Annotated in this window: 31 protein-coding genes and 1 pseudogene; 25 read left to right on the top strand and 7 right to left on the bottom strand. The window is 72.7% G+C overall.

The features are described 5' to 3' along the window. Positions 1–35: 35 nt before the first annotated feature. On the bottom strand, positions 36–692 hold the full coding sequence (locus ACFW1A_RS03755; protein ID WP_380403544.1) for an antitoxin: 657 nt from the start codon (positions 690–692) through the stop codon (positions 36–38). A 132-nt stretch (positions 693–824) separates the two neighbouring features. Between ACFW1A_RS03755 and miaA the strand changes: the two genes are divergently transcribed. From miaA to hflX, 5 genes are all read left to right on the top strand, one after another. Continuing rightward, positions 825–1,760, top strand: a complete 936-nt coding sequence (miaA, locus tag ACFW1A_RS03750) for a tRNA (adenosine(37)-N6)-dimethylallyltransferase MiaA (protein ID WP_380403541.1) — start codon at positions 825–827, stop codon at positions 1,758–1,760. Positions 1,761–2,013: 253 nt separating this feature from the next. After that, complete coding sequence (locus tag ACFW1A_RS03745) at positions 2,014–2,502, top strand: hypothetical protein (protein ID WP_380403538.1); 489 nt, start codon at positions 2,014–2,016, stop codon at positions 2,500–2,502. A 26-nt stretch (positions 2,503–2,528) separates the two neighbouring features. After that, positions 2,529–3,407 carry a diaminopimelate epimerase gene (gene dapF / locus ACFW1A_RS03740; RefSeq protein ID WP_380403535.1) on the top strand — a complete coding sequence of 293 codons (879 nt, stop codon included), beginning with the start codon at positions 2,529–2,531 and terminating at the stop codon, positions 3,405–3,407. A gap of 198 nt (positions 3,408–3,605) precedes the next feature. Next, entirely contained in the window at positions 3,606–5,927 is a 2,322-nt protein-coding gene (locus tag ACFW1A_RS03735) for a RelA/SpoT family protein (protein ID WP_380403529.1), read from the top strand. Between the two features lie 21 nt (positions 5,928–5,948). Then, a complete protein-coding gene (hflX, locus tag ACFW1A_RS03730; protein ID WP_380403524.1) occupies positions 5,949–7,466 on the top strand; it encodes a GTPase HflX in 1,518 nt (505 codons plus the stop codon). 69 nt (positions 7,467–7,535) lie between these two features. On the opposite strand, the gene ACFW1A_RS03725 is transcribed toward hflX, so the two are convergent. After that, positions 7,536–8,654 carry a trypsin-like serine peptidase gene (locus ACFW1A_RS03725; RefSeq protein WP_380403521.1) on the bottom strand — a complete coding sequence of 373 codons (1,119 nt, stop codon included), beginning with the start codon at positions 8,652–8,654 and terminating at the stop codon, positions 7,536–7,538. A 39-nt stretch (positions 8,655–8,693) separates the two neighbouring features. Beyond that, complete coding sequence (locus ACFW1A_RS03720; protein ID WP_380403518.1) at positions 8,694–9,827, bottom strand: trypsin-like serine peptidase; 1,134 nt, start codon at positions 9,825–9,827, stop codon at positions 8,694–8,696. Between the two features lie 144 nt (positions 9,828–9,971). Between ACFW1A_RS03720 and ACFW1A_RS03715 the strand changes: the two genes are divergently transcribed. From ACFW1A_RS03715 to ACFW1A_RS03695, 5 genes are read left to right on the top strand one after another with little or no spacing between them, the layout of a single operon-like run. Continuing rightward, complete coding sequence (locus ACFW1A_RS03715) at positions 9,972–11,804, top strand: IucA/IucC family protein (protein ID WP_380403515.1); 1,833 nt, start codon at positions 9,972–9,974, stop codon at positions 11,802–11,804. After that, complete coding sequence (locus tag ACFW1A_RS03710) at positions 11,801–12,331, top strand: GNAT family N-acetyltransferase (RefSeq protein WP_380403512.1); 531 nt, start codon at positions 11,801–11,803, stop codon at positions 12,329–12,331. Before ACFW1A_RS03715 ends, ACFW1A_RS03710 begins: the two co-directional genes overlap by 4 nt. Beyond that, entirely contained in the window at positions 12,331–13,701 is a 1,371-nt protein-coding gene (locus tag ACFW1A_RS03705) for a lysine N(6)-hydroxylase/L-ornithine N(5)-oxygenase family protein (RefSeq protein ID WP_380403509.1), read from the top strand. The genes ACFW1A_RS03710 and ACFW1A_RS03705 overlap by 1 nt, the downstream gene beginning before the upstream one ends. Continuing rightward, positions 13,679–15,487 (top strand): IucA/IucC family protein, encoded by a 1,809-nt coding sequence (locus ACFW1A_RS03700; RefSeq protein ID WP_380403506.1) that lies wholly within the window; start codon positions 13,679–13,681, stop codon positions 15,485–15,487. Before ACFW1A_RS03705 ends, ACFW1A_RS03700 begins: the two co-directional genes overlap by 23 nt. A gap of 12 nt (positions 15,488–15,499) precedes the next feature. Beyond that, the gene (locus tag ACFW1A_RS03695) at positions 15,500–17,608 is read left to right on the top strand and encodes an ATP-dependent DNA helicase (RefSeq protein WP_380403503.1); all 2,109 of its coding nucleotides are present in this window, start codon (positions 15,500–15,502) and stop codon (positions 17,606–17,608) included. A 230-nt stretch (positions 17,609–17,838) separates the two neighbouring features. Here ACFW1A_RS03695 and lexA read toward each other — a convergent pair whose 3' ends face one another. Then, positions 17,839–18,501, bottom strand: a complete 663-nt coding sequence (gene lexA, locus ACFW1A_RS03690; protein ID WP_245984627.1) for a transcriptional repressor LexA — start codon at positions 18,499–18,501, stop codon at positions 17,839–17,841. 642 nt (positions 18,502–19,143) lie between these two features. Between lexA and nrdR the strand changes: the two genes are divergently transcribed. From nrdR to ACFW1A_RS03635, 11 genes and pseudogenes are all read left to right on the top strand, one after another. Then, positions 19,144–19,650 carry a transcriptional regulator NrdR gene (gene nrdR, locus ACFW1A_RS03685; RefSeq protein ID WP_380403500.1) on the top strand — a complete coding sequence of 169 codons (507 nt, stop codon included), beginning with the start codon at positions 19,144–19,146 and terminating at the stop codon, positions 19,648–19,650. A 189-nt stretch (positions 19,651–19,839) separates the two neighbouring features. Next, entirely contained in the window at positions 19,840–22,761 is a 2,922-nt protein-coding gene (locus ACFW1A_RS03680; protein WP_380403496.1) for a vitamin B12-dependent ribonucleotide reductase, read from the top strand. 411 nt (positions 22,762–23,172) lie between these two features. Further along, positions 23,173–25,098, top strand: coding sequence for an ATP-binding protein (locus ACFW1A_RS03675; protein ID WP_380403493.1), 1,926 nt, complete (start codon positions 23,173–23,175; stop codon positions 25,096–25,098). Next, entirely contained in the window at positions 25,098–25,517 is a 420-nt protein-coding gene (locus tag ACFW1A_RS03670) for a roadblock/LC7 domain-containing protein (protein ID WP_380403490.1), read from the top strand. The genes ACFW1A_RS03675 and ACFW1A_RS03670 overlap by 1 nt, the downstream gene beginning before the upstream one ends. Then, positions 25,514–25,876: a DUF742 domain-containing protein gene (locus ACFW1A_RS03665; protein WP_380403487.1), complete on the top strand. Its 363-nt coding sequence runs from the start codon at positions 25,514–25,516 to the stop codon at positions 25,874–25,876. Before ACFW1A_RS03670 ends, ACFW1A_RS03665 begins: the two co-directional genes overlap by 4 nt. Then, positions 25,857–26,462: pseudogene (locus ACFW1A_RS03660) on the top strand (ATP/GTP-binding protein); the annotation flags it as partial. The gene ACFW1A_RS03665 and the pseudogene ACFW1A_RS03660, both read left to right, overlap by 20 nt. A 185-nt stretch (positions 26,463–26,647) precedes the next feature. After that, entirely contained in the window at positions 26,648–27,907 is a 1,260-nt protein-coding gene (locus tag ACFW1A_RS03655) for a cytochrome P450 (protein WP_380403484.1), read from the top strand. Between the two features lie 197 nt (positions 27,908–28,104). Continuing rightward, the gene (locus tag ACFW1A_RS03650; RefSeq protein ID WP_380403481.1) at positions 28,105–29,469 is read left to right on the top strand and encodes a cytochrome P450; all 1,365 of its coding nucleotides are present in this window, start codon (positions 28,105–28,107) and stop codon (positions 29,467–29,469) included. Positions 29,470–29,998: 529 nt separating this feature from the next. Beyond that, the gene (locus ACFW1A_RS03645) at positions 29,999–31,321 is read left to right on the top strand and encodes an ABC transporter substrate-binding protein (RefSeq protein WP_380403478.1); all 1,323 of its coding nucleotides are present in this window, start codon (positions 29,999–30,001) and stop codon (positions 31,319–31,321) included. A gap of 197 nt (positions 31,322–31,518) precedes the next feature. Continuing rightward, positions 31,519–32,556 carry a carbohydrate ABC transporter permease gene (locus ACFW1A_RS03640; protein WP_380403475.1) on the top strand — a complete coding sequence of 346 codons (1,038 nt, stop codon included), beginning with the start codon at positions 31,519–31,521 and terminating at the stop codon, positions 32,554–32,556. Continuing rightward, a complete protein-coding gene (locus ACFW1A_RS03635; protein WP_380403472.1) occupies positions 32,553–33,506 on the top strand; it encodes a carbohydrate ABC transporter permease in 954 nt (317 codons plus the stop codon). Before ACFW1A_RS03640 ends, ACFW1A_RS03635 begins: the two co-directional genes overlap by 4 nt. A gap of 157 nt (positions 33,507–33,663) precedes the next feature. On the opposite strand, the gene ACFW1A_RS03630 is transcribed toward ACFW1A_RS03635, so the two are convergent. Continuing rightward, entirely contained in the window at positions 33,664–35,214 is a 1,551-nt protein-coding gene (locus ACFW1A_RS03630; protein ID WP_380403469.1) for an MFS transporter, read from the bottom strand. Between the two features lie 302 nt (positions 35,215–35,516). Between ACFW1A_RS03630 and ACFW1A_RS03625 the strand changes: the two genes are divergently transcribed. From ACFW1A_RS03625 to ACFW1A_RS03615, 3 genes are all read left to right on the top strand, one after another. Next, complete coding sequence (locus ACFW1A_RS03625; protein ID WP_380403549.1) at positions 35,517–36,152, top strand: TetR/AcrR family transcriptional regulator; 636 nt, start codon at positions 35,517–35,519, stop codon at positions 36,150–36,152. Positions 36,153–36,259: 107 nt separating this feature from the next. Then, positions 36,260–36,940, top strand: coding sequence for a ribonuclease HII (locus ACFW1A_RS03620; RefSeq protein ID WP_380403466.1), 681 nt, complete (start codon positions 36,260–36,262; stop codon positions 36,938–36,940). Between the two features lie 240 nt (positions 36,941–37,180). After that, positions 37,181–37,729: a hypothetical protein gene (locus tag ACFW1A_RS03615; protein ID WP_380403463.1), complete on the top strand. Its 549-nt coding sequence runs from the start codon at positions 37,181–37,183 to the stop codon at positions 37,727–37,729. Positions 37,730–37,949: 220 nt separating this feature from the next. Here the strand turns inward: ACFW1A_RS03615 and ACFW1A_RS03610 are convergent, their stop codons facing one another. Beyond that, positions 37,950–38,612, bottom strand: coding sequence for a hypothetical protein (locus ACFW1A_RS03610; RefSeq protein ID WP_380403460.1), 663 nt, complete (start codon positions 38,610–38,612; stop codon positions 37,950–37,952). Between the two features lie 253 nt (positions 38,613–38,865). After that, positions 38,866–41,073 (bottom strand): RecQ family ATP-dependent DNA helicase, encoded by a 2,208-nt coding sequence (locus tag ACFW1A_RS03605; RefSeq protein WP_380403457.1) that lies wholly within the window; start codon positions 41,071–41,073, stop codon positions 38,866–38,868. A 160-nt stretch (positions 41,074–41,233) separates the two neighbouring features. Here ACFW1A_RS03605 and ACFW1A_RS03600 point away from each other — a divergent pair, with 160 nt between their 5' ends. Beyond that, positions 41,234–42,826: a DUF4192 domain-containing protein gene (locus tag ACFW1A_RS03600; protein WP_380403454.1), complete on the top strand. Its 1,593-nt coding sequence runs from the start codon at positions 41,234–41,236 to the stop codon at positions 42,824–42,826. The last annotated feature ends 449 nt before the right edge of the window (positions 42,827–43,275 follow it).

The following is a 43,275-nucleotide window of genomic DNA, read 5'->3' as shown; positions in this document are numbered from 1 at the left end:
GGCGGGCCCGGCCCGCCACCGCCCGCCGTGCCGGGTCAGCCCTGCTGGGGACCGGGCTGCGCGTCGCCGCCCTCGGCGGACTCCCCGCCCTGCCCGTCCTGCTCGCCGGCCGGCTTCTCGGCGAAGCCGTCCACCGCGCCCTTGGCCTTCTCGGCGCCGCTGTTGATCTTGTCGCTGTACTTGCCCTTGGTGGCCTTGTCGATCGCGTCGCCGGCCTTGTCGACCAGCTCGTCGATCTTCTCGTTGTGCTGGCCGGCCAGGTGGCTCGCCTTCCCCTTCAGGTCGGTGGCGAGTTCCTCGGCCTTGCCCTTGAGGTTGTCCATCAGGCCCATCGCTTCGTCTCCTGTGTCGGGCCGCTCGGGTCGGCGCGCTGACTGGCTGTCCCCGGCCGGCTCCACCTGCTGCGCGGCGGCCGTGACGGCCGCCAGCAGCTCGGCGACGTCGGCCAGGCCCTCGGGCAGCGCCACGGCGGGCGCCGCGAGGGCGTCCTCCGGAGCCGTCCGGGCGCCGGGGACGCCGGGGGCGGCCGGCGGCTGCTCCACCTCCTCGACGTCCAGCACCGCAACGGCTCCGACCTCGGTGGCGGTCGCCGGCCGATCGGGCTCGGCGGCCGGGGCCGGCACCGTGGCGGTGGCGGGCGTGGTCGTGGTGGCGGCGGGCTCGCGACGGCGGAACCAGCTGAAAACACCCATATTTTCTCCCAAAACTACGCGGTCTGCGGCGGACCCGGCCGCATCCGCGACCGCCAACCGGGCAACGAACCAGGTGGGAGCGGGTCACGTCGCTCGTTCGAGTGGGGGAGGGATGTTTGGGAGACTGAGCGGGTGAGCAGCGCTTCCTCCTTCGTCCCCGTGGTCTGCGTGGTCGGCGCCACCGCGGCCGGCAAGTCCGACCTGGCCGTGGCCATCGCCCGTGAGCTCGGCGGCGAGGTGATCAACACCGACTCGATGCAGCTCTACCGGGGCATGGACATCGGCACCGCCAAGCTCACCGAGGAGGAGCGCGGCGGGATCCCGCACCACCTGCTGGACGTCTGGGAGGTCACCGAGACGGCGAGCGTGGCCGAGTACCAGCGGCTGGCCCGGGCCGAGATCGACCGGCTGCTCGCGGCCGGCCGGCCGCCGGTGCTGGTCGGCGGCTCCGGCCTGTACGTGCGGGCGGCGATCGACGAGATGGAGTTCCCCGGCACCGACCCGGTCGTGCGGGCCCGGCTGGAGGCCGAGCTGGAGCGGGTCGGCCCGGCCGAGCTGCACGCCCGGCTGGCCGTCGCCGACCCGGCCGCGGCCGCGGCGATCCTGACCAGCAACGGGCGCCGGATCGTCCGCGCGCTGGAGGTGATCGAGCTCACCGGGCGTCCGTTCACCGCCAGCCTGCCGACCAACACCGCGGTCTACCCCGCGGTGCAGCTCGGGGTCGCGCTGCCGCGGCCGGAGCTGGACGAGCGGATCACCCTGCGGGTGGACCGGATGTGGCAGGCCGGTCTGCCCGACGAGGTGCGCGCGCTGGAGGCACGCGGGCTGCGCGAGGGACTGACGGCCAGTCGGGCGCTGGGTTACCAACAGGTACTGGCGCAGTTCGCCGGAGAGTGCTCCGAGGAGGAGGCGCGCGCCGAGACGGTGCGCGCCACCAAGCGGTTCGCACGCCGTCAGGAGTCCTGGTTCCGCCGGGACGCCCGGATCCACTGGCTGGAGCGGCCCGCCGGCGCCGCCCCGGCTCAGCTGCTGGAACGCTCGCTGGGGCTGATCGACCGCCAGCTCTGACGGCGGCTTCCGGCCGCCGCACCGACCGGTTCCGGCCATCGGACGGTGCAGCTTCCCCGGCACCTGCAAGTGCAGGGCGGAGCGGCGGTCACGGCCGGATCACGTCCTGGCCACGGATCACTTGGCGACCCGGGTTACGCGCTGTGAGCGCGTTGGGACATGCCATTATCGAGGCAAGAGGGAACGGTCGCGCGGGCCGGGCCCACCGTTCGCGGGCGGCGTCCGTCCGTGTCGAACTCTCAGGGGAGGCCGCGTGTCCACGGGTCCCGGCCCCGAGACCGAAGAGTTCCCCCGGCATGCCCTGGCCGAGGAGGCCTTCGCACTGCCCGCCGTGCTGCCCCCGGAGGACCTGCTGCCGCCGCTCGACCCGGACGTCCCGCTCGGGCCGCCCGCGGGTCCGCTGGTGCTGGAGCGGGAGATCCGCCCGCTGCGCCGGCTGCGCTGGTGGCAGCTGCTGCCGATCGTGGTGATCGGTGTGGTCGGCTCGCTGATGTTCGCCTTCCCGCTCGCCTTCGGCCCGGTGACCGGCGGCTCGATGGTCGCCATGCTCGGCCTGCTGCTCACCTCCGCCTCGGTCGGCTGGGGCGCGATGGCGGCCCGCCGGGCCGGTTACGCCTGGCCCGGACTGCCCCGGCGGGACTCCGGCCGACCGGCCCGCTGGCAGGCCATCGCGGTGTACACGCTGATCGCCTGCAGCGCCTTCGGGCTGGCCGTGCTGCGGGTGGTCCGGCTGCGCGGCTAGCGCCCCGGCTCAGTACCATCGGCGGCGTGAGCAGCGCACCCATTCCCTTCCTCAAGGGCCACGGCACCGAGAACGACTTCGTCATCGTCCCGGACCCGGACGGCCTGCTGGAGATCACCGCGGCCCAGGTGGCCAGGCTCTGCGACCGGCGGGCCGGCATCGGCGGCGACGGACTGCTGCGGGTGGTGCGGTCGGCGAACGACCCGGCCGCCGCCGAGTTGGCCGACCGGGCCGAGTGGTTCATGGACTACCGCAACTCCGACGGCAGCATCGCCGAGATGTGCGGCAACGGGGTGCGGGTCTTCGCCCGGTACCTGGTGCACGCCGGGCTGGTGGCGCCGGGTCCGCTGGCGGTGGCCACCCGGGCCGGGGTGCGCCGGGTCTCGATCGCCGGGCCGGCCGCGGACGGGACCCCGGGCGAGGTCACGGTGGACATGGGCCGGGCCCGGCTGCCCGGCGAGGACGGCATCGAGGTCGGGGTGGGCGCGCGGCACTGGCCGGCCCGCAACGTCAACATGGGCAACCCGCACGCGGTGGCCTTCGTGGCCGACCTGGACGAGGCCGGCGACCTGCTCGCGGCGCCGCGGGTCACCCCGGCCGCGGTCTACCCGGACGGCGTGAACGTGGAGTTCGTGGTGGACCGGGGCGAGCGGCACGTGGCCATGCGGGTGCACGAGCGCGGCTCCGGCGAGACCCGCTCCTGCGGCACCGGCGCCTGCGCGGTGGCGGTGGCCGCCGCCCGCCGGGACGGGGTGGACCCGGCGGTGACCGGTGAGCCGGTGAGCTACACGGTGGACGTGCCGGGCGGGCGGCTGGTGATCACCGAGCACCCGGACGGCCGGGTGGAGAAGACCGGACCGGCCGTGATCGTGGCCGGCGGCGAGCTGGAGCCGGGCTGGCTCTGACGGCCCGTCGGCCCGCGCGGCCCCGCTGACCGAGCGTCAGCGGGGCCGCGCCCTTTCCCCGTTCGGCCCGGCGGCGAATCCGCCCGTTCGAGTGATCCCCTGCACAGAGCGGAAGCGGGGCCTCGCGGAACGTGCTCTGCTCGGTAGCATGGACCACCGGGGCAGTCGTCGCTCCGGTGCTCGCTGCCGGAGGTTGCCATGACCGTCGAGACCGGCCGGCCCACCGGCCAGCGCCCTGACCAGCCCGCTTCCGAGTCGCCCGGCCGTCGCCTGCTGGGCCGCGCCGCCCTGGGCCGCGCGGGGCGGGCCGCCCTGCTGGCCACCGGACGGGCGCTGGTGCCCGATGCGATCGAACCGATCGTCCAGGTGCACCGCCGGCACCATCCGCAGGCCGACCTCGCACTGCTCGGGCGTGCCTACCGGCTGGCCGAGGAGAGCCACCGCGGCCAGAAGCGCAAGAGCGGCGAGCCGTACATCACCCATCCGCTGGCCGTCACGCTGATCCTCGCCCAGCTCGGCGCCGAGACCACCACGCTGGTCGCCGCCCTGCTGCACGACACCGTCGAGGACACCGAGGTGACGCTGGACCAGGTGGCCGCCGACTTCGGCCCCGAGGTCGCCTACCTGGTGGACGGCGTGACCAAGTTGGAGAAGGTGGACTTCGGCGCCGCCGCGGAGGCCGAAACGTTCCGCAAGATGCTGGTCGCCACCGGGGACGACGTGCGGGTCATGGTGATCAAGCTCGCCGACCGGCTGCACAACATGCGCACCATCCGGCACATGAAGCCGGCCAGCCAGGTCCGGATCGCCAAGGTCACCCGGGACGTGCTGATCCCGCTCGCCGAGCGGCTGGGGATCCAGGTGGTGAAGACCGAGCTGGAGGACATCGTCTTCGCCACCCTGCACCCCGAGGAGCACGCCCGGACCAGGGCGCTGATCGCGGCTCAGGAGGCCACCGGCCAGGAGCCCTTCACCGCCTTCGCCGAACTGCTGTCCCGTCAGTTGGCCGAGTCCGGGGTGAGCGCCGAGGTGACCGCGCGGCCGCGGCACTGCGTCTCGGTCCACCGCGAGCTGCTGCGCCGGGGCCGCGGCGGTCGTCCCGGCGAGCTGCACCCGGTCGACCTGGCCCGGCTGCTGGTGGTGGTGGAGGAGCAGGCCGACTGCTACGCGGTGCTCGGCGAGCTGCACACCTGCTGGACCCCGCTGCCGGGCGAGTTCAAGGACTTCGTGGCGGCCCCCAAGTTCAACCTCTACCAGTCGCTGCACACCGCGGTCTCGGTGGACCGGGCGGTCTTCGAGGTGCTGGTGCGCACCCCGCGGATGCACCGGGTGGCCGAGTTCGGCGTGGTCGCCCTGGGCAGCCCGCAGCCGGCCGACCCGCAGTCCGGGGACGAGCTGGACGGTACCGACCCGGCCCGCCCCGGCTGGCTGCGCCGGCTGCTGGAGTGGCAGCAGGAGACCCCCGACCCGGACGCCTTCTGGTCCACCCTGACCGCCGACCTGTCCGACGACGCGGAGATCACCGCCGTCACCGAGGAGGGCGAGACCCTGGTGCTGCCGTCCGGCGCCAGCTGCGTGGACGCGGCCTACCTGCTCGGCGAGGAGGTCGGGCACCGCTGCATCGGCGCCCGGGTGAACGGCCGGCTGGTGGCGCTGTCCACCACGCTGGCCGACGGGGACGTGCTCGGGGTGCTCACCGAGGCCCCGGCCGGGCCGGGCGGCCCGGAGCCCTCCGGGCCGAGCCCGCAGTGGCTGGACTTCGCCCGCACCCCGGGCGCCCGGATCGCCATCGAGCGCTGGCTGGTCGGCCACCCCGCCCCGGCCGAGCCGCTGCCGGCGCCCGCCCCGCCCGCCCCGCCGGTGCTCGCGGTGCCCGCCCCGGCCCGGACCGGGCACCCGGGCCGGGGGCGGCTGGTGATCGCCCCCGGGCACCCGCACGCCACCGTCCGGCTGGCCCGGTGCTGCACCCCGGTGCCGCCGGACCAGGTCACCGGGTTCCAGATCCGCGGCGGTTCGATCGCGGTGCACCGCAGCGACTGTCCGACCGGCGAGCGGATGCGCGGGGACGGGCGCGGGCCGGTGCAGGTGGACTGGGCGCCGCAGGCGGCCGGCGGGCCGGCGGCCGGGGCCGGGTTCCGGGTCACGCTGCAGGCCGAGGCGCTGAACCGGCCGCGGCTGCTGGCCGACCTGACCGCCGCGATGTCCGCGGCCGGGTTGGACATCGTCTCCGCCGTGGTCGAACCGCCCGAGCAGCTGCGGGTGCGGCACACCTACACGGTGGAGCTGCCGAGCGCGGCGGCGCTGCCGGTGGTGATGCGGGCGATGCTGCGGGTCTCGGGGGTCTACGATGTCCGCCGCCCCGGTCTGGAGGCCCCCCGGCCGCCCAGACTGCGCCCGCACGCCCGTTCTGCCGGAAATGCTGGTGACCCCGGGGGCGGGCCCGTGCGACCATCGGAGGGAATTCGGGACCGTTCCGCCGCGTTAGGCGCAGTGGACGGGTCCACCGGATCCACCCCGTAGCCCCGACAATCAAAGGACACGATGACCTCCACGTTCGAAGACCGCGAATTTTCCACTGAGGACGCCGGTCGCAGCGCCCGCCGTCCCGCGGACCTCCGGGCCGAAGCCCTGATGGACGAGGACCTCGCGGCACTCGACGAGGACTTCTCCCAGCAGTTCGACGGGGACCAGTACGACCGCAGCGAGCGTGCCGCGCTGCGCCGCGTCGCCGGTCTGTCCACCGAGCTCCAGGACGTCACCGAGGTCGAGTACCGCCAGCTGCGACTGGAACGCGTGGTGCTCGTCGGGGTGTGGACCGACGGCACGGTCGAGGAGGCCGAGAACTCGCTGGCCGAGCTCGCCGCGCTGGCCGAGACGGCCGGCTCCGAGGTGCTCGACGGCGTGATCCAGCGCCGCGACAAGCCCGACGCCGCCACTTACATCGGCTCCGGCAAGGCCAAGGAGCTGCGCGACATCGTCGCGTCCAGCGGGGCCGACACCGTGGTCTGCGACGGTGAGCTCACCCCGGGCCAGCTGATCCACCTCGAGGACGTCGTCAAGGTCAAGGTGGTCGACCGGACCGCGCTGATCCTGGACATCTTCGCCCAGCACGCCAAGTCCCGGGAGGGCAAGGCCCAGGTCTCGCTCGCGCAGATGCAGTACATGCTGCCGCGGCTGCGCGGCTGGGGTCAGTCGCTGTCCCGGCAGATGGGTGGTGGTGGCTCCGGCTCGTCCGGCGGCGGCATGGCCACCCGTGGTCCCGGTGAGACCAAGATCGAGACCGACCGGCGCCGGATCCGGGAGAAGATGGCCAAGCTCCGCAAGGAGATCGCCGAGATGAAGAAGGGCCGGGACACCAAGCGCCAGGAGCGCCGGCGTCACCAGGTCCCCTCGGTGGCCATCGCCGGCTACACCAACGCCGGCAAGTCCTCGCTGCTCAACCGGCTCACCGGAGCCGGCGTGCTGGTGGAGAACGCGCTGTTCGCCACCCTGGACCCGACCGTGCGCCGGGCCCAGACCCCGTCCGGCCGGGTCTACACCCTGGCCGACACCGTCGGCTTCGTCCGGCACCTGCCGCACCACCTGGTCGAGGCCTTCCGCTCGACCATGGAGGAGGTCGGCGACGCCGACCTGATCCTGCACGTGGTGGACGGCTCGCACCCCGAGCCGGAGACCCAGCTGGCCGCGGTCCGCGAGGTGATCGTCTCGGTCGACGCGCAGAACGTGCCGGAGATCGTGGTGATCAACAAGGCGGACGCCGCCGACCCGCACGTGCTGCAGCGCCTGCTGCGCCGCGAGCCGCACGCGATCGTGGTGTCGGCCCGTTCCGGCCAGGGCATCGACGAGCTGCTCAAGCTGATCGACGAGGAGCTGCCGCGCCCCGCCGTCGAGGTGCAGGTGCTGGTCCCGTACACCCGGGGCGACCTGGTCTCCCGGGTGCACCGGGAGGGCGAGCTGCTCTCCACCGAGCACACCGGCGAGGGCACCCTGCTGCACGCCAAGGTGGCGGCCGAGCTCGCCGCCGAGCTGGAGCAGTACGCGGTGGCCGTCCAGCGCTGAGCCGACACCCGACCGGGCCCGGCCCCCCTCGTCGGAGGGGAGCCGGGCCCGGTCGCGCGTGCGCCGCCGCTACGGCTGCGGCAGCGTGGTCATCTGCTGGAACATGCCCTGCGCCTGGTCGTCCAGCTCGGGGCCGGCCAGCCAGGCCGAGGGGTTCGGGCCGATCGAGGTGTTGCTGACCAGCACCACCTTGCCGCTCGGGTCACGGGTCAGCCAGCCGCCGCCGCTGGAACCGGCGGTCATGGTGCAACCGATGGTCAGCATGGTGGGCCGGTCCGCGTCGAAGGAGAGCTTGGACGGGGCGCCGCCGTCGCAGTACTCCAGTTCCTGGCCGTCGAACGGCCGGGCGGACGGGTAGCCGTAGGCCGTGATCGCGTGCACCTGGTTGCGCGGGGCGTTGAACCAGACCGGCACCGAGCCGCCGACCGTCTCCTCCAGCGACTTGCCGGGCATGTCCGGGTTGGCCACCTGGATGATGCCGGAGTCGTACTGGCTGACCGGACCGCCGGTCTCGCCGCCCTCCGCGACCCACTGCGGGGCGACCATCGCGTAGTCGGCCCACCAGCGCCCGAACGGGGCGACCTGGTCCAGCGTCACCTGCTTGCCGCCGCTGGCCGCACCGGTGCGGTTGTAGTCCGGGACGAAGGCGATGTTCTGCAGCCAGTCGCCGTCCTTGCCGCCGTGCAGGCAGTGGCCGGCGGTCCACACCAGGTTGCTCTTGCCGGGGTGCGCCGGGTCCGAGACCACGGTGCCGGAGCAGACGTAGGTGCCCTTGGGGCTCTTCATGAAGAGCTTGCCGAAGACCGCCATGTTGCCGGTGTAGGGGTGCTTCTCGCCCTTGGCCTGCACGGGGCCGGGCAGCGGGTCGTTCTGGCCGGTGTCGGTGCCCAGCTTGTCGGTGGGCTTCATCGCCTCGGCCGGGGTGGCGCGGTTCATCGCGTCCACCGTCCACAGGTCCTTGACGATCTGGTTCTTGAGCACGTGCTGCTTGGCCCAGTTGGCCCAGTCCGTCGCCTTCCACTTCTTCAGGTCCTGCAGACCGGCCGGCAGACCGGGCTTGGCACTGGCGGCGGCCGAGGCGGTGTCGGTGCTGCCGGTCTCGTCCGGGCCGCAGGCGGCGGCACCCAGGGCGAGGGCGGCGACCACCACGGTGGTCAGTCCGGCGCGGCGGGATATGCGGTACGTCATGTTCGGTTTCCCCGTTGGTTCCGGCGGGCTGACCCGGGGTCAGCCCTTCTTGGCGATGTAGTCGAGGGCGTGCGCGGCCACGTCGTCCAGGTACGGGCCGGCCAGCCAGGAGCTGTTCTCCGGGCCGATCGAGGTGTTGCTGACCAGGGCGGGCTTGCCGTCCTTGACGGCGAACCAGCCGCCGCCGCTGGAACCGGCGGTCATGGTGCAGCCGATCACGTTCATCGGCGGCCGGGTCTTGTCGAAGGACAGCCGGGACGGCTTGCCCGCCTCGCAGCGCTCCATCTCCATGCCGTCGAAGGGCGGCGCGGCGGGGTAGCCGACCGCGGTGATCTTCAGCTGGTCGCGCGGGGCGTTGAACCAGACCGGCACCGAGCCGCCGACCGTCTCCTCCAGCGACTTGCCGGAGGCGCTCTCGCTCTGCACCCGCAGGATCGCGAAGTCGTACTGGCTGGCCGCGCTGCCGTACTCGCCGCCCTCGGCGGTCCACTGCGGCGAGGTGATCGCCTGGGTGGCGTCCCAGATGCCGAAGGGCGCGAACTGGTCGGCCTTGGCCCGCTGGCCGTGGCTGACCGCACCCGAACTGTTGAAGGCGGGCACGAAGGCGATGTTGGTGTACTGCTGGCCGCTCTTGCCGGCGGTCAGGCAGTGGCCGGCGGTCCACACCAGGTTGCTCTTGCCGGGGTGCTCCGGGTCGGAGATCACGGTGGCCGAGCAGACCGCGTGCTTGCCGTCGCCGACGTCGAAGAAGACCTTGCCGTCCACCCCGTACTGCGGCGTGTACGGGTGGGTCATCGCCTTGGCCTGGATCGGGGCGGGCAGCGGGTCGTTGCCGTCGTCGGTGGGCTGCTGCGGCGGGGCCACCGGCGTGGTCGGCTTCGCCAGCAGCATCTTCTCCAGGTCCCAGAAGCCCTTGGCCGCCGGGGTGATGACGTGCTGCTTGGCCCAGTTGTCCCAGTCCTCGAACTTCCACTTCTTCAGCACGTCCAGGCTCGGCAGCCCGGCCGGCAGGCCGGTGGCCGGGCTCGGGCTCGCGGCGGCCGAGGACGCGGCCGGCGGCGGGTTCTGGGTCTCGTCCGGCCCGCACGCGGTGACGGTGAAGAGGGCGAGGACCACGGCGGCGGCGCCGGCCGCCGCGACCGGAGAGCGCCTGGCGCGGTTGATCGGTGACATGCGTTCAGTTCCCCCTAGTGGAGCGGTACGAACAGGGAGTCTCCCATGCGGCATGGACGGCGGCGGTCCGGGGACAGTTGCGGGCGGTGAGAGAAGGTCACCAAGCTGTGACCCGGGCCCGCCCCCGCTCGTTAGCCCAAGCGGATGTCTCCGCATCCCCTTGCGCACCGAGGAGCAGCCTTGAGCACCGCCCTGACCGGAGCCCCGGCCACCGTCCCCCGACAGCTGGACCAGTCCGCCGAGGCGGACCCGCTGCTGCACCAGGATGCCGCGGTGGCGGCCGAACAGGCGGCGGTGGAGGCCCTGTTGCGCTGCTGGTGCCGGGAGACCGGGACCCGGCCGGACCCGGACGGGCTGCTGCGGATCCCGCTGCTGGGCGGCGCGGCGCGGTTGCTGGTGGACGTGCGGCACTGGTCCGACTGCGGCTGGCACCGGTTCGGGCCCGCGGTGCTGGCCGTCGGCGAGGCCGAGAGCGGCACCCCGCTGGACGCGGTGACCACGGCCGCGCTGCTGGCCCGGGCGGCCGCGGCCCGGCCGGAGCAGATCGCCGACCTGGCCGGCCGGGTGGCCGACTCGGCGCAGCGCACCGCCGATCTGCTGCAGCACCGGCGGGCCAACCCGCAGCCCGCGCCCGGCACCAGCGGCTTCCTGCTCGGCGAGCAGGCCCTGCTGCTGGGCCACCCGCTGCACCCCACCCCGAAGAGCCGGGACGGCCTGCCGCCGGCCCAGAGCGCGGCCTACTCGCCGGAACTGCGCGGCAGCTTCGCGCTGCACTGGTTCGCGGTGGACCGCTCGCTGCTCGCGACCGGCTCCGCGCTGACGGTCGGCGCCGACCGGCTCACCGCCGAGCTGCTGGGCGCCCCCGAGCTGCTGCCGGCGGACTGCGCGGCGCTGCCGGCCCACCCCTGGCAGGCCCAGGAGCTGCTGCGCCGGCCCGAGTTCGTCCGGCTGCTCGACCGGGGCGCGCTGCACGACCTGGGCCGGCACGGCGAGCCGTGGTACCCGACCTCCTCGGTGCGCACCGTGCTGCGCCCGGGGTCGCCGTGGATGCTCAAGCTCTCGCTCGGCCTGCGGATCACCAACTCCCGCCGGGAGAACCTGCGCAAGGAGCTGCACCGGGGCCTGGAGGTGCACCGGCTGCTGGAGGCGGGGCTCGGCGCCCGGTGGCGGGCCGCGCACCCGGGCTTCGACATCGTGCGCGACCCGGCCTGGATCGGACTCGACCTGCCCGGCGCGGACCAGGAGCGGCCCAGCGGGCTGGACACCGTGCTGCGCGAGCAGCCGTTCGCCGCCACCGACCGGGTGCGCTGCGTGGCCGGCCTGGTGGCCGAGCGGCCGCTCGGCGAGCAGGTGCCCGGCGTGCCGTCCGAACTCGGCGACCTGGTGCGGGGGCTGGCCCGGCGCACCGGCCGCTCCCAGGCCACGGTCGCCGCCGAGTGGTTCCTGCGCTACCTGGACGCCGTGGTGCTGCCGGTGCTCTGGCTGGACGGCCGGGCCGGGATCGCGCTGGAGGCGCACCAGCAGAACAGCCTGGTGCTGCTGGACGAGGAGGGCTGGCCGAACGGCGGCCGGTACCGGGACAACCAGGGCTACTACTTCCGGGCCTCGCACGCCGAGCGGCTGGAGCAGCAGCTGCCGGGCCTGGGCAGGGCCAGCGACACCTTCGTCGAGGACGCGGTCGCCGACGAGCGGTTCGCCTACTACCTGGGGATCAACCACATCCTGGGCCTGATCGGCGCGTTCGGCTCGCAGCACCTGGCCGACGAGCGGGTGCTGCTGGCCGCGCTGCGCTCGTTCCTGGGCTCGGCAGCGGTGCGGGCCACCGGCTCCGCGCTGCCCGAGCACCTGCTCTCGGCCCCCACGCTGCGCTGCAAGGCGAACCTGCTGACCCGGCTGCACGGCCTGGACGAGCTGGTCGGGCCGGTGTCCAGCCAGTCGGTCTACGTGGCGATCGGCAATCCGGTGGCCGCCGGGTGATCGCCGCCGACACCGGGGCCGGCCCGCTGCTGCTGCGCCCGGTCACCGAGGCGGACCTGCCGCTGCTCACCGGGTGGATGAACGACCCGGCGGTGGACGCCTTCTGGGAGCTGGCCGGACCGCCGGAGCGGACCGCCGCGCACGTGCGCCCGCAGCTGGACCCGGACGGGCCGAGCCGGCCGTACCTGGGACTGCTGGCGGGCGAGCCGGTCAGCTACTGGGAGGTCTACCAGGTGGCCCGGGACCGGCTGGCCGGGTACTACCCGGCCCGGCCCGGCGACCTGGGCGTGCACCTGCTGCTCGGGCCGCCGCGGGCCCGCGGCCGGGGCCTGGGCGCGGTGCTGATCGACGCGGTGGCCGGGGCGCTGCTGGCGGGGTGCGAGCGGGTGGTGGCGGAGCCGGACGTGCGCAACACGGCCAGCGTCCGGGCCTTCGGCCGGGCGGGCTTCCGCACCGAGCGGGAGATCCGGCTGCCGGAGAAGCGGGCCGCGCTGATGGTGCGCGAGCGAGAGCCGAGGAGGGGCTGATGGAACGTCAGGACGAGGAGCGGTACGACCTGCTGGGGGTGGGCATCGGCCCGTTCAACCTGTCGCTGGCCGCGCTGGCCGACCGGGTGCCCGGGCTGCGGGCGCTGTTCTGCGACAGCCGGGAGGAGTTCCGCTGGCACCCGGGGATGCTGGTGGCCGGGGCCCGGATGCAGGTGCCGTTCCTGGCCGACCTGGTCTCGCTGGTCGACCCGACCAACCCGTGGTCGTTCCTCAACTACCTGCGGGCCCAGGAGCGGCTCTTCCCGTTCTACTTCGCCGAGCGGTTCCAGCTGCCGCGCCAGGAGTACGACCACTACTGCCGCTGGGTGGCCGAGCGGCTGGCGAGCTGCCGGTTCGGCACCGAGGTGGTGGCGGTCCACCCGGACCGGGAGGGCTTCGCGGTGGTGCTGCGGGAGGGGGGCGCGCAGCGGCGGGTGCGGGCGCGCAACCTGGTGCTCGGGGTGGGCACCGCGCCGGTGCGGCCGCCCGCCTTCGCCCAGCTGGCCGGGCATCCGGCGGTCTTCCACTCGGGGGAGTACCTGCAGCGGGCCGGGGTGCTGGCCGGCGCCCGGGACGTCACCGTGGTCGGCTCCGGGCAGTCCGGCGCCGAGGTCTTCCTGGACCTGCTGCGCGGGCGGGGCGAGGACGGCACCCGGCTGCGCTGGCTCACCCGGACCAGGGCGCTGGCCCCGATGGAGTACTCCAAGCTCGGGCTGGAGCACTTCACCCCCGACTACACCCGCTACTTCCACGCGCTGCCGGAGGCGGTGCGGGACCGGCTGGTGACCGAGCAGTGGCAACTGCACAAGGCCGCCAGCGCCGAGACCCTGGCCGACATCCACGACCTCCTCTACGAGCGGACCATCGGCCGCCCGATCACCGAGGTGCCGGCCGAGATCACCCCGGGCACCGAGGTGACCGCGGCCCTGCCCGGCCCGTGCGGCGGGCTGGAGCTGCGCTGCCTGCACCGGGACTCGGGGGTGCGCAAGGTGGTGCGCACCGACGCGGTGGTGCTGGCCACCGGCTACCGGGCCGAGCACCCGGCCCTGCTGGAGCCGCTCGCGGAGCTGATCGACTGGGACGAGCAGGGCCGGTTCCGGGTCGACCTGGACCACCGGGTCGCCGCCGCGCCCGAGCTGGCCGGCGGACTGTACGTGCAGAACGCCGAGTTGCACACCCACGGCGTGGGTACGCCGGACCTCGGGCTGGGTGCGCACCGGGCGGCGGTGATCCTCAACGCCGTCACCGGGCGCGCGGTGCACCGGCTGCCGGCCCGCACCGCCTGGACCAGCTTCGCCCCGGCCGCGCTTCCCGCCCAGTCCGCCGCCGTCCCCGAGGAGTCGTACCGTGCCACGTCCGCCCGCCGATGAGTTGTTGACCCCGACCCGCTGGCAGCAGGCCGGCCGGGCGCTGCTGGCCAAGTTGCTCGGGGAGTTCAGCTACGAGGAGCTGCTGGCGCCCGAACCGGCGGGCCCGGACGGGGCGTACCGGCTGCGGCTCGGCCCGCAGCGGCCCGAGTACCGGTTCACCGCCCGGCGCGGGGCGTACGGGAGCTGGCAGGTCGACCCGGACTCGGTCAGCGGCGGGGACCCGATCGCGTTCCTGCTGGAGGCGCGCGACCTGCTCGGGCTGACCGGGGACACCACGGGCCACCTGGTGCGCGAGCTGACCGCCACGCTGCTGGCGGACGTGCGGGTGGCGAGCGGGGCGCCGAGCGCGGCCGAGCTGGCCGAGCTGGACCACACCGCGCTGGAGGGGCACCAGGGCGGGCACCCGTGGATCGTCTTCAACAAGGGCCGGCTCGGCTTCTCGGCCACCGACGCGGCCACCTGGACCCCGGAGGCGCGCCAGTTGCAGCCGCTGGAGTGGCTGGCGGTGCACCGGGAGCTGGCCGAGTACCGGGGGACCGGGGAGCTGGCCGACGCCGAGCGGCTCTACCAGCAGGAGCTGGACGCCGAGGTGCTGGCCGGGTTCCGCAAGCGGCTGGTCGAGCGGGGGCTGGACCCGGGCCAGTACCTGCTGCTGCCGGTGCACCCCTGGCAGTGGGACGAGACCGTGCTGCCCCTGTTCGCGCCCTGGATCGCCGACCGGCGGATCGTCAAACTGCCCGCCGACCTGGACCTGCGGCTGCCGCAGCAGTCGATCCGGTCCTTCTTCAACGTCACCAGCCCGCTGCGGCGGACCGTCAAACTGCCGCTCTCGGTGCTCAACACACTGGTCTGGCGGGGGCTGCCGACCGAGCGGACGCTGGCCGCGCCGGCCGTCACCGCCTGGATCCACCAGCTGCGCGACCGCGACCCGTTCCTGCGCGACGAGTGCCGGGTGGTGCTGCTCGGCGAGGTCGCCTCGGTCACCGTCGAGCACCCCTACTACGCGCGGCTGCCGGAGGCTCCCTACCAGTACAAGGAACTGCTGGGGGCGATCTGGCGCGAGCCGCTGGGGGCGCACCTGGAGCCCGGGGAGCGCGGGCGGACGCTGGCCGCGCTGCTGCAGACGGGGTCGGACGGGCGCAGCCTGGTGGAGGAGCTGATCGCCCGCTCCGGGCTGACCGCGCGGGACTGGACGGCCCGGCTGTTCGCGGTGATGCTGCCGCCGCTGCTGCACTTCCTCTACCGCTACGGCACCGTCTTCTCGCCGCACGGGGAGAACGCGATCCTGCTCTTCGACCAGCGCGACGTGCCGGTGCGGCTGGCGGTCAAGGACTTCGTGGACGACGTCAACCTGAGCGACCAGGACCTGCCCGAGCTGCGCGCGGTGCCGCCGCAGGTCGCCGAGGTGCTGCTGCGCGAGGCGCCGCAGGGGCTCTGCCAGTTCCTGCACGCGGGACTGTTCATCGGGGTCTACCGCTACCTGGCCCCCCTGCTGGAGCGGCGCTGCGGCCTGCCCGAGCACGAGTTCTGGGCGATGCTGCGGGCCGCGGTCCTGGCCCACCAGCGGCGCTTCCCGGAACTGGCCGACCGGTTCGCGCTCTTCGACCTGCTGACGCCCGAGATCGACCGGCTCTGCCTGAACCGCAACCGGCTGCTGCTGGACGGCTACCGCGACGCGCCGCACCGCCCGCACGCGGCCGTGCACGGCCGGGTGGCCAATCCGCTGGCGGCGGAACCGGCGGTCCTCCCCGGTCCGCGCGGGGGTGTTGTCACTCCCGCCCCGTAGGGTGGAAGCGCCATGACGAACGACTCCGCAACCCAGCTGCCGACCGACGAGACCGGTGTCGACGCCGACACCGCCGTCCAGGACGGCGCCGACCGCATCCCCGAACTGCTGCACGCCGCGGTGACCGCGGTCGGCGGCGGCGAGCGGCCCGGCCAGATCAGGATGGCCGAGGCCGTCGCCGCCGCGGTGGAGGGCGCCGAGCACCTGCTGGTGCAGGCCGGCACCGGCACCGGAAAGTCGCTGGCCTACCTGGTGCCGGCCCTGGCGCACGGCGACCGCGTGGTCGTCGCCACCGCCACCCTCGCACTGCAACGGCAGCTGGTGGAGCGGGACTTGCCCCGCACCGTGGACGCGCTGCACCCGCTGCTGCGCCGCCGCCCGCAGTTCGCCATGCTCAAGGGCCGGTCCAACTACCTCTGCCTGCACCGGGCCAACGAGGGCACCCCGAGCGAGGAGGGCGAGGGCCTGTTCGACCCGGCCGAGGCGCTGGGCGGCCCGAGCAGCAAGCTGGGCCAGGACATCCTGCGGCTGCGCGACTGGGCGGACGAGACCGAGACCGGCGACCGGGACGACCTGACCCCCGGCGTCTCGGACAAGGCGTGGGCCCAGCTCTCGGTCACCTCCAAGGAGTGCCTGGGCGCCAGCCGCTGCGCCTACGGCCAGGAGTGCTTCGCGGAGAAGGCCCGGGAGCGGGCCAAGCTGGCCGACGTGGTGGTGACCAACCACGCGCTGCTGGCGATCGACGCGATCGAGGGCGCCCCGGTGCTGCCCGAGCACGAGCTGCTGATCATCGACGAGGCGCACGAGCTGGTGAACCGGGTGACCGGCGCGGCCACCGCGGAGCTGACCGTCGGCGCGGTCAACCGGGCGGTGAAGCGGGCGGCCCGGTTGGCGAACGAGAAGGCGGTGGACGCGCTGCAGGCGGCCGCCGAGAGTTACCACGGTCTGATGGAGACCGCCCAGCCCGGCAAGGTCGACGAGCTGCCCGAGTACCTCGGCTACGCGGTGGCCGCGATCCGGGACGCGAGCCGGCTGGTGATCACCTCGCTCGGCGAGACCCGGGACAAGAGCCTGTCCGACGAGGACGTGGTCCGCAAGCAGGCGATGGCCGCGGCCGAGACCCTGCACGAGACCACCGAGCGGCTGCTCTCCGAGTCGCCGTACGACGTGGTGTGGATCGAGCGCAACGACCGGTACGGGCTGGTCCCCGCCTCGCTGCGGGTGGCGCCGATGACCGTCTCCGGGCTGCTCCGGGAGAACCTCTACGGCGAGCGCTCGGTGGTGCTGACCTCCGCCACCCTCAAGCTGGGCGGCGACTTCACCGGGGTGGCCGCCTCGGTGGGCCTGCCGGCGGAGGGGCGGCTGCCGGACGAGCGGGCCGCGGCCGAGCCCGCCCGCAAGGGCGGCGAGGACGCGCCGCCGTACTGGCGCGGACTGGACGTCGGCTCGCCGTTCTCCTACCCGAAGCAGGGCATCCTGTACGTCGCCAAGCACCTGCCGGCGCCCGGTCGGGAGCCGGAGCGGCCGCAGATGCTGGACGAGTTGGCCGAGCTGATCGGCGCGGCCGGCGGACGCACGCTGGGGCTGTTCTCCTCGATGCGGGCCGCCCAGCTGGCCGCCGAGCAGCTGCGCGAGCGGTTGGAGGTGCCGATCCTGCTGCAGGGCGAGGACACCCTGGGCGAGCTGATCCGGGCCTTCGCGAGCGACCCGCAGACCTGCCTGTTCGGCACCCTGTCGCTCTGGCAGGGGGTGGACGTGCCCGGTTCGGCCTGCCAGCTGGTGGTGATGGACCGGATCCCGTTCCCGCGGCCGGACGACCCGCTGATGAGCGCCCGGCAGAAGGCCGTGGAGGAGGCCGGCGGCAACGGCTTCATGGCCGTGGCGGCCACCCACGCCGCACTGCTGATGGCACAGGGGGCCGGGCGGCTGGTGCGGGCGGCGGACGACCGCGGGGTGGTGGCGGTGCTGGACCCGCGCCTGGCCACGGCGCGGTACGGCGGCTTCTTCCGGTCCTCGATGCCGGACTTCTGGTACACCACCGACCGCAACCAGGTGCGCCGCTCGCTGGCGGCGATCGACGCCAGCGCGCCGGCGGTGCGGCCGGTCGCCAAGCGGTCCTGAGGAGTCGCCGGGCGGTCCGGGGCATGTGTCGAGGGGCCTCCTGGGAAGGGCCTCCTGGGCCTGCGCCGGGCGGTCCCCGGCCGGTCGCCGAGCCGTCCGGGGCATGCGTCGAGGGGGTCCGGTGGACCCCCTCGTGGCGTTCGGTGACGGCTGTTCAGCGCCTGCTGCCCGGCAGCGCGTGGTGCGGTGCGCTGCGTGCTGCTCGGGGCCTGCGCTGTACCGCGTGCTGCTCAGAGCCTGCGCAGCACCGCGACGACCTTGCCCAGGATGGTGGCGTTGTCGCCCGGGATGGGCTCGTAGGCGGGGTTGTGCGGCATCAGCCAGATCCGGCCGTCCTCGCGCTTCAGGCGCTTGACGGTGGCCTCGCCGTCGATCATCGCGGCCACGATGTCGCCGTTCTCGGCGACCGGCTGGCGGCGGACGGTGACCCAGTCCCCGTCGCAGATGGCGGCCTCGATCATCGAGTCGCCGCGGACGGTGAGCGCGAACAGCTCGCCCTCGCCGACCAGCTGACGCGGCAGCGGGAAGACGTCCTCCACGGTCTGCTCGGCCAGGATCGGCCCACCGGCGGCGATCCGGCCGACCAGCGGGACGTAGGAGGTGGAGGGGCGGCCGGCGGCCTCGGCGGTGTTCGGGCGGCTGACCTCGACGCCGCGCACCTCGTAGGCGCGCGGGCGGTGCGGGTCACGCCGCAGGAAGCCCTTGCGCTCCAGGGCCATCAGCTGGTGGGCCACCGAGGAGGTGGAGGAGAGCCCGACCGCCTGGCCGATCTCCCGCATGCTCGGCGGGTAGCCGCGGCGCTGGACGGAATCCCGGATCACGTCGATCACCCGGCGCTGGCGCTCGGTCAGCCCGGCCTCGTCGGTGCGGATCCCGGGCGGACGCCCGGGCATCGAGCGGACCTGACCGTTCGGCAGGCCGAGCGGGACGTCCTGCACCGAGGCGTGCTCGACCTGCTGGTCCGCGAGGTAACCCGGCGTGCTGCCCGGGCGCTGGCTGTCGCTGCGGTCCATGCTCCTACGGTCCTCCTGCACGGGGATGCCGCGGGTGTCGGCGATCGTGTTCTGGGTGGCGGTGTGACTGGTGCTACTGGCCTGTACGGCGCTCACGGTGGCCCCTCTCGACGGGCGGTTCCCCTTGCTTGCCCAGCCCAACGGCAGCACCTATCGAAAGGTTGCGCCAAACACACGTTCGAGTGAATTATTTCGGAGTCGGCTGACTCGATCAAGGCTTTGGGTGTATGTCGATTAAATGTTCGATCCCGTCGATTCTAACCCGCCCCTCGCGGCCGTCCGGGTGAGACCGGTCCAGGTGGCCGAAAAGCGCCCCGCCGACTGACCAGCACCGATTGCGCCGGGTGAGTTCCGAGTCACTGACTTCCCGCGTGGCGAGTGGTGCGTTGCCCCAGATCTTGTGGTTGGGTAGCTCATCGCAGCCCACAAGTTGTGGTCCCGCGTGATTCGATCTTCGTCGCGTGGCCTAGACTGTGGTCTGCTCGTCCCGCTTCGGAGTCCGTCAGGAAGGGAGTCGTTCCGGTGCACTGCCCCTTCTGCCGGCACCCCGACAGCCGTGTGGTCGACAGTCGGACCACCGATGACGGGAGCTCGATCCGTCGGCGGCGCCAGTGTCCCGACTGCGCCCGGCGCTTCACCACGGTGGAGACCGCGGCGCTGATGGTGATCAAGCGCAGCGGGGTGACCGAGCCGTTCAGTCGGGAGAAGGTGATCTCCGGCGTCCGGAAGGCCTGCCAGGGTCGCCCGGTCACCGAGGACGCGCTCGCGCAGCTGGGCCAGCGGGTCGAGGAGTGCGTGCGGGCCAGCGGTAGCGCCGAGCTCTCCACCCACGACGTGGGGCTGGCCATACTCGGACCGCTGAAGGACCTGGACGTCGTCGCGTACCTGCGGTTCGCGTCGGTCTACCAGGCGTACGACGGACTTGCGGACTTCGAGGCCGCCATCACCGAGTTGCGCGGTGCCGAGCGGTCCAGCCAGGCGGAGGAGGACGGCGACCGCGCCGTTCCGGTCCCCGCCGCCACGCCCTGAGGCAGCGGGACTCGGTCGAGCCCGCCCCCTTGGGGCATCAGTGCGCCCGAAAACGGCGCCCATTCCAGACAAAAAGGTGCGAACCGGTCGGCGTCCCCGGCCTGCCCGCCCATCAGGAGAAGCGAAGCAGCGGTACCCCAGCGGCGACAATTGGGGTATTCGGGGCATATGCCCAGGAGGAGGAGAGCAGTGACTGACACGACGAGCGGCAGCGCACGCGGGTCGAAGTCCGAGAAGGCGGCCAAGGGAGCCAAGGCCCCCAAGGGCGGCCTGCGGATCGAACGCATCTACACCACTCCTGGGGTGCACCCCTACGACGCGGTCACCTGGGAGCGCCGCGACGTCGTCATGACCAACTGGCGTGACGGCTCGATCAACTTCGAGCAGCGCGGCGTCGAGTTCCCCGACTTCTGGTCGGTCAACGCGGTGAACATCGTCACCTCCAAGTACTTCCGCGGCGCGGTCGGCACCCCGCAGCGCGAGTGGAGCCTGAAGCAGATCATCGACCGCGTGGTGCTCACCTACCGCGCCGCCGGCGAGAAGAACGGCTACTTCGCCTCCGCCGCCGACGCCGAGGTCTTCGAGCACGAGCTGACCCACGCCCTCCTCCACCAGGTCTTCAGCTTCAACTCGCCGGTCTGGTTCAACGTCGGCACCAAGCAGCCGCAGCAGGTCAGCGCCTGCTTCATCCTGGCCGTCGACGACTCCATGGAGTCGATCCTCGACTGGTACAAGGAAGAGGGCATGATCTTCAAGGGCGGCTCCGGCGCCGGCCTGAACCTCTCCCGGATCCGCTCCTCCAAGGAACTGCTCTCCTCCGGCGGCAACGCCTCCGGCCCGGTCTCCTTCATGCGCGGGGCCGACGCCTCGGCCGGCACCATCAAGTCCGGCGGCGCGACCCGCCGCGCGGCCAAGATGGTCGTGCTGGACGTGGACCACCCGGACGTCGAGGCCTTCATCGAGACCAAGGTGAAGGAGGAGGAGAAGATCCGCGCGCTGCGTGACGCGGGCTTCGACATGGACCTGGGCGGGGACGACATCACCTCGGTCCAGTACCAGAACGCCAACAACTCGGTCCGGGTCTCGGACGAGTTCATGACGGCGGTCGAGAACGGCACCGAGTTCGGCCTGCGCGCCCGGATGACCGGCGAGGTCATCGAGACCGTCGACGCCAAGAAGCTGTTCCGCAAGATGGCCGAGGCGGCCTGGGCCTGCGCCGACCCGGGCATCCAGTACGACTCGGTGATCAACCACTGGCACACCTGCCCCGAGTCGGGCCGGATCAACGCCTCCAACCCGTGCTCGGAGTACATGCACCTGGACAACTCCAGCTGCAACCTCGCTTCGCTGAACCTGATGAAGTTCCTGCGGGACGACAGCGCGGCCGACGGCGGTCAGGGCTTCGACGCCGAGGCCTTCGCCAAGGTGGTCGAGCTGGTCATCACCGCGATGGACATCTCGATCTGCTTCGCCGACTTCCCGACCGAGAAGATCGGCGAGACCACCCGCGCCTACCGCCAGCTGGGCATCGGCTACGCCAACCTCGGCGCGCTGCTGATGGCCACCGGCCACGCCTACGACTCCGAGGGCGGGCGCGCGCTGGCCGGCGCCATCACCTCGCTGATGACCGGCACCGCCTACCGCCGCGGCGCCGAGCTGGCCGGCGTGGTCGGCCCGTACGACGGCTACGCCCGCAACGCCGCCCCGCACCAGCGGGTCATGAAGCAGCACGCGGACGCCAGCTCGGTCGCCGTGGCGCTGGACGACCTGGACGCCCCGGTCTGGGCCGCGGCCAACGAGACCTGGCAGGACGTGCTGCGACTCGGCGCGCAGAACGGTTTCCGCAACGCCCAGGCCTCGGTGCTGGCCCCGACCGGCACCATCGGCCTGATGATGGACTGCGACACCACCGGCGTCGAGCCCGACCTGGCCCTGGTCAAGTTCAAGAAGCTGGTCGGCGGCGGCTCGATGCAGATCGTCAACAACACCGTGCCGCGCGCGCTCAAGCGCCTGGGCTACCACGGGGAGTCGGTGGAGGCGATCGTCGCCCACATCGCCGAGCACGGCAACGTGGTCGACGCCCCGGGCCTGAAGCCGGAGCACTACGAGGTCTTCGACTGCGCGATGGGCGAGCGCTCCATCTCGCCGATGGGCCACGTGCGGATGATGGCGGCGATCCAGCCGTGGATCTCCGGCGCCATCTCCAAGACGGTCAACATGCCGGAGGCGGCCACCGTCGAGGAGGTCGAGGAGATCTACTTCGAGGCGTGGAAGCTGGGCGTCAAGGCGCTGGCGATCTACCGCGACAACTGCAAGGTCGGGCAGCCGCTGTCGGCCAAGACCAAGACCCCGGCGGCCGAGTCGACCGCGGCCGCGCCGGTGGCCGCGGCGGCCGCCGCGGCCGAGAAGGCCGTGGAGAAGGTCGTCGAGTACCGCCCGGTCCGCAAGCGCCTGCCCAAGGGCCGTCCCGGCATCACCACCTCCTTCACGGTGGGCGGCGCCGAGGGCTACATGACCGCCAACTCCTACCCGGACGACGGTCTCGGCGAGGTCTTCCTGAAGATGTCCAAGCAGGGCTCGACCCTGGCGGGCATGATGGACGCCTTCTCGATCGCGGTCTCGGTCGGCATGCAGTACGGCGTGCCGCTGGAGACCTACGTCTCGAAGTTCACCAACATGCGCTTCGAGCCGGCCGGTCTGACCGACGACCCGGACGTGCGGATGGCCCAGTCGATCGTCGACTACATCTTCCGCCGCCTGGCGCTGGACTTCCTGCCGTTCGAGACCCGGTCCGCGCTGGGCATCCACTCGGTGGAGGAGCGCCAGCGGCACCTGGAGACCGGTTCCTACGAGCCGCTCGAGGACGAGGACGTGGACGTCGAGGGCCTGGCCCAGTCGGCGCCGCGGACCAGCACGGTGGAGACCCCGAGCCGGGTGGAGGCGCCGGCCCCGGCCGCGGCCAAGGCCCCGCACAACTCGACCGAGCTGCTGGAGATCCAGCTGGGCCTGAACGCGGACGCGCCGCTCTGCTTCTCCTGCGGCACCAAGATGCGCCGGGCCGGCAGCTGCTACGTCTGCGAGGGCTGCGGCTCGACCAGCGGGTGCAGCTGATCACCGGTTGCCGTGATGCGGTGATGCGGTGACGGTGGGCTGAGACGACCGAGGGGCGGTCGGACCGGGTGTTCCGGTCCGACCGCCCCTCGGTCGTGTGCGGGCGGTGGTTCGGGTGCGGGTGGGTGGCGGGCGGTGGCTCGGGTGCGGGTGGGTTGCGGTTCGCCGTGTGAGGGTGGCGCCTTGGCCAGGTGCGGGAGGTGCCTGGGGCGTGTGCGACAGGTGCCTCGTTCGTGGCCGGAGCTGGCCGGTGCGGGCAGGCTTGCTGGACATCACGTCAACTGACCGTTTGAGTGCATGATCTGAGTCGATATGATCTATTGACCGCGTGAACTGATCATGCAGCTCCCGGCTGCCGGAGGCTGGTGCGCTGTCGCCTGCCCTGCCTCCCGCTCGCCCGAGGAACCACCCATGACCGTACGCTCCCGTCTGTCCGGCAGACTCTCCGGCAGAACGGCATCGGCCACGCTGTCGGCCGCACTGCCGGCCGCGCTCGCCGCGCTCCTGGCCGCCGCCGCGGTGGCCGTCGCGACCGCTGTGTCGCCCGCGGCGGACCGCGCGGTGGTCGCCCTCTGGTCGACGCTCGCCGCGGCGGCCTGGTGCGCCGCCGTCGCGGCCGCGCTGGCGCAGCGGCGCCGGGCCCGCGAGCTGGCCGCGGAGCTGGCCACCGCGCGGACCAAGGGCGAGGCCGCGGTGGCCGCCGTGCTGCGCGCCGAGTCGGCCACCGCCGATGCGATCACCAAGACGCAGGCCGCCCGGGCCCGGGCCAACGCCGCCCACACCGACGCCGAGGCATCCCGGGTGGAGATGCTGGCCGCCCGCGCCGAGGCGGTCGAGGCCCGTGCGGAAGCGGCCGCCACCCGGGCCGCCGCCGACGACGAGCGCGCCGAACTTGCCCGGCTCGCCGAGGTCACCATCCCCGAGGTGGTCCGCCGGCTGCGGGCCGGGGCCTCGGTGGAGACCGTGCTGGTCGAGCACCGGCAGACCGCCCACGAGGAGCTGCTGGGTCTGCTGGCCCGCGAGATCGCGCACGGCGAGCGGCAGCGGGCCGCCGCGCTGGCGGTCTGCGCGACCGCGGCCGGGCGGGTCCAGGCGATGGCCACCAGCATGCACGCCGAGCTGCGCGAGATGCAGCACCGGCACGGTGAGGACGTGCTCGGCGACCTGCTGCTGCTCGACCACAGCACCGCGCAGGCCGGTCGGATGGCCGACAGCATCGCGGTGCTCACCGGCGCCCGCAGCGGCCGCCGTTGGGCCCGGCCGATTCCGGTGGAGAGCGTGCTCCGCGGCGCGCTCGGCCGGATCGGCGCCTACCAGCGCGTGCGACTGCACTCGGCCAGCACGGCCGCGGTGGCCGGGTACGCGGCCGAGGGCGTGATGCACGTGCTGGCCGAGCTGATGGACAACGCCGCCAACTTCTCCGCGCCGCCGGCCGAGGTACACGTCTACGTGGAGGAACTGCACACCGGCTTGGCGATCACCGTCGAGGACGGCGGGCTCGGGCTCTCCGAGGTCTGGCTGCGCCGGGCCGAACAGGCCGTCTCGGGCGAGCCGCTGGACCTGACCACGCTCTCGGCCGGGACGCGGCTGGGCTTCGCGGTGGTCGGCGCGCTGGCGCGCAAGCACGGGCTGGCGATCTCCTTCCGCCCCTCCTCGCGGGGCGGCACCGGCGTGGTGGTGCGGGTGCCCGAGCAGTTGATCACGCATCAGGTGCCGCTGCCTGCCGACTCGGTCGACTCGGCCGACGGGGTGTCCGGCGGCTCGGCGGTTGCGGCCGGACCGGCGACTTCGATGGGCCTGACGGGGCTGGGTGCACCCGGGGCGCCGGGTGCACCGGGTGTGCTCGGTGTTCTCGGTGCGCCGGCCGCTGCGGCGGCCCCGGCGGCCTCGCCAGCCCTGGCAGCCCCGGCGGTCGGCGTCCTGCCGGCCACGGAGTCGGCGCGGATGCCGGCCCTGCCCGCCGCGGGCACTGCGCCCGTGGCGCTGGAGACCGATTCCGGATTGCCGAAGCGCCGTCGGGGGCAGACGCTGGCCGCCGCCACCGGAGCGCCGGTCGCCCCCGTGGCGCGCCGCACCCCCGGCGCCGGGGCGCCGAGCCGGGCGCCCGGCGCCGCGGGCGCGGTTGCCGTTCTCGCCGGGACGACCGGTCCGGCCGCGCCCGCCGGGGCGCTCGGTCCGGCGGAACCGGCCGAAGCCGACGCACTGTCCGCGGTGCGGGTCCGGGCGGCGGAATCGGCCAGCCGGTTCGGCGCGTTCCGGCAGGCCGTCCGCGGCCCGCACCCCACTGCTCCGACCCCTCCCGCTGATTCTTCTGACTCCTCGAAGGACGACGCCTGATGAGCAGCACCACCGACCGTGACCTCGACTGGCTGCTGGAGAACCTGCTGGCCCACACCCCGGACTCCCGGCACGCCCTGGTGCTCTCGTCCGACGGCCTGAAGCTCTGCCACAGCTCCGGGCTGACGGAGGACCAGGCCGACCAGCTGGCGGCCATCGCCTCCGGCATCCAGAGCCTGGCGCACGGCGCCTCGATCGAGTTCGGCGACGGCAGCGGCGGGGTGCGCCAGTCGATGACCGAGTTCCACGGCGGCATCCTGTGCATCGTGGAGGCGGGCCAGGGCGCCCACCTCGCGGTGGTCACGGACGAGAGCGCCGACGTGGGTCTGGTCGGCCACAACATGCACGGCCTGGTCGAGCAGATCGGCGACTTCCTGAGCGCGCCGCCGCGTGGGAACGACACCGCCGTGGACGCATGACCCGCCCGCCGCGGCCCGGCGCCGACGACGGACCGGACCGGCTGTACACGGTGACCCGTGGCCGCAGCCGGGCGGCCACCGACGCGTTCGACGTGGTGACGCTGATCGTCGCGGAACGGGCGCCGGTGCCCGGGATGCAGTCCGAGCACGTCCGGATCCTGCAGCTGTGCGAGCGCCCGACCGCGGTGGTCGAGGTGGCGGCCGAACTGCGGCTGCCGATCAGCGTGGTGAAGATCCTGCTCGGCGACCTGCTGGAGGCCGGGCAGATCACTGCGCGCCATCCGCGCTTCGTCCCGCAGGCCGCGTTGCCCGATCTCGACACGTTGAAGCAGGTGCTGCATGGACTCCAACGGCTCTGACCAGCCGGTCGCCCGGGCCGGGTGGGCGCCGCTGCGCAGTACGGCCGACCGGGCGTGGAAGATCGTGGTGGTCGGCGGGTTCGGGGCCGGCAAGACCACGATGGTGGGTTCGGTGAGCGAGATCCGCCCGCTGAACACCGAAGAGGTGATGACCCAGGCCGGGGTCGGCATCGACGACCTGACGGCGGTGCGGGACAAGCGCTCCACCACGGTCGCCTTCGACTTCGGGCGGATCAGCCTCTCCGCCGAGAGCGTGCTGTACCTCTTCGGGGCGCCCGGGCAGGAGCGGTTCTGGTTCCTCTGGGACCGGTTGTTCCGCGGCGCGCTGGGGGCGGTGGTCCTGGTGGACCAGCGCCGACTGGCCGACTCCTGGTACGCGATCGACCGGCTGGAGCAGCACGGGCTGCCGTTCGTGGTGGCGCGCAACAACTTCGGGGAGCCCACCCACACGCTGGACCAGGTGCGCGAGGCGCTCGACCTGGCGCCCGGGGTGCCGCTGGTGGACTGCGACGCGCGTGACCGCGGGTCGAGCAAGCAGGTGCTGATCGAACTGGTCCGGCACCTGACGGTCCTGGCCGAGGCCCAGCTGGGCGGTGCCGGTGCGGGGCACGGCTCCGGCGCCGGGCACGGCTCCGGTGCGGGACAGGGCTCCGGTGGGGCCGCCGATGTTGCTGCGGCTGACTCCGCCGCTGATGTTGCCGTTGCCGTTGCCGCTGTCCCCGCTGGTGCTGGACCCGCTGGTGCTGGACCCGTTGATTTGGAGAACGTCTCGTGACCGAGCCGCTGCCCTCCCCGCCGCCGGGCTGCCCGGCGCACCGTGCGGCTGCGCCGCTGTACGGGCCGCGGTTCCAGACCGATCCGGGCGGGATCTACCGCGAGCTGCGGGCCGCGCACGGGCCGGTCGCACCGGTGGAGCTGCCCGGCGGGGTGCCCGCCTGGCTGGTGATCGGGTACCGGGAGCTCCAGCTGGTGACCAGTCAGCCGAAGCTCTTCGGGCGGGACTCGACCCGCTGGAACGCCTGGCCGAGCATCGCCGAGGACTGGCCGCTGCGGCCAATGATGGCCCCGGTGCCGTCGATCCTTTACGCGGAGGGCGCCGAGCACCAGCGCCGCTCGGCAGCGATCACCGACGCGCTGGCCGCGGTCGACCCGTACGAGCTGAAGACGTACTGCGAGCGGGCCGCCGACCGGCTGGTCGACGAGTTCGCCGGTCGCGGCGAGGCGGACCTGGTGGCCGAGTACGCGCACCGGATGCCGCTGCTGGTGCTCTGCTGGATGCTCGGGTTGGAGGCCGGCCAGGTGCCGGTGCTGATCCAGGCGCTGGTGGACATGCTGGACGGCGGCGCCGCCGCGCAGCAGGGAGCACAGCGACTGCTGGCGATCATGCTGGAGCTGGTGGAGAGCAAGCGGGCCCAGCCCGGTGCGGACATCACCTCCCGGCTGCTGGTCCACCCGGCCGGGCTGACCGACGACGAGGTGATGCGCGACCTGCGGGTGCTGCTGATCGCGGGTCACCAGCCGACCGCCTACTGGATCGCCAACGCGCTGCGGCTGATGCTCACCGACGACCGGTTCGCGGCCTCGCTCTCCGGCGGGCGGCGCAGCGTGAGCCAGGCGCTCACCGAGGCGCTCTGGGAGGACACCCCGACGCAGAACTTCGCCGGGCGGTGGGCCACCCGGGACACCCAGCTGGGCGGGCAGAAGATCGCGGCCGGTGACATGGTGCTGCTCGGGTTCGCCGGGGCCAACGCCGACCCCTCGGTGCGGCAGCCCAACGGGGCGGCGGCCGAGGGCAACCACGCGCACATGAGCTTCTCGCACGGTGAGCACCGCTGCCCGTTCCCGGCCCAGGAGGCGGCCGAGGTGATCGCCGGGACGGCGATCGAGGTGCTGCTCGACCGGCTGCCGGACCTGCGGTTGGCGGTGGCCGAGAGCGCGCTGGTCTGGCGGCCCTCGGCCTGGGTGCGGGCGCTGGTGGCGCTGCCGGTCGGGTTCACCCCGGCGACGACGAGTGGAGGAGTGTTCGGATGAGCGGTGTTCCGGCCGAGACCGGTACCGGCGTGGCCGAGACTGGTACCGACGTGGCTGAGACCGGGGTCAGTGCCGCTGAGACCGGGGTCAGTGCCGCTGAGACCGGGGTCAGTCCCGCCGAGTCCGGGGTAAGTGCCGCTGAGACCGGGGTCAGTCCCGCCGAGTCCGGGGTGAGTGCCGCGGGGCCCGGAGCCGGCGTGGCCGAGCCCGTGGCTCTGGACCCGTTGGCGCGGGACAGCGCCGGGGAGGGCGCGGTGCTGCGCGCGGCCGGGCCGGTGGTCCGGGTCGTGCTACCGGGCGGTGTTCCGGCCTGGGCAGTCACCCAGCACGCGGCCGCCCGCACACTGCTGACGGACCCCCGGCTGGTGAAGGACGCCACGCACTGGGCCGCCTACCAGCGCGGCGAGGTGCCCAAGACCTGGCCGCTGATAGGCCTGGCGGTGCCCGGGCCCAGCATGGTCACCACGGACGGAGCACAGCACCGGCGCCTGCGCGCGCTGGTGGCGCAGGCCTTCACTCCGCGCCGGGTGGAGCTGATGCGCCCTCAGGTGGAGGCGATCACGAACGAACTGCTGGACCGGTTGGCAGCCGGCGCGCCCGAGGTGGATCTCAAGGACGCGTTCGCCTTCCCGCTGCCGATGACGGTGATCGGGTCACTGCTGGGCGTGGACCCGGCCGACCACGACTACCTGCGCGAACTGTACGAGCGCTTCTTCAGCAGCGTGCCGGACCCCGCCGGGATCCAGGCGACCATCGCCGCGCTGAACGCCTTCGTCAACGATCTGGTCCGGCAGCGCCGGGACGCTCCCGGGGACGACCTGACCAGCGCGCTGCTGGCAGCGGACGTCTCGGGTGTACCGGACGTCTCGGACGTCTCGGGTGTATCAGGTGTCTCGGGCGTCCCGGATGTTCCGAACGTCTCGGGCGACGGGGGCGTGGCGGCGGGGGCCCAGGGCTCCGCCGCGGGCCAGGTGGCCGGAAATGGCGGGTTGTCCGACGCCGAGGCGGCGGCCACGCTGCGGGTGATCATCGCCGCCGGGCACGAGACGACGGTCAACCTCATCACCAACGCGGTGCGGGCCCTGCTGACCCACCCCGATCAGTTGGCCCTGGTGCGGTCGGGCGAGGTCGGCTGGGCCGCGGTGGTGGAGGAGTCCCTCCGGTGGACCCCACCGACCAGTAACTTCCTCTTCCGGTTCGCGGCGGAGGACATCGCGGTGGAGACCACCGCGGCGCCGGGTGCCGAGGTCGGTCGGGTGGTCATTCCCGCCGGTGACCCGGTGCTGATCTCGTACAACGCGATCGGGCGGGATCCGCTGCAGCACGGGGTGACGGCGGAGGTGTTCGACATCACCCGGGATCCGATCCGGCACCTCTCGTTCGGGCACGGGCCGCACGTCTGCCCCGGTTCGCCGCTGGCGCGCCTTGAGGCCCAGGTGGCCCTGCCGGCGTTGTTCGAACGGTTCCCCGACCTGCGGCTCGCCGTGCCGGACGAGGAACTGCGGCCGACGGCCTCGGTGGTGGTGAACAGCCTGCGGGAGCTGCCGATCAAGCTCCGGTGACGGGTTCCTCCGCGGCAGGAACGAACACCGCGGAGGGCTTGGTGCGGCAGCGCTGACAGCGGCGTGGGAGGTCGGGTGGCCGACTTCCCACGCCGTTGGCGTGCTCAGGCTCAGACGGGGTAGGTATCCGCGGACCTCAGCAGCACGGGCAGGTCACGACTGGAACACCAGGCGATGAAAGATGAACGCCTCCCTTGGCGTCCGATGACCGTTGCGTTAACGTCTTCACGCCTAGTCACCGTCGACCAGGCCGTGGCTGGTGCCACCACGGCCTGTCTTTGCGCTCCGTCACCGCTCGTGGGGTCGGCCGGCCCCGCTTCCACTCCCTCGCCCCGGTCCGCACACCACTCCCACGCTGACCTCAACATGCAAGGTCGGCAACACCCCAGGTCGTAGGTTCGTCGCAGCGACAGATGCTTGTTCCAGTCGTTCGTTCCAGCCGTTCGCACAGCTCAGGCCGCAGGAGAACGCTTTGAACATCAGAATGAATGTCCGGCTTCGCCATCGGATCCTGGCGGTTCCCGCCGTCGTGGGGCTCACCCTCGTCGCGGCCTGCTCCAACAGCTCCAGCAGCGGCGGTGGCGGTGCCACCGGGGCGGCCACGCTGTCGGGGGACTGCGCCAAGTACCAGCCCTACGCCGGGCATGCCGGGACCAAGGTGACCATGTTCGCCTCCATCCTGAGCCCGGAGTCGGACTCCCTGGAGAAGTCCTGGGCTGAGTTCAGTTCTTGTACGGGAATCAAGATTTCCTACGAGGGGTCGAACGACTTCGAGTCCCAGCTCCCGGTCCGGGTCAGCGGTGGCAACGTCCCGGACTTCGCGATCATCCCGCAGCCCGGTCTGCTCGCCCAGATGGTCAAGACGGGCAAGGTGGTCAAGCCGCCGGCCCAGACCGTGGCCAACGAGGGCAAGTGGAACCCGGTCTGGAAGACCTACGGTTCGGTCAACGGCACCTTCTACGCGGCCCCGATGAGCGCCAACATGAAGTCGCTGGTCTGGTACTCGCCCAAGGCGTTCAAGCAGGCCGGCTACGACGTGCCGAAGACCTGGGACGACCTGATGGCCCTCAGCGACAAGATCGCCAAGGCCGGCACCAACGGCAGCAAGCCCTGGTGCGGTGGCATCGGCTCCGGCACGGCGACCGGCTGGCCGGCCACGGACTGGCTGGAGGAGGTCGTCCTCGGGAGCCAGGGCGGTGACGTGTACGACCAGTGGGTGAGTCACAAGGTCAAGTTCAGTGACCCGCAGATCACCCAGGCGATGCAGACCGTCGCCAACTGGATGCAGAACCCGGCCTGGGTCAACGGCGGCATCGGTGACGTGAAGTCGATCGCCACCACGACCTTCCAGGACGCCGGCGCCCCGATCCTCACCGGCAAGTGCTGGATGCTGCAGCAGGCTTCGTTCTACGAGGCCCAGTGGCCCAAGGGCACCAAGGTCGCGCCGGACGGTGACATCTTCGCCTTCCAGCTGCCCGCGGTGAACCCGTCGGTCGCCAACCCGGTCGAGGGCGGCGGCGAGTTCCTGGCCGCCTTCTCGGACCGGCCCGAGGTCCAGGCGGTGCAGAACTACCTCTCCACCTCGGACTGGGCCAGTAGCCGGGTGAAGGTCGCCAGTGGCTGGGTCTCGGCCAACGAGGGCGTCGACAAGAGCCTCTACACCGACCCGATCGACCAGATCTCGGCCAACGCCCTGACCAACCCGGCCGCCACCTTCCGGTTCGACGCCTCCGACCTGATGCCCGCGGCCGTGGGCTCCGGGCAGGAGTGGAAGTCGCTCACCGCCTGGTTCGCGGAGGGGAAGTCGATCCAGCAGGTGACCTCGGACATCGACGCGGCCTGGCCGCAGTAGGTCGCAGTGGGCGGTCGGTAGTAAGCCAGGGTAGTAACCAGTGATCGTCGCGGGCCGCCGGAGTGCGGTGGCCCGCGCAGCTCACTCCTCTCGAGGTCGAGCTCGCGTGCTTGGGTCACTGAGCTGGAGGTGAGCCCGGACGGGAGCCCAGCAGCTTCGGTCCTGTCAGGGTTGTCATCAGGAAGGACACCGTTCGGATGGTGCTTACCGGTGCCCAGTTCGCGGGCTCCGCGCTGGCAGGCACTCCGCTGGCCGACTCGGAGTGGAACGACGTGGCGATCAAGCTGGGCAACAGCATCGGCGCGATCGCCGGGTTCCTCGGTGTCCTCCTGGTGATCTTCTTCGCAGCCGGCCGTGCCACCGGACGGTTCGGTCGGCCGCTGGCCATCGCGATCTTCCTCGGCCCGGCGGTGCTGCTCCTGCTGGTGGGGCTGGTCGTGCCGCTGGTGCGGACGCTTTACCTCAGCTTCTTCAACGACGACAGCTCGCACTTCCTGGGCGGCAAGAACTACTCCTGGGCGCTGACCACCGACTCCATCCACCAGGTGCTGCTCAACACCCTCCTGTGGCTGGTGGTGGCGCCCTTCGCAGCCACCGCGCTGGGGCTGGTGCTGGCCCTGCTGGTGGACCGGATGCGCGGACAGACGGTCTACAAGTCGCTGATCTTCATGCCGATGGCGATCTCACTGGTCGGCGCCAGCATCATCTGGAAGTTCGTCTATGACTCCCGTGAGTCCTCGCAGAGCCAGATCGGTTTGCTCAGCCAGCTGATGATCTGGCTGGGTTGGAAGCACCCGCCGAACTGGATCCTGTCCCATCCGCTGAACAACTTCCTGCTGATGGTGGTCATGGTCTGGGTGCAGACCGGATTCGCCATGGTGGTGCTGTCGGCGGCCATCAAGGCCATTCCCGACGAGGTGACCGAGGCGGCCCGGCTGGACGGTGCCGGCGGCCTGCGGTTGTTCTGGTACGTCACGGTGCCCATGATCCGCACCACCCTGGTGGTCGTCCTGACCACTGTCATGATCGTCACGCTGAAGGCCTTCGACATCGTCCGCACCATGACCGGAGGCAACTTCGGCACCCAGGTGTTGGCCAACGAGATGTACTCGCAGTCCTTCGTCCAGTTCAACGTCGGCCGGGGGAGCGCCCTCGCGGTGATCCTCTTCATCGCAGTGCTTCCACTGGTCGGCTACAACATCGTCCAGCTGCGCAAGGAGCGGTCTACCCGATGAGCAGCAGCCACCTGACGGACCGCCCTCAGCCGACCGAGTCGCTGCCGCCGGTGAAGGCGATCCGCAAGTCCTTCAGCAGCCCGCTCGGTTCGATGCTCGTCCTGTTGCTCACGGTGCTGTGGACCATTCCTACCCTGGGGCTGCTGATCACCTCGCTGCGTCCCAAGCAGGACGTGACTGACAGCGGCTGGTGGACCTTCTTCGCCCACCCGAACGCGACCCTCTCCAACTACCACACCGTGCTCTTCGAGGGCGGCTTCGGCGTCAGCGGCGGCCTGATGCCCTACATGGTCAACTCCCTGGCCATCGCCGTGCCGGCCACCATCTTCCCGTTGGTGATCGCCTCGATGGCCGCCTACGCCCTGGCGTGGGTGCGTTTCCGGGGGAGCGACACCCTCTTCTTCCTGATCTTCGCGCTGCAGGTCGTTCCGCTGCAGATGACGCTGATCCCGTTGCTCCAGCTCTTCTCCGGGGGCGCCCACCTCGGCGGGGTGACCATCGTGCCCGGCTTCAACCTGAGCGGCACCTACGCCCCGGTCTGGCTGGCGCACACCATGTTCGCGCTACCGCTGGCCACGTTCCTGCTGCACAACTTCATCTCCCAACTGCCCCGCGATCTGATGGAAGCGGCGGTGGTCGACGGGGCCTCGCACTTCAAGATCTTCCGCTCGATCGTCCTGCCGCTCTGTACGCCTGCGCTGGCCTCCTTCGCGATCTTCCAGTTCCTGTGGGTGTGGAACGACCTCCTGGTCGCGCTGACCTTCGCGGGCGGGACGCCGGAGGTTGCGCCGATGACCGTTCGCCTGGCACAGCTCTCGGGCTCCTTCGGGGGGCACTGGGAACTGCTGACGGCTGGGGCGTTCCTCTCGATGATCATCCCCCTGCTGGTCTTCTTCGCGCTCCAGCGGTACTTCGTGCGGGGTCTGCTGTCCGGCTCGGTCAAGGGCTGAGCCGGGTCGTCGGGGACTGTGGGCTCGTTGGGGCGGTTCGCTCGTCGGGCCGGTCCGGCGGGTCGGGCCGTGCGGTCAGACCGGGGCGTCGGGGCTTCGGCTTGTCGGGCCGGTCGGGTCGGCGGGGGTGGCATCTCCGACGACCGTGGCCGTCGTGTCAGTGTCCGGCGGGCATGCCCGAGGGGTTGCCGGCCAACTCGCCGGGCTTCGACTTGATCACCACGACGGACACCAGCAGGGCGACGACCGCCAGACCCGCCCCGACCACGAAGGCGTGGGAGATTCCGTAGGCCAGCACCTCGTTGGCCCAGCTCGTTCCGACCGGGTACTGCTTGGTCTGCTGGAACTCCGCGAGCTGATCCGGGGTGGCGTGGGCCTTGAAGTCCGGGAAGAGCGAGGCGCCCTTGCTCTTGGCGGCGCTGGCGAAGACCGTGGTCAGGATCGACAGGCCGAGCGAGCCGCCGATCTGCTGTGCGGAGTTGAGCAACCCGGAAGCCGCGCCCGTCTCGTGCGGGGCGACCCCGGCGACCGCCAACAGCATGACCGGGACGAAGACCAGGCCCATGCCGAAGCCGAAGACCACGGTCGGGCCGAGGACGCCGGTCAGGTACGAGCTGCCGGCACTGGTCTGGGTCAGCCAGACCAGACCGGCGGTGACCAGCACGGAGCCGCCCACCATGAAGGGCTTGGCGCCCCACCTGGCCTGGAGGGCGGAGGCCACCTGTGCAGCGATGATGATCGCCACACTGATCGGCAGGAACGCCACTCCGGCCTTCAACGGGCTGTACCCGAGCACGCGTTGCACGAAGATCGTGATGTAGAAGAAGATGCCGAACATCGCCGCGGCCAGGCAGAGCATCATCACCAGACCACCGGTCCGGTTCCGGTTCCTGAGCAGGTGCAGCGGAGTGATCGGCTGCGAGGTGTGCCGCTCGATGACGACGAAGGCCAGGAGCAGGAGCGCTCCGAGGGCGAAGGCCACCAGGGTGCCGGGATCGCTCCAACCGTCCGAAGCGGCGCGGATGAAGCCGTAGACCAGTCCCACCAGGCCCAGCGTGGAGGTCAGGGCGCCCGGCAGGTCGAAGCGGCCGGTGTGGCGCTCGGACTCGTTGATGTAGAGCGGCGCGGCCAGGGCGATGCAGACGGCGATCGGCACGTTGACGAACAGCACCCAGCGCCAGTTCAGGTACTCGGTGAGCAGGCCGCCCGCCAGCAGGCCGATGGCCGCGCCGGAGCCCGCCACCGCGGAGAAGACGCCGAAGGCGCGGTTGCGCTCCGGGCCTTCCTCGAAGTTCGTGGCGATCAGAGCGAAGGCCGTCGGTGAGCAGATCGCACCACCGACGCCCTGCAGTGCACGGGAGGCCAGTAGCATGCCGCCGTTCTGCGCGAATCCGCCGAGCAGCGAGGCGAAGCCGAAGAGCAGCACGCCGGCGATGAAGACTCTGCGGCGGCCGAGGATGTCACCGGCGCGGCCACCGAGCAGCAGCAGCCCGCCGAAGGTCAGCGTGTAGGCGTTGATGACCCAGGACAGGTTGGTGGTCGAGAACTTGAGCGCGTCCTGGATGTGCGGAAGGGCGATGTTCACGATCGTGGCGTCGAGCACCACCATGAGCTGGGTGGCGGCGATGACCGCGAGGGCGATGCGCTTGTGCTGGCCTCGACTGGCTTTGGGCGGCGAGACCTTGTTGAGCGTGTCGGAGATAGCCATGAAGTTCCCCCTGCTGGCTATGGCGTCGCTGGCGTGCTGTCGGTCGGGGGCTGTCGTTGAGCTTCAGAGACAGTCGGGGTGTCGATCGGACACAGACGTGGAGACTCGCGAGAACGAGGTGAACGGGGACGCATGCGGATCCGTCCGACCGGGGGCGCCCCCTGGAGGGAACGCCATCGTTCACTAAGTCCGAACCCTAGCGCTCTACTATTGTGAACGCAAGCGTTCCTTGCGGCGACTTGGGGCGCGTGCGCCCAGAGTCGGTCGGAGTCTCGAGTGGTCGGTGGTGGCAGCGGGTGGCGATGAAGCAGGAGCCGGTTCGGCCCGGCGAGGTGGAGCCTCCGGTCGTTCCCGCGCCGGTGGCCCGCCGGCGCGGGAAGGCGCTGGAGCAGGCGATCTTCGAGGCGGCCCTGGACCAGCTGACCTCGGGCGGCTTCGCGCGCATGACGATGGAGGGCGTGGCCGGCGCGGCGCAGACCGGGAAGGCCGCGCTCTACCGCCGCTGGTCGTCGAAGCTGGAACTCGCCCTCGATGCCTTGGCCTTCACCCTGCCGCCCACCACTGACATCCCCGACCTCGGCTCGGTCCGGGACGAGTTGCTGCGGCTCATGGGTGGCTACCAGAGCGCGATGGACTCCCGTGGCGGTGCGGCGATGCGGGCCCTGATGGCCGAGCTGGACCACGACCGCAGCGAAGTGGTGTCCGAGTTCGTGATGAACCGGGTCATCGGTCCGGCCCGCGAGGCGGTGCTGGCCGTGCTCCGGCGCGGGGAGCGGCGCGGCGACGTGCGCCCCGGCGGCGCCACCGAGCTGGCGGCCGACGTCGGGATGGCCATGCTGTTCTACCGGGAGAAGTTCGGCGGCTCCCCGGCGAGCCAGGACTTCACGGTCGACCTGGTCGACCAAGTACTGATGCCGATGATCCGACCGGCGGCGTGAGCGCCGCGCCCGCCGCCGTAGGGTGGGGAACGGCGGCGGTCCCGTCGCCCGGCGCTGCCCTGCCCGCCCCGTCCACCGCCCAGTCCAGCCGAGATGGATCACCTGACATGCCGTACCAGCCGCCGACCCACAGCGTCGAGCGCTCCCTGCGCCGGACGGGGGCGACCCTGGTGGTCGGCCTGGACGAGGTGGGGCGCGGCGCCTGGGCCGGGCCGGTGACGGTCGGTGCCGCGATCACCGGCCAGCGCCGACCGCCGGAGGGTCTGACGGACTCGAAGCTGCTCACGCCGCGCCGGCGCGAGCAACTCGCACCGGTGCTCGAGGACTGGGTCTCCGCCTACGCGCTCGGCGAGGCCAGTGCGCTGGAGTGCGACGAACTCGGCATGACGGCCGCGCTCCGGCTCGCGGCGACCCGCGCGCTCGAGGCGCTCCCCGTGCGGCCGGACGCCGTGATCCTCGACGGCAAGCACAACTACCTCGGCGGCCCGTGGCGGGTCCGTACGGTGATCAAGGGTGACCAGAGCTGCGTCTGCGTGGCGGCGGCCTCGGTCCTCGCCAAGGTGCACCGGGACCGGCAGATGGCCGAGCTGGCACCGGAGTTCCCCGCCTTCGGCTTCGAGGACAACGCGGGGTACCCGTCGCCGGTGCACCGGGCCGCACTGGAGGAGTTCGGCCCCACCGAGCACCACCGGCTCTCCTGGTCGTACCTGGACGCCCTGCCGCAGTGGAGCCACCTCAAGCGCTTCCGCGAACCGGACGGCGGGGAGCAGCTCACCCTGGGGTTCTGAGGTCCCGTCAGGAACGTTCCGGTGCGGCACGTTCCGCCGATCGAGGTGACGGCGTACCGTCCGGATGGTGGGGCGCCCGTGCGCACTCGATGGGCATTTGATAGATATCCGGGTATGCCTGTCTTCCCCGAGGAGCCGGAGATTCACGAGAGCATCCCGGGCCCCGGCGTTCCCTTCCCCCGCGAGTCGGACGCACCAGCCCCCAGAACGCCTGCCGCGAGCAGTGCTCGGCCGGCCCCCGTGAGCGGCGCGGTCCGCCCCGCCGCCGTCACCCCCGTACCCGGCCCCCGGCCCGGCCCGCCGCGACCGGCGCCGCGCCCCGGCCCGGCCCGCCCCGGCCCGCGGGGCGCCCAGGTCCCCAAGCCCGGGACGCGGTCGACACCGACCGGCCCGACGGTCCAACTGCTGCCTGCGCAGCCGGGTGCCGAGCTGGAACGGGCCGACGAGGCGGTGGACCTCCTGTTGGACTCGGGGCGCCCGCCCGGCGACGTGCTGGTGCTCACCAGTGGGAAGCCGCACCCGTGGCAGCAGCACGAGTCGTCCTTCGGTGAGGAGCGCTACTGGGCGCAGCTCGCCGAGGGCGGCGACGTCTTCTACGCGGATCTGGCCCTGACCCGGCCGGCCCGCCGCGAGGTGGTGGTGCTGGTGCTGGCAGCCACCGATGCCGGTCGTGCCGTGCTCGCGGTGGAGAAGGCCCGCGGCCACGCGGCTTCGCTGCTCCTGGTCTGCGGCGCGACGAGCGGGCTGACCGCGGAGTCGGTCGCGGGAGCCCAGCCGGTTCCGGTCTGACGCGCAGTCGGTGACCGGTCCCGGTCGCCAGGTCGACCATGCGCCTCGCGCGGACGCCGTGCGGGACTTGGTCGGCCTGGCCCTTTGACGTCGTGTCGTGCAGCCGGGCTGCGGGATCCGGTCGGCCGGTCCCGTGCGGTCGGCCCACCGGCCCCGGCGCTGGGTGCCAGGTGCGGCCCCCGATGGTTCACGGCGTCGCCGAGCTCGGCGCGGCCGTGGCTCAGTGCGCGGCCTGCCGCACCGTCTCCGAGCGCAGTTGCTCCGCGACGGCAGCGACGGCGCTCCAACCGCGGGTCGGGCGGACGAAGTCCGGTAGCGGGCGGATGGCGGGAGCCTCGCGGTTCGGGAGCTCGGAGACGGTGTGCACCGGCCGCTCCGCCCACGACCCCGAGTGCGGGGTGCGGCCCGAGCGGCCGTCACCGAAGACGTGCCAGCCGGCGGGCGTCAGCGAGACGTAGGCGCCGCAGCGCAGTCCGTGCAGCGAAGCGGCGTCCTGCAGCGCCCACATCCAGGCGCCGTCCTCCTCGGTCCAGCCGGGCACGCCCTCGCGGCAGTGCAGCAGGACCGCGGTGCGCCGCGGCGCGGCGAGCCGCAGGTCGTGCGGGGTCACCCGGCGCAGCAGGTCGAGCAGCGCGTTGCGGTGCTGCCAGCCGTCCGTGACGTGCGGTCGGGTGCTGACGGAGGCTGAGGCGACCACCCGGTGCTCGCAGTCCAGTACCGCGATCACGCTGGTGCCCGGCTGCGGGAGGTGGCGTTGCTGGAGGTCGGTGACCAGGTCGCGCGGGTCGCGCAGCAGCGGGATCCCGGCGTTGGCCCACCCCTCCAGGTCGACGAACCGCCCCGTGGCGTACGAAGGCTGACCTCGGTCGTTGCCGTGGATCATGGTCCTCCTTCCCGACCCGGAAAAATTCGCGGGCACGCGTGTACGCCGAACTCAGGTCCTGGGGACCAATGACTGGGTACGCTGCAATTCTCACGTCAGACGGCGCGGGCGGCAACGATGAAATGATGAATGCCGCCCGAAACCCGTGGATCTGCCGGATATATTCCCCGTATGGCGGAGAGTCGGCCGGGTGTGTCGCACCCGGGTGGCGCACTGCGGGCAGGTCATCGCCGATCCCACCCGCCCCACGGGTTCAGGCCTGTACCGCCAGGGCCAGTGGCAACACCGCCTCGGCACCTGCCCGGCGGAGCAGCCGGGCCGCCACGGTGACCGTCCAGCCGCTGTCGACGAGATCGTCCACCAGGAAGACCGGGCCGGGATTGGCCGCCAACACGCGCGCCAGCTCGTCCGGCAGGACGAGTGCGGACGCCAGCGCGCGCAGCCGCTGTGCGCTGTTGCTGCGTGCGCCGTAGGGCGGCTCGCCGTGGGCGTACTCGATCCGGCCGAGCAGCGGCAGCCGACCGACCTCCGCGATCCGGGCGCCGAAGCTGCCCACCAGCTCGGGTCGGCCAGCCGAGGACATGGTCACCACACCAACGGGGCGGGCCGTTCGAGCGCTCGGGCCCGCCCAGCCCTCGGGGCCGCGCGCCCAGTCGCTCAGGACGGTGACCATGGCGTCGAGCACGTCCTGGGGGACTGCCAGATCGGGAGCGCCCTCCGCGAGCACGGTGCGCAGCCGGCTGCCCCAGCCGATGTCGGAGAGCCGGCCCAGCGCGCGGCCGGCCAGTGCCTGTTCGTCGGCCGGGATCTTCCCCTTCAGCGGGATGCCCAGTGCCTCCATGCCCGTGGGCCAGAGTCGGCGCGGCTCGAAGGAGACTCCTGGACGGCCCAGGGCCGCACGGGCCGCGTCCAGCGTGGCGGCGGACACCTCCGGGGTGAACTTCCGGCCCGCGCAGTTGTCGCACCGGCCGCAGGGGGCAGCCTGCTCGTCGTCCAGCTGCAGGCGCAGGAACTCCATCCGGCAGCGGGAGCCGCCGGCGTACTCGCGCATCGCCTGCTGCTCGGCCGAACGGGCTCGCGCCACCTTGGCGTAGCGCTCGGTGTCGTAGGCCCACGACTCGCCGGTGGCCACCCAGCCGCCGCGGACCCGCCGGACGGCGCCGTCGACGTCGAGGACCTTGAGCATGGTCTCCAGCCGGGCCCGGCGCAGGTCCACCCGGGTCTCCAACGCCGCGGTCGAGAGCGGCCGACCGGCCTCGGCCAGCGCGTCGATGGTGCGCCGGACCTGCTCCTCCGGCGGGAAGCCCAGGGAGGCGAAGTAACGCCAGATGGCTTCGTCCTCGCGCCCCGGGAGCAGCAGCACCTCGGCCCGGTCGACACCGCGCCCGGCACGGCCGACCTGCTGGTAATAGGCGATTGGGGAGCCGGGAGAGCCGAGGTGCACCACGAAGCCGAGGTCCGGCTTGTCGAAGCCCATGCCGAGCGCCGAGGTGGCCACCAGGGCCTTGACCCGGTTGGCCAGCAGATCGGCCTCCGCGGTGCGCCGCTCCACGTCCTCGGTGCGACCGGAGTAGGAGGCGACGGCGAAGCCCCGGGAGCGCAGGAACTCGGTGACCTCCTCGGCGGCGGCGACCGTCAGCGTGTAGATGATGCCGGAGCCGGGGAGCTCGTCCAGGTGGTCCGCGAGCCAAGCCAGGCGGTGGGCCGGGTCGGGCAGGGAGAGGACGGACAGGGTCAGGCTCTCCCGGTCCAGCGGCCCGCGCAGCACCAGCGCCCGGCCGTCCGCTCCACTGGTACCGAGCTGCTCGGCCACGTCCTCGGTGACCCGCGCGTTCGCGGTCGCGGTGGTGGCCAGCACCGGGACGCCGGGGGAGAGGTCGGCCAGCATGGTGCGCAGGCGCCGGTAGTCGGGCCGGAAGTCGTGGCCCCAGTCGGAGATGCAGTGCGCCTCGTCCACCACGAGCAGGCCGGTGGCGGCAGCCAGCTTGGGCAGGACCTGGTCGCGGAAGTCGGGGTTGTTCAGCCGCTCCGGGCTGACCAGCAGGATGTCGACCTTGCCTGCCGCGATCTCCGCCTGGATCTCGTCCCACTCCTCGGGGTTGGCCGAGTTGATGGTGCGTGCGTGGATTCCGGCCCGGGCGGCGGAATCCACCTGATTGCGCATCAGCGCCAGCAGCGGGGAGACGATGACGGTCGGGCCGGCTCCGGTGGCGCGCAGCAGCGAGGTGGCGATGAAGTAGACGGCCGACTTCCCCCACCCGGTGCGCTGCACCACGAGCGCCCGCCGGCGGTCGACCACCAGCGCCTCGATGGCCGTCCACTGGTCCTCGCGCAGCGTGGCGGCGGGACCGGCCAGCTCGCGCAGCACGGCCTCGGCGCGGTGCCGGACGGCGGCGCGGTCGGGCGCCGCGGCGGGCTGGTCGTTCGGGTGCAGGCCGGAGGTGCTGATCGGCTGGTCCATGACCCCTATGTAACCCTGTCGGGCCGACACGGGGCGAACGAAGTGCGCGGCCTGTGGAAAACCGATCGGAGTGCGAGAGGAGATATCCACAACCCCGGGGTTATCCACAGGAATCCGCAGTCCTCTGCCGTGCGGGTGCGATCGGCCGCACTCTTCCGGCATGAACCACGACGACACCGCCGCCCCCACCGGCCGCAGCAGCTACCCGCTGCTGCGGATGCGGGGCCCGGCCGACATGGCCGCCATGCTTCCGTACCTGCTGGGCTTCTACCCGGACGACAGCATCGTCGCCGTCTCCCTGCACGGCGCGGCGCTCCAGCAGGTCGGCGCGATCCGCGTCGACATCCCTGAGGATCCGGCTACCTGGGCGCCGGTGGCCACCGAGGTGGCCACCACCCTGGTCGAGCTCTCCGCGCAGCGGGGCAAACCGGCGCAGGCGGTACTGCTCTACCTCTGCCGGGATCCGGAACCGGACGGGGCGGCGGCGATCACGGCGCTGCGCCCGCTCGCCGCCGAGTTGCTGCGGGCCTTCCGCGAGGCCGATCTGACGGTCAAGGAGTTGCTCTGCGTCTCCGCGGGCCGTTGGTGGTCCTTCCTCTGCGCCGATCCGGACTGTTGCGCACCGGAGGGGATCCCGGTGGAGACCACCCGCGACCCCCGCGCGGTGGTCGCGGCCGCGACCTTTGCCGGCCTCGCCCCGCGCGGCAGCCGCAAGGCGATCGCCGCCGGGCTCGCCCCGGTCGGCCCGCCGCAGGGCGAGCGGATCCGCCACGCGCTGGAGCGCCAGATGGCGCAGGTGGTCCGGGAGCTCGCCAAGCCGGACGGGCCGGCCCGGGTGATGCGGGCCAATGCCGAGCTGATCGCCCAGGCGATGGCCGAGTCCCGCACCGGACCGCCCCCGCTGGACGACGACCGGACCGCGAGGTTGATCGTCGCACTGCAGCACCGGGTCACCCGTGATCGCGGCGCGGAGTACGCCGAACCGGAGGAGCTGGCGGCCGCACTACGCCTCTGGCGGTTCCTCAGTCGGCAGTGCGTCGCACCCTACGAGGAGTACGCCAAGGCCCCGCTCACCCTGCTCGCCTGGACCTCGTGGTTGGCGGGGGACACCGCGACGAGCAGGGTCGCACTGGGCATGGCCCTGGAGCTCGACCCCGACTACACACTGGCCGAGCTGCTGTACCTGTCGCTCAACGGCGGCCTGCCGCCGGACGGCCTGCGGGAGATCATCCGCGCGGAGCGCGCTCGTCGGGCCGCCCAGGAGGCGGACCCGGAGGCCCGGGCGGCCACACCGGCGACCGCGGGCGTGCCCGACCGGGCGGATCCCGGTGCCTCGCCCACCGCAGCCGCACCGGTGCTGCCGCGGCCGGTGGACGAGGACGACGCCGGGGCGGGCTCGCAGCCGCCGGGACCGGAGCGCGCGGGGCCGGTTCCCGGGTCGCCGGGCTCGCGACAGCGGCAGGGTCCGCCCGACCCGGCGGACGATCGCGCCCGGCCGGCTGGCCCCTACAAGCCCGATCTGATCCACCGTCAGCGGGGTGGGGGAGCTCCACCGCCCCGCCCGCCCGTGCCCGGGGTCTCCGGGCCGGAGCCTGGCCGGCCGCCCGAGGGCCCGGAAGCGTCCGAGGAGTGCCAGCCCGGGGGCGGTCAGCCGTGGCTCCCGGCACGCGGCCGACCCGGTCGGTCGGCCAGGCGCAGCCGACACCGCAGGGCCGGCAAGAACGGCGATCGCACGATCGGAGGCTGCACATGAGAACCGGCAATCCGCGTCACCCCGCCCCGGTCGGGCGGCTGCAGCGCCCCGGGACCACCGGTGACGACCCGCCCGCCGGACCGGTCCCGCCCGTTCCTGCCGCTGCGCGGCGGCGGGAGCCGAGGTCGTCGGTCGGGCCGAGCCACCGTCCGACCGCTCGGCCCGCCGGGCCGTGGCCTGGTCCAGCAGTTCCCCGACGGTCGGAGCCGCCCGGCCCCGACCCGGAGTGCCTGCCCGCACCGGGTCGTGCCCGTGCCCGGGTGCGGCTCAGGGTCCGCAGGCAACCGCGGGCGCGGCGACAGCGGGCCGGCGCGCGCCGCCGACGGCGCGGGCGCCGGGGCGCCCGAGCCCCTAACCGGCTCGCCCCCACTTCGTCCCCAACCAACATCAAAAACAGTACGCGCCCCCACCCGAACAACCCGTCCACCCCCCCTACCCCCCCGAGACGC

It is taken from the genome of Kitasatospora sp. NPDC058965, from assembly GCF_042741245.1.
Taxonomy (GTDB): Bacteria; Actinomycetota; Actinomycetes; order Streptomycetales; family Streptomycetaceae; genus Kitasatospora.
This window is presented reverse-complemented; position numbering and strand designations above follow the sequence as displayed.

Coding starts and splice junctions, on each gene's coding strand:
- ACFW1A_RS03605 (WP_380403457.1), bottom strand. CDS start 41,073: ATGGACCAGCCGATCAGCACCTCCGGCCTGCACCCGAACGACCAGCCC.
- ACFW1A_RS03635 (WP_380403472.1), top strand. CDS start 32,553: ATGAGCAGCAGCCACCTGACGGACCGCCCTCAGCCGACCGAGTCGCTG.
- ACFW1A_RS03640 (WP_380403475.1), top strand. CDS start 31,519: ATGGTGCTTACCGGTGCCCAGTTCGCGGGCTCCGCGCTGGCAGGCACT.
- lexA (WP_245984627.1), bottom strand. CDS start 18,501: ATGCCCGGGCGTCCGCCCGGGATCCGCACCGACGAGGCCGGGCTGACC.
- ACFW1A_RS03720 (WP_380403518.1), bottom strand. CDS start 9,827: ATGTCACCGATCAACCGCGCCAGGCGCTCTCCGGTCGCGGCGGCCGGC.
- ACFW1A_RS03705 (WP_380403509.1), top strand. CDS start 12,331: ATGGAACGTCAGGACGAGGAGCGGTACGACCTGCTGGGGGTGGGCATC.
- ACFW1A_RS03755 (WP_380403544.1), bottom strand. CDS start 692: ATGGGTGTTTTCAGCTGGTTCCGCCGTCGCGAGCCCGCCGCCACCACG.
- ACFW1A_RS03610 (WP_380403460.1), bottom strand. CDS start 38,612: ATGATCCACGGCAACGACCGAGGTCAGCCTTCGTACGCCACGGGGCGG.
- ACFW1A_RS03715 (WP_380403515.1), top strand. CDS start 9,972: ATGTCTCCGCATCCCCTTGCGCACCGAGGAGCAGCCTTGAGCACCGCC.
- ACFW1A_RS03675 (WP_380403493.1), top strand. CDS start 23,173: ATGACCGTACGCTCCCGTCTGTCCGGCAGACTCTCCGGCAGAACGGCA.
- ACFW1A_RS03630 (WP_380403469.1), bottom strand. CDS start 35,214: ATGGCTATCTCCGACACGCTCAACAAGGTCTCGCCGCCCAAAGCCAGT.
- ACFW1A_RS03625 (WP_380403549.1), top strand. CDS start 35,517: ATGAAGCAGGAGCCGGTTCGGCCCGGCGAGGTGGAGCCTCCGGTCGTT.
- ACFW1A_RS03600 (WP_380403454.1), top strand. CDS start 41,234: ATGAACCACGACGACACCGCCGCCCCCACCGGCCGCAGCAGCTACCCG.
- ACFW1A_RS03725 (WP_380403521.1), bottom strand. CDS start 8,654: ATGACGTACCGCATATCCCGCCGCGCCGGACTGACCACCGTGGTGGTC.
- hflX (WP_380403524.1), top strand. CDS start 5,949: ATGACCTCCACGTTCGAAGACCGCGAATTTTCCACTGAGGACGCCGGT.
- ACFW1A_RS03670 (WP_380403490.1), top strand. CDS start 25,098: ATGAGCAGCACCACCGACCGTGACCTCGACTGGCTGCTGGAGAACCTG.
- ACFW1A_RS03665 (WP_380403487.1), top strand. CDS start 25,514: ATGACCCGCCCGCCGCGGCCCGGCGCCGACGACGGACCGGACCGGCTG.
- ACFW1A_RS03735 (WP_380403529.1), top strand. CDS start 3,606: ATGACCGTCGAGACCGGCCGGCCCACCGGCCAGCGCCCTGACCAGCCC.
- ACFW1A_RS03620 (WP_380403466.1), top strand. CDS start 36,260: ATGCCGTACCAGCCGCCGACCCACAGCGTCGAGCGCTCCCTGCGCCGG.
- ACFW1A_RS03695 (WP_380403503.1), top strand. CDS start 15,500: ATGACGAACGACTCCGCAACCCAGCTGCCGACCGACGAGACCGGTGTC.